The sequence below is a fragment of the Telluria sp. GW821-FHT07G12 genome (genome assembly GCF_059418525.1).
The window spans coordinates 56,358-114,028 of the sequence record NZ_JBWKQA010000010.1 but is presented as its reverse complement, the minus strand read 5'-3'; the positions used below and the strand labels follow the sequence as shown (position 1 = coordinate 114,028).

The following is a 57,671-nucleotide window of genomic DNA, read 5'->3' as shown; positions in this document are numbered from 1 at the left end:
ACGTTGGCTGCCGAAGCTGCGGCGCTGCATGCGCCGCCGGCCGCCCCAGCGGTTGCCGCAATGCACTAACGAGGACGCCGGCTTGCCCGGCGTTTTTATTGTCGTTCAACGCGCTCGATTCGCACGAATGTGTCGCCGATTTGTCGCTATGTGTTTCCAGGCGGCTAACGCGCGCACGCTTTGCCGCGGCCGTTCTACACTGCGAACCCTCAATTTATCTCGTTGATATTGTTGAGCTTTTTGCCCCAAATCCATTAGGAGAGCGACATGAAAATGAATAAGTTACTGAAAGGCCTGCTCGGTGCTTCTGTTGCAGTAGCGATGTTCGGTATCGGCAGCGCCCAGGCGCAAAGCACCAACGCTTCTTCCACCGGCGACGCCAATGCCAGCGCACAGGCGGACCAGTCCACCAGCAAATCGACCCCACACAAGTCGAGCAAAAAGAAAGCCAAGAAACATAGCAGCAGCTCGGGCTCGAGCAGCAGCGGCACCACCGGCTCGTCCAGCAGCTCGGGCATGGACAGCAGCAGCGGCTCCTCGAGCAGCGGCAGCGGCACCGGCTCGTCGGGTTCCAGCGGCACCTCGGGCAGCGGCAGCATGGGCACCAGCGGCTCCTCGAGCGGCACTTCCGGTAGCGGCAGCATGGGCACCGGCACCGGCACCGGCACCGGCTCGTCGGGTAGCAGCGGCACCAGCGGCAGCATGGGCACCGGCACCGGCTCGTCCGGCAGCACCGGCACCAGTGGCGCCACCGGCACCATGGGCTCGGGCTCGACCGGCACCAGCGGCATGAGCGGCAGCACCGGCACCTCGGGCACCAGCTCGTCCGGCACCAGCGCCACCGGCACGACCGGCACCGGTACCACAGGCACTGGCACCACGGGCACGGGCACCAGCGGTGGCCGCGGCTATTGATCGCATTCGATCGGCCGGCAGCAAATAAGACACCAGCCTGCGGGCTGGTGTTTTTTTATTTAATTTCGCTTGAAGAAGGCGGCCAGCTGCGGGTCGGTCAGCGCCGGTTCCTCGACCACCGCCAGATGGCCGGTCGCGGGCAGCGAGATGAACTGCGCCTGCGGTATCGCGCGCTGCACGGCGGCGTGCTGGGCATAGGGCACGGTTTTGTCAGCCTCGCCCCACACCAGCAGCACCGGCAGTCTGCTTTTGCCGAGCTTCTCGAAATCCGGCAGCGAGGATTGCGTGATCACGTGGCGCATGGTCGACAGGATCGCGCGGCCGAAACCGTCGTAGCGCATCTGCGGCTGGAAGCGCTCGGCCCAGCCGGGCGGCTGCTGCGGGTGCGGAAAATCCTCGAGCTGGCTGCCTGCCAGCTTCGGCAGGTACCAGCTGCGCATCAGCCATTCGCCGACGCCCGGCCAGGCCATCACGCTGATGTCCTGCGGCTGGGTCAGGGGCGCCACCAGCGCCAGGCTGCGCACCCGCTCCGGATGCTCGGCGGCGAAGCGCCCGACGATCGCGCCGCCCATCGACAGGCCGACCAGGTCGGCCTTCGGCAGCTGCAGCGTGTCCATCAGTTCAAGCAGCTGGTTGGCGAACAGTTCGCGGTCGTAGTCGAGGTCCGGGCGGTCGCTCCAGCCGCGCCCGTACAGGTCGAAACGGATCACGCGGAAGCCGCTGGCCGCCAGGTCGGCGCTGGTCTGGTCGAACACGTAGTTCGGCACCGAAAAGCCGTGCACCAGCACCACCGGGCGGCCCTGTTCGGGGCCGGCGATGCGCACGTGGACGATGCCGTGCGAGAGCGTGACGAACTGGCCGGGCGCCTGCCGACGCGCGGAGGCGTCCAGCGGGCCGTGTTCCAGGTTGCGCGCCAGCGGAATGGCGGCGAGGGCGATGACGACGGCGCCGCCGAGGGCAAGCAGGATCTTGCGCAGGCGGCGCTTCGGTTTCGGGGTGGAGGTAGCGGTCATGGTTGCGTATTGCACACCAGACCGCGGGCTTGCGTCAATCCTTGACCAGCATCGAACCGGTCTCGCGGTAGCGCGTGTGCCAGGCAAACGCCTTTTCCAGCACGTGCGGGGTCTGGCCGCCACGCTGCTGCGCCTCCGCCACGTATTCGCGCAGCATCGTCTTATACGGCTCGGCCACGCAGTTCTCGATGATCGCCTCGGCGCGTTCGCGCGGGGCAAGGCCGCGCAGGTCGGCCAGTCCCAGCTCGGTGACGATGATGTCGACGTCGTGCTCACTGTGATCGACGTGGGTCACCATCGGCACGATCGAGGACACGCGCCCGGCCTTGGCCGTGGACTTGGTGGCGAACACCGACAGGTAGGCATTGCGCGCGAAGTCGCCCGAGCCGCCGATCCCGTTCATCATGTGGGTGCCCGACACGTGGGTCGAGTTGATGTTGCCGTAGATGTCGGCTTCCAGCGCCGTGTTGATGGCGATGATGCCGAGGCGCCGGATCAGTTCCGGATGGTTCGACACTTCCTGCGGGCGCAGCACCAGCCTGTCCCTGTAGCGCTCGAAATCGCGGAACACCTGCGCGCTTTTCTCGGGCGAGAGCGTGATCGAGGAGCCGGACGCGAATTCGAGCTTGCCGGCGTCGAACAGGTCGAAGGTCGAGTCCTGCAGCACCTCCGAATACATGGTCAGGTGATGGAAGGGACTGTGGACGAAGCCGGCCAGCACCGCGTTGGCGATGGTGCCGATGCCGGCCTGCAGCGGCAGCAGGCTGCTGGTCAGGCGCCCCGCAATGATCTCGTCCTCGAAGAAGCGCACCAGGTGGCCGGCGATCGCCGCGGTGTCTTCGTCCGGCGGCAGCACGGACGAGGTGCTGTCCGGCTGGTCGGTGATCACGATGGCGACGATCTTCTCGGGCGGGATCTCGATCCAGGGCGTGCCGGCGCGCTGCTCGACCGACATGACCGGGACCGGCTCGCGCATCGGACGCTTTTTGGGAATCCAGATGTCGTGCAGGCCTTCGAGACCGGTCGGCTGCGCCAGGTTGATCTCGACTATGACCTTGTCGGCCAGGATCGCGAAGCTGGCGCTGTTGCCGACCGAGGTCGTGGGAACGATCGCACCGCTCTCCGTGATCGCCACCGCCTCGACCACCGCCACGTCGACCGGCTTGATGTGGCGGCTGCGCAGCTGTTCGACAGTCTCGGACAGGTGCTGGTCGATGTACATCACCTCACCGCGGTTGATGGCCGCGCGCAGCACCGGGTCGACCTGGAAGGGCATGCGGCGCGCCAGCGCCCCGGCCTCGGTGAGCAGTTTATCGGTGTCGTTACCGAGCGAGGCGCCGGTGAGCAGCGTGATCTTCAGCGGCTCGCGGCGCGCGCGTTCAGCCAGCGCGCTCGGGACCAGCTTGACGTCGCCGGCGCGCGTGAAGCCGCTCATGCCGACGGTCATGCCGTCCTTGATCCAGCTGGCTGCATCGGCAGCACCGGTGACGCGCGCGCGCAGCCGGGCGCAGCGGATTCGATCCAGGTATTCAGTCTTCATGTGCTTTGTTTCCAGGCGATTTAATTGAGCCGGTAGTCGACCGGCAGCAGGGGCGGGGGTAGGTCGGTGTCGCCGAGCGCGGTGCGCAGGTCGATCTCGATGGTGCGGCACATGGCCTCGAGCGGCAGGTCGTGGTCGGAGGTGCCGAAGGGCTCCTCGATCTCGTCGCCGAGGGCGTCCAGGCCGAAGAAGGTGTAAGCGACCAGCAGCGTCACCAGCGGGGTCAGCTCGCCGATCGCGTCGACCATGCCAAAGGGAAGCAGCACGCAGTACAGGTAGGCGGTGCGGTGCAGCAGCAGGGTGTAGGAAAAGGGGATGGGCGTACCGCGGATGCGTTCGCAGGCGGTGGCGGCGCCGTTCATCGCCGACAGGCTGGCGTCGATGCTGGGGACCAGTACCGAGTCGATGCGGCGCTCGCGCAGGCAGTGCTTGATGTCGGCGCCCATTTCCAGCATCAGCGCGTGGGTCAGGTTGGGCAGGTTCTGCAGGCGCGCCCATTCGCCGGGCTCCAGCCAGGACTGGACGTCGGCCGCGGGATCGCTGTCGCGCAGGCGGTGGCGCAGTGCGTGCGCGAAGGCGATCGCGCGCCGGATCATGCGGCTGCGCGTGGCATCTTCATCGATCAGCGAGAGGCACTGGCGCGCCAGGTTGCGGCTGCGCGTCACCAGTTCGCCCCATTGCTTGCGGCCTTCCCAGTAGCGGTCGTAGGCGGCGTTGTTGCGAAAGCCGAGGAAGATCGCGAGGGGAAGGCCCATCAGCGTGAAGGGGATCGCGCCGATCGCGATCTTGTGGCCCCACGGCGTGCCATGGGCCCAGGTGACGGCGATGGCCAGCAGGGTGGTGCCGAGCAGGCTTTTCCAGATGTTCGGCAAGACCGAGCCGCGCACCACCAAGAACAGGCGCAGCGGTGAAGGGCGGTCGCGGACGATCATGCCGGCCCCGTTCCGCGCCGGGACTGCGGGATGAGGGTGGGTTCGGTCTGGCGCTGCGTCATCGGGTCTGGAACTGCTTGTGGTGCCGTCATTGTGCAACGGGCGCAAAAACAGCTGCGTCCGGTTGGAGTGGGCTTGCACCATTCTGATCCTGCTCAGAGGAAATGACTAATTACGATTCCTGATGGCCACCATGCGTGGCGTGAATGGTGCGGCGCAGCGTAGCGGACTCGACCGTTCGTAGTAAACGGCGTCCCGGGATCCATAAATGTTGCCGCAGGTCATTATTGATCCGCCCTAGAGGCCGCAAAATTTGCCTGACGTAAACATCCCATTCCGGCCCTCCGCCTCCGACCATGACCAGATTCCTGCGGCTCAACAAAACCTGTCTCGTCGGCTTTATCGCCTTCGTCGTCCTGCTGTCGACGCGCGTGGTCGATCCCGATTACTTCTGGCACCTCAAAACCGGCGAATACATCGTCACCCACGGCGCGCTGCCGGCGGGCGACATCTTTTCGTTCACGCGGGCGGGGCAGCCCTGGGTCCTGCACGAGTGGCTGTTCGAGGCACTGCTGTACTGGATATCGTCGGCATTCGGCGAGACCGGGGTGGCGGCCATGCGGGCGACGCTGTGCGTGTTTGCCATGGGGTTGGCCTACGTGGCGGGGCGGCGGCTGGGCGCCTCGGCGGCCACCGTGTGGATCCCGATGACGCTCGGCGTGGTCGCCTTCTACATGGGGATCGCCCCGCGTCCCCAGTTGCTGACCTACGCCTGTTTCGCGCTCTACCTGTTCGTCCTGCTCGACTTCAAGTACGCGGCTTCCGCCTCGACCCGTGCGCTGTTCCTGCTGCCCCCGACGATGGTCGTCTGGGTCAATGCGCATGCCGCGTATGTGGGCGGCATCGCCTTGGTGCTGCTGTTCGCTGCCTGCGAATGGCTGGCGTGGGCCAACCGGCCGGCGCGGGACCCGGCGCAGAAACGGCGGCTGCTGCGCCTGACGCAGGTGGCCGGCCTGGTCGTGCTGGCCAGCCTGGCCAATCCGGGCCTGTTCGAACGCTGGCTGTACCCGTTCCAGGTGCTCGGGATGGCGGCGAACCAGTTCATCGCGGAGTGGCAGAGCCCGGACTTCCACGGCCTTGGCGGGAAGGCCTACCTGGCGCTGGTGCTGCTGCTCCTGGTCGCCCATGCGCATGCGACCCGCAAGCCGGACCTGACCGAACTGGTGGTGCCGCTGTTCTTCGCGGCGCAGGGCTGCATCGCCGCACGCCATGTGCCGCTGGCGGTGCTGGTGCTGGTGCCGTTCACCGCGCTGGCGCTGTCGCGCGGGATGCTCGCGGCCCTGGAAAACTGGGTGCGCAGCTCGAAGCCGGCGCGCTGGTATGCGCAGCGGCGCGGCGCCGGCAAGGAGCTGGGCCAGGGCGAATTCGTGATCAACTGGCTGGTCGCCTGCGCCATCGCCGTCTGCATACCGGCTTATCTCGAGGGCCGTCCGGCGGATTACAGCGCGCGCGGCGGGCTGGCGCTGCCCAAGGGCGCGGCCGACTATGTCGCAGCGCATGGCATCGGCCACAACCTGTTCAACGAATATGCCGACGGCGGCTACCTGATCTACCGCCTGGCGCCGCGCATGCGGGTCGCCGTCGACGGCCGCGCCGACGTCTACGGCGACCAGTTCATCAAGGACTACCTGCACGTCTACCTGGGCGGCGCGGACTGGCAGGCGAAGTTCGAGCGGCTCGGCGTCGACCTGGCGCTGCTGCCACTCGATGCGCCGATCCGCCAGCTGCTGCTGGCGAGCGGGCGCTTTCGCGAGGTCTATCGCGACGAGCATTTTTCGGTACTGCAGCGCGGCGCGTCCTCGTGAAGGAGACAGGCATGGCATCCCCCGGCGAACTGGTGGCCCTGCAGGAAACCCTGTACCGGTCCGGCAATCCGACCCGGCGCTGGCTGCACTGCAGCCGGCGCGACTGGATCGTCGACACGCTGCGCCGGCATGCGCGTCCCGGCGGCCGTGCGCTCGAGGTCGGGCCGGGCTGCGGGGTCTACCTGCCGGTGCTCGCCGGCCTGTTCGGCCAGGTGGTGGCGGCGGACATCGAAGACGCCTACCTGAGCCACGCCGCCCGCCTGCAGCAGACGATCGCCAACCTGGAGCTGGTGCGCGACGACGTGTGCGCCTCGACGCTGCCGGCGCAGGGCTTCGACCTGATCCTGTGCACCGAGGTGATCGAGCATATCGAAGACTCTGCCGCGGCGCTGCGCGGCATGCGGCGCCTGCTCAAGCCCGGCGGCGTGCTGGTGCTGTCGACGCCGCAGCGTTACAGCCCGCTCGAACTGGCGGCCAAGATCGCCTTCCTGCCCGGCGTGATCCAGCTGGTGCGCCGCATCTACCGCGAACCGGTGCTCGAGACCGGACATATCAACCTGATGACGGCGCGCACCGTGCAGCGCCAGTTGCAAAGCGCCGGGTTCGAGATCGCCGAACAGCACAGGACCGGCATGTACCTGCCGCTGGTCGCCGAGTTCGGCGGCGAACAGGGCCTGCGCTTCCTGCAGTGGCTCGCGCGCACGCTGGCCGGCGGCGCCGGCAGCAACCTGCTATGGACCCAGTACTACGTGGCCCGCGGCACGGCGCACTGACGCCGCCGCTGCCGGTCCGCTTCGCGCTGGTCGGGCTGGCCGGCGCCGCCATGTATTACGCGCTCTTGTGGAGCATGGTGGAACTGGGCGGCGTGCCGGCACTGGGCGCAAGTTCGCTGGCCTTCTGGGTGGTGGTGACCGAGAACTACCTGCTGCATCGCCGCTGGACCTTTTCCAGCCAGGCGCCGCATCGCCAGGCCTTTCCGCGCTTTGCGCTGATGGCCGGCTGCGGCGCCGCGGTCAACGCCGCGGTGATGGGCGCGTGCCTGAAGCTGGGCTGGCATTACCTGCTGGCCCAGGCGCTGGCGCTGGCAGCGGTGGTGAGCTGCAACCTTGCCGGTACATGGATGATATTTAGGGGGAGGACCTGAAGATGCTGCTCCATGAACAAGAGATCGCGCGTGCCTATAACACCTTGGCGGTCGTGGTGCCGGTATTTAACGAGCAGGAGGTCCTGCCCGAGTTCCACCAGCGCCTGGGCAGGGTGCTCGACGCGCTGAACCTGCGCACCCAGGTCATCTATGTCAACGACGGCAGCACCGACGGCACGCTGGACGCGATCGGGCAGCTCGCCGAACACGACGCGCGCGTGACCCTGGTCGACCTGTCGCGGAATTTCGGCAAGGAGATCGCCATGACGGCGGGCCTGGACCATGCCGACGCCGATGCCGTCGTCGTCATCGACGCCGACCTGCAGGATCCGCCCGAGCTGATTCCCCAACTGGTCGAGGAATGGCGCGATGGCCATGACGTCGTGTACGCCAAGCGCACCTCGCGCGAGGGCGAGAGCGCGGCAAAGAAATTGACGGCTTTCCTGTTCTACCGCCTGATCCAGAAGATGAGCCGGGTGCGCATTCCGGAAGACACCGGCGACTTCCGCCTGCTGAGCCGGCGCGCCGTCCACGCGGTGTGCCAGATGCGCGAGCAGCACCGCTTCATGAAGGGCCTGTTCGCCTGGGTCGGCTTTTCCCAGAAGGCGGTGTTGTACCGGCGCGCGCCGCGCCATGCCGGCACCACCAAGTGGAACTACTGGAAGCTGTGGAATTTTGCGCTGGAGGGCATCACTTCGTTCAGCTGCGTGCCGCTGAAAGTGGCCACCTACGTCGGCCTGGCCAGCGCCTTCGGCGCCTTCGGCTATGGCGTATACACGGTGCTGCGCACGCTCGTATTGGGCAATCCCGTGCCCGGCTACCCCTCGTTGCTGACGGCGGTGATGTTCCTCGGCGGCCTGCAGCTGCTGAGCATCGGCGTGATCGGCGAATACCTGGCGCGCATGTTCGACGAGAGCAAGCGGCGTCCTTTGTACTTCCTGAAGGACGGCTTGCCGCGCAACGCCGTCCGCAAGCCGGCGCTGGCCTGGGACGACTACACGGTCCGCGATCGCCGTCTCGGCGAGACGATTTAATGGCGCCCGCGGTCGCCGGCCTGCCATCCGCGCAGGCCGGCGATCGCTTCTTCCTTGTTCTTGGCCTCGATCTCGATCCACGGCGCCTGCGCATAGGCTGAGGGCATCACCGCGATCAGGTCCGAATGCTGGCGGTCGTTGAAGCCTTCGCGGCCGTTCGAGATGTGGACCAGCTGGTGCGCCGGATCCGGCCAGGTCTCCCTTGCCTTTGCCAGCATCTCGGCCACGCTGGGATCGTCGTAGCTGGGCAGCTTTTCGCTGACGATGTGGTGGTGGGCGTCGAACACCATCGGCACCCGGGCGCGCGTGCAGACGTCGTGGATCTGTTCGGCGTTGTACGAGTACTCGTCGTTTTCCAGGCAGAGGCGCGAGCGGATCGGCTCGGGCAATTCCCCGATGCGCTCGACCAGGGCGTCGCTGCGATTCGCCTTGCCGCCGTGGATCTCGAGCACGGCCCAGGGCGAGCGTGGCTGCTGCAGCAGGTCCATGATGTCGGCATGCATCTGCAGGATCTTGACGCTGTTGGCCACCACCTCGGGCGAGTCGGAGCTGAGCACGACGAACTGGTCGGGATGCATCACCAGGCGCAGCCCGAGTTCGATGGCGCGCTGGCCAATGCCGGCCAGGGACGGCGCCAGGCTCTGCATCACTGCGCGGCCGACGTCTTCGTCGAAGAAGGGGAAGATCGAGGACGGGATACGGTGCAGGCGGATGCCTTCGCGCTTGCAGTACTGCAGGGCGCCGCTCAGGGTCTGGATGTTGTCGCGGTAGATATCGTCGAGCAGCTTGCGCTGGCCTTCGTCCGAATGCTCCAGCAAGCGCTTGCGCGTGACGGTGCGGTAGCGGACATCCTTCGATACGGTAATGCAGACCAACCCAAGCTCAGGAACCATGGCGCACCAGAATTGTTGATGGGCAGGCCATGTTCCAACGAATCGCAGCGGTCGTCAAACCAGTGCCGTGCCGCAATCCAAAATTCGGGGTCAGAGCACATTATTCGAGAAATTCGGGGTCAGAGCACATTTCTCGACAAAAGCCCTCAGGCACATCTGCAAATCAAAACCTGCTGTGGTAAAGCGATGCTGGTCACGCGGCCGGCCAACATGTAGCCGAAGCCATTTCCACAAAAAGTGCTCTGACCCCGAATTAAGCCGGAAAAGTGCTCTGACCCCGAATTTTCAGACGAGGGGCAGGGTGACGGTGAAGGTGCTGCCCTGGCCCTGGCCGGGACTACTGGCGGCGACCTGGCCGCCGTGCAGCTCGACCAGTTTGCGCACCAGCGCCAGGCCGAGGCCGAGGCCGCCCTGGGCGCGGTCGAGGGTGCGCGAGCCCTGCGTGAACAGGTCGAACACCACCGGCAGCAGGTCGGGGCCGATGCCGGTGCCGTTGTCGCGCACTGCCAGCCGCGCCTGGCCATCGTGCGCGTCCAGCGTCACCCGGATGTGCCCGCCCTCGGGCGTGTACTTGGCGGCGTTGTTGAGCAGGTTGGTCGCCACCTGCACCAGGCGCGTGTGGTCGCCGTCGACCATCAGCGGTGCATCCGGCAGCGCCACCTCGAGCCGGTGGCGGCGCGTCTCGACCAGGGGCCGCGACTGCTCGACCGCTTCGCTCACCACGCGCCGCATGTCGGTCGGCTGGCGGTTGATCGTCACCAGGCCGCGCGTCACCCGCGACACGTCCAGCAGGTCGTCGACCAGGTGGCGCATGTGGGCCACCTGGCGCGCCACGATGTCGCTGATCTGCTTCACGCGCGGCTCATGGGAATAGGCGATGCGCAGCATGTCGGCGGCGCTGCTGATCGGCGCCAGCGGGTTGCGCAGCTCGTGCGCCAGCATCGCCAGGAATTCGTCCTTGCGGCGGTCCGCCAGTTGCAGCGCTTCCTCGGCGTGCTTGCGTTCCGTGATGTCGATCGCGACGACGTGCATCACGGTGCTGCGCCCGTCCGGGCCGAGGCCGAGGCGGCCGCGGATGTCGATCCAGATGCTGCGGCCATCGTCGGCGCGGCGGATGCGCCCCGTGGCGCGGTACTCGCCGCCTTCGCGGATCGCCTTCGCCACGACCTCGTCCAGTTGCGCGCGGTCGTCCGGATCGATCAGGTCCCGCAACTCCCTCACGTTGGTCCAGTGCTTGCCGAAGACGCTCTGCAAATTGGCCGAGAAGCTGACCGCGCCGCTGACGGGATCGCGCTCCCACACCGCCATGCGCGCCGCCACCAGGCCTTGCTGCAGGCGCTCCTCGCTGTAGCGCACGGCGCGCTCGGCTTCCTCGAGCTGGCTGACGTCGGTGCAGGTGCCGAACCACTGGACGATGCGGCCTGCCGCGTCGCGCAGCGGCGCGATCGAGCAGAAGAAGCTGTGATAGCGGCCGTCGAGGCCGCGCAGCGGGAAGGTCATCTGGTCGGGCTGGCCACTGACGATCGCCTGCTGCCAGCGCCGCATCACCTCCGGCAGGACCTTGGGGTCGTGCAGCTGCTGCCACCCCTCGGCCGAGACGGTGCCCGGCTCGGCGCCGGCAAACTCGTACCAGCGGTCGTTGAACCAGAAGATGTGGCCGTCGGGATCGGCCATCCACACAAGCTGCGGGATGTTGTTCGACAGCTGGTGGAACTTGCGGCGCTCGGCCTCCAGATGCGCGTGCTGCTCGTACAGGCGGTCGAGCATGCGGTTGATGGCGCCGGCCAGGCTGACCACTTCGCGGCTGCCGGCCAGCGGCGCGCGCTGGCTCTTGACCCCGGCGTCGCCCAGCCTGGTGGAAAAGGCTTCCAGCAGGCGCAGGTCGCGCGTCAGGCCCAGCGCCAGCCGCTGGGCCAGCAGGAACACCAACAGCGCCAGCGCGGCCGTGATCGCGCCGATCAGCAGGTATTGCGGCGCCGGCGAGTCGAGCGGCGCCGCCAGCCGGCGCTCGTCCTCGCGCAGCGCCAGGTCCAGGTGGGCCAGGGCGGGCGGCAGCGGCACCCGGGCGCTGATCTCGTGCGCCCGCGGCGTGCGTGTGGCGTCGGGTTCGAGCACGGCCCACGGCCCCGGCTTGAGGTCGGCCAGGCGGATCTTGTACATCAGCGCTCCTTCCGGGGTGCGGGTGCGCGAGTAGCGCAGCAGGTAGACCCCGAACAGTTCGCCGTTGTGCAGGGCGGCGCGTTCGATGCCGCTGGCCAGGCGCTCGCGCAGCCAGGCAAGTTCCTGCTCGCCGAAACCGGTGCTGCCGTTGTCGGCGATTTTCTTGCCTTCGAAATCGGTGAACAGCACCTGCACCGGGATCCCGTTCATCTGGCGCAGGCCGTGCAGATAGGGCGTCAGGTAAGTCTCCTTGCCGGCGCTGTCGACCAGGGCATTGGCCAGGATAGGACTGGCCGCGACGTCCGCCAGGCGGGTCGTCAGGGCTTCCAGGTTATGGCCGGCGGTGCGCGCGTGGAAGGCGACTTCGCGCTGCTGCAGCAGGTCGTTGGCGTGCTCGCGCTGGCGGTCGATCAGCCAGAACGAGACGATCGTGATCAGCAGCATGGCGGCCGCGGTCAGGATCGCGGCGGCGATCGCGAACTGCCGCGACAGCCGTGCGGGAGGAGATGCCGGCGCCATCCTCACTCCCGGGCCGGGACCAGCACGCCGTCGGCCCGGTAGCGCGCCATCAGCAGTTCGTCCGGGCCCAGCGCCTCATGGCGGGCCGGGGTGAAGGGCGGCGCGTAGTTCTTGATCAGGCCGCGCCAGGCCGGCAGCTTCTCGAGCGCGTCGCGCACCGCTTTGCGGTCGGTGCTGCCGGCGCGCTCGATCGCCTGCGCCAGGATGTGGGTCAGGTCGTAGGCATGGGCGGTGCCGACCGGGCCCTTGATGTCCTCGATGCGCCTCACCTGCGAGACCTTGGCGGCGCTGGCCAGGAAGCGGCGCACGCGCGCCGGGTCGGCCTGCCAGAAGCTGAAGGTCTGGATCACGGAAAAGTCGACCTGCCGCAGCGCCGGGCCGGCCTGTTTGACGAACTCGCCGCCGGTCACGCCCCAGTGGCTCAGGATCGGCACCCGCTGCGCCTTCGGCAGCGCGGCCACCTCGCGCACCAGCACCGCCGCTTCGTCGTCGTTCGCGACCAGCACGATGGCCTGGGCGCCGGCCTCGCGCAGCTGCTGGTACTTCCCGATGAGAGAGGTGTCGCGCCAGTTGTACCAGGAGGTGCCGACGATGCGCATGCCGCGGTTGGCGGACAGCGCGCGTTCGGCCGCCTCGGCATTGCTGCGGCCCCAGGAAGTGTTGGTCAGCAGCAGCCCGATCCGGTCCAGGCGGCGCCGGTGCGCCGATTGCAGCAGCCGCGGCATGGCCAGCGAATCGCGCAGCGACAGGCGGTAGACGTAGTTCGGCTGCATGTCGTTGTCGACGATCGCGTCGGCCGAGGACCAGGGCGCCATGAACAGGGTCTTGGTCGATTTCAGCGTCGGCAGCTCCTCGATGATGACGGGGCTGAAGCGGCCGCCGAACACCGCCACCAGGCCGGGCATGCGCGCGAATTCCTGGATGTTGCGGATGCCGCGCGCCGGAATCGAACGGTGGTCCTTGATCACCAGTTCGAGCGGACGCCCGCCGAGCACGCCGCCGTCCGCGTTGATCTCGGCGATTGCGGCGCGGATGCCCAGCTCGACGGCCTGTGCCGAGGTGCTGTTGTCCAGTCCGAATTCGCCGTCTATCCCCAGCAGCACGGGCTGCGGCCCGGCAGCCTGCGCCAGCCCGCCGCAAAGGAGCAGACAGGCAAGGCTGCGGCGCAGCCATTCGGCGTAAGGGAAGCGGGCAAGTCTGATCACTGGGCAGGAGAGCTGTTTGACAATAGATTGGTGACATTCTAACTTTTTCGCCCTACGAGCTCCGTTTCTGCTCATGGAGAGAAAATGTTGTTGTGCAACAACCATATGTGTCACGCACAATGTTTCCACGTATCATTAGTGCCGTGACACGGATTCTCCGTCGGGCCAAATCCTCGCCCCTTAGTCCCTGTGCTGACCCGGCCCCGCATCGACGCCGCCGGGTAAGGCGCAGCTCCTGTTTTCTCCGAGGTGAAAATGCATATCCGAAATCTGAAAATCGGGACCCGCCTGGGCCTCGCATTCTCCAGCGTCCTGATCCTGACCGTGCTCCTGACCGGCATCGGCGCGCTCCGTTTGCAGCAAGTAGTCGGCGCCAGCGCCGACATGGACACCGCTATCCAGAAGGCCCGCCTGGCCGACCGCTGGCAAGCCAACAGCCGCGTCAATCGCGCCCTGATCGACGCGCGCCTGCGTGCCATCGATGCTGCCGACCTGCGGACGATCACTGAAAAAATGAAGGCCAACAGCGCCGAGATCGCGCGCATTCAGCAGGAACTCGCGAAGCTGGTCGTTCTCCCAGACGGCAAGGCGCTGCTGGCCGAAATCGGCGAGCGCCGCAAGGCCTATGTGGCAGCCCGCGACGAGGTTTTCGCGCTGCAGGATAGCGGCAAGGCCGACCACGCCCAGATCGTGCAGTCGGCGGAAGCGAAAATGACGCCGGCCGTGCTGGCGTATGACGAGGCAGTTGTCCGCTTGTCCCAGCGCCAGACGCGCATGTTCGACGAATCCGGAGATTACGTCGAAGCGCTTGCGGCCAGCGGCCGCCTGCTGCTGACTGGCGTCGGCCTGCTGGCCGTCGTGCTTGGCGGTGCGCTGGCATGGTGGCTGAGCCGCAGCATCACGGTACCGCTGCGCAATGCGCTCGCCCTGGCGAATGCGGTTGCCAAGGGCGACCTGTCGACCCGTGTCGATATCGGGTCCACCGACGAAACCGGCGAGCTGATGGCAGCCCTGAACACCATGACCGGCAACCTGAACGCACTGGTGACCCAGGTGCGCACCGGCGCCGACAGCATCTCCACCGCAGCCGGCGAGGTTGCGGCCGGCAACCTGGACCTGTCGAGCCGTACCGAGCAACAGGCCGGCTCGCTGGAAGAAAGCGCCTCCGCGCTGGAAGAACTGACCGGCACCGTGGCCCAGAACGCCGAGAATGCGCTGAAGGGCAGCGAACTGGCCTCCACCGCATCCGGCGTGGCGGCGCGTGGCGGCGCGGTCGTCGAGCAGGTAGTGACGACGATGGGCGAGATCAACGACGCGTCGAAGAAAATCGTCGAGATCATCAGCGTCATCGACGGCATTGCCTTCCAGACCAATATTCTGGCGCTGAACGCCGCGGTCGAGGCGGCGCGCGCGGGCGAGCAGGGCCGCGGCTTCGCGGTCGTGGCGGGCGAAGTCCGTACCCTGGCGCATCGCTCGGCTGCTGCCGCCAAGGAAATCAAGGTACTGATCGATGCCTCGGTGGAGAAAGTCGGCAACGGCACCCGCCTGGTGGGCGAGGCCGGTGCGACCATGCAGGACGTGGTCGCCAGCGTGAAACGGGTCAGCGACATCATGACTGAGATTTCTGCAGCCTCGCGCGAACAGAGCATCGGCATCGAGCAGGTGAACGGCGCGGTCGCCGAAATGGACCAGGTCACCCAGCAGAACGCAGCGCTGGTCGAGGAAGCGGCGGCCGCCACCGAATCGATGCAGGAGCAGGCGCACCAGCTGGCGCAGGCAGTAAGCGTGTTCAAGCTCGATCGTGGCGAACGTGCTCACACTGCCGCGCCAAGCGCAAGCCGTGCCATGTTGGCAGCGCCGCGCCCGGTTTTCGCACCAGCGTAGTGCGGCTTTGTCGCCTGCGTGCAACCAGCCTAAATTTTGTATCCGCGGGGCAATGAAAGTGCTTTTGGATAGGGAAGAAAGTGAACTAGAGTGATGTATCGGCTCAATGTTTTGTACGAGCGCTCGTCACCTAGAGATCTTCCATGTTCAAGAACATCACCATCAAAGCCCGCCTTATTTTCCTTACCGCCTTGCTGAGCGCGGTGGCCATCGTGGTCGGCGTTGCCGGCCTGTCGAACCTGAGCGCCACCAACGCCTCCCTGCGGACCGTCTACAACGACCGCCTGATCGCACTGGCCGACCTGAGCCGCGTGCTGACGCTGATGCAGCAGAACCAGAGCACCTTGCTGCGCGCGACGCTGGAAGGCGGTGACAGCACTGCCGCGATCGATGAGGTCGAGGGCCGCATCAAGCAGATTTCCGAGCAGTGGGCCAAGTACATGGCCACCTACCTGACGGACGACGAAAAGGCGCTGGCCAAGACCTTCATCGACAGCCGCACGCAGTTCGTCGAGCAGGGCCTGAAACCGACCATCGCGGCGCTGCGCGCCAAGGATGCCGATGCCGCCAAGGCCGCGGCCGCGGGGCCGCTCCTGAAGCTCTACCTGCCGGCCCAGCGGAACATGCAAACGCTGATCAAGCTGCAGATCGACGTCGCCAAAAAGGAATACGAAAGCGCGGACCAGCGCTATGGTCATGCGCGCAATGTGGCGATTGCGCTGAACGTGATCGGCGGCCTGCTGGGCGCGGCGGTCGCCTGGTTCCTGATCCAGGGCATCGGCCGCGCGATCGGCCAGGCCCTGCACCTGGCGCGAAGCGTGGCCGACGGCGACCTGACCCAGACCGTGCACATCGACTCCAACGACGAAGTCGGCCAACTGCTGGCGGCGCTGCAGAAGATGAATGCCTCGCTGTCCGGCATCGTGTCCGAGGTGCGCGTCGGCAGCGACGCGATCGGCACCGCCAGCCAGGAGATCGCGTCCGGTAACATGGATCTGTCCTCGCGCACCGAGCAGCAGGCCAGCTCGCTGGAGGAGACCGCGGCGTCGATGGAAGAGCTGACCTCGACGGTCCGCCACAACGCCGACAACGCGCGCCAGGCCAACCTGCTGGCGCAAACCGCCTCCAGCGTGGCCGAACGCGGCGGCGCGGTGGTCGAGCAGGTGGTCGGCACCATGCAGGACATCCACGCCGCATCCGGCAAGATCTCGGAGATCATCGGCGTCATCGACGGTATCGCCTTCCAGACCAATATCCTGGCGCTGAACGCGGCCGTGGAAGCGGCGCGCGCCGGCGAGCAGGGCCGCGGCTTCGCGGTCGTCGCCGGCGAAGTGCGCAACCTGGCGCACCGCTCGGCAGCGGCGGCCAAGGAAATCAAGTCGCTGATCGAGAATTCGGTGAACAGCGTGTCGGCCGGCAGCCGCCTGGTCGCGCAGGCCGGGGACACCATGCGCGAAGTCGTCACCAGCGTGCAGCGCGTGACCGACATCATGGCCGAGATCACCGCTGCCAGCACCGAGCAGACCGCGGGCATCGAGCAGGTGAACGTGGCTGTGGTGCAGATGGACCAGGTGACCCAGCAGAACGCGGCGCTGGTCGAGGAAGCGGCGGCCGCCGCCGAGGCGATGCAGGACCAGGCGGCGCGGCTGGCGCAGGCGGTGAGCGTGTTCCGCACTGGGCAAACGGGTTCGCGCCTGCCGGTGCTGATCGGCTGACGCGGAATAGTCCGTCATTCCCGCGAAAGCGGGAATCCATACTGAGCGACGGGAATCCGTACCTTGTCGATACCGAAGTATTATTAACATACTGACTTCGGACCTTCAGCATGGATTCCCGCGTGCGCGGGAATGACGGGTTAATGCAAAAACTCCTCATCACCCTCGGCCTCATCTTCCTCGCGGCCGGCCTCGCCTGGCCCTGGCTGCGGCGCCTCCCGCTCGGCCGCCTGCCGGGCGACATCCACGTCGTCCGCGAAGGCTTCTCCTTCAGCTTCCCCGTTGTTACCTGCCTCATCGTCTCGGTCGTCCTGACCCTGCTCCTCTGGTTCTTCCGCCGCTGAATCCCGCTAGCACGCGAACGTGTCAAAAATATGACGCCCTGTTCGCGATAGCAAGATTTGACAAACATGGCCAAGAAATCAACGACACAATGCGCCCCATACGAAGAAGAGGTTGTTCCACCATTTACGGGAGATGACATGAACGAGGCTAAGGCAAGCAGGGTGATCGCACGCACCGCGATCGCAAGCGCGGTATCGGTACTGGTGATGGGCATGGCAGCGCAGGCCCAGGCACAGGAGCAGCAGGGACAGGAAGCGCGTCCGGGCGAAGCGCAGACGGTGATCGTGACCGGCGTGCGCGCCGCGCTCGAGCAGTCGCTGCGCCAGAAGCGCAATGCCGATTCGGTGGTCGAAGTCGTGACCGCCGAGGACATCGGCAAGATGCCCGACAAGAACGTGGCCGATGCGATCCAGCGTCTGCCGGGCGTGAACACGCAGTCGTCGGCGGGCGGCGAGGGCGGCTTCGGCGAGAACGACCGCGTCAGCCTGCGCGGCACCAGCCCCAGCCTGCAGCAGACCCTGTTCAACGGCCACGCGATCAGCACCGGCGACTGGTTTGTGCTGAACCAGATCGGCGGCAACGTCGGCCGTTCGAGCTCCTTCTCGCTGCTGCCCTCGGAACTGGTCGGCTCCATCGTCGTGCAGAAGAGCGCCACCGCCGATCTGGTCGAAGGCGGCGTCTCCGGCGCCATCAACGTGATCACGCGCCGTCCGCTCGACTTCAAGCAGGCGCTCACGCTGGAGGCCTCGCTGCAGGCCAACTACAACGACCTGTCGAAAAAGACCGAGCCGCAGGTGTCGGCCCTGGTCAGCTGGAAGAACCCGGCGAACAACTTCGGCGTGCTGCTGCAGGGCTTCTCGGAAAAGCAATCGGTCCGCCGCGACGGCCAGGAAGTGCTGGGCTACACCCCGATCAGCGCCACCAGCGCCGCCGCCAAGGCGAATCCGGCGCTCGCCGGCGTGGCAGTGCCGACCTTCATCGGCGCCGCGCTGTTCGAGCAGAAGAAGAAACGCGAAGGCGGCGCCTTCGACATCGAAGCCAAGCCCTCGCGCGACTTCGGCATCGACCTGAACGGCTTCTATTCGAAACTGCAGGCGCCGCACCAGAACACCAACTGGCTGGCGGCACCCGCGAACTCGATCAACAGCAGCGGCCTGATTCCGCAGAACCCGGTGATCCGCAACGGCACCCTGGTCGGCGCCGGTTTTGCCAGCAACTCGGGCGAGGTCGATAACATCTACCGCCCGAACGCCGGCGGCGAATCCTGGTACCTGGACCTGAACGGCCGCTTCCGCGCCAGCGATGACCTGAGCTTCACGGGCCGCGTCGGCAAGACCAACGGCGTCGGCTACGACCGCGACGACGTCTACTACCAGAACAACGTCGACGGCGGCATGGTCTACGCCCTCAACGGCCTGACCCCGGCCACCGTCAGCTACCCCGGCGGGAATACCGCGAAGCCCGGCAGCACGGCATGGGCCGGCGGCGGCGAGGCGCAATCGGTGGACCAGGAAAAGTATGGCCAGATCGACGGCGAACTCCGTGTGCATGACAATGCATGGGTGAACGCCGTGCGCTTTGGCGCCCGCTTCACGGACCACAAGCGCACCGCCGAGCACCCGCTCGAAACCCGTCCGGGCCCGAACGGCTTCAGCAATCCTGGCCCGGTGTGGAACGGCAGCATGTACCCGGGCGACTTCGGCAATGACCTGGGCGGCAGCGTCTTCAACGGCTACTTCAAGTACGACGGCGCGGCCCTCGGCGCCTGGGGCGCGGTGCCGGGCAACCGCCTGCTCGACTACACGCTGCGCCATAACTGGCTGGACGAATTCAAAGTCGGCGAGAAGACCGCGGCCCTGTACGGCATGGCCGAATTCGGCGGCGACGGCTGGAGCGGCAACGCCGGCCTGCGTGCGGTGCAGACGCGCCAGACCACGATCGTCAACCTGCCGGGCGGCACCGCGCCGATCACCGGTTCGGCCTTCGGCCCCTACACGCCGACCGCCTACGAGCGCACCTACCGCGACTACCTGCCGAGCGTGAACCTCAAGTTCGACGTGCGCCCCGACCTGGTGGTGCGCGGCGCGATCGCCAAGACCGTGGCGCGTCCGGACTACAGCGCGCTGGGCGGCTCTGTGTCGCTGAACGACGACGCCCTGTCCGGCAGCGGCGGCAACGTCAACCTGGACCCGGTGCGCTCGACCAACTTCGACCTCTCGGCCGAATGGTATTTCGCACCGAAGGCGGCGCTGTCGGCCGGCCTGTTCTACATGGACTTCGGCTCCATCGTGGCCCAGGGCACCAGCACCGGCAGCTACTACAACAACAAGCGCGGCGTGTTCACCGACTACCAGATCACGTCGCCGTACAACACCGGCGCCAAGAACAAGGGCGTGGAATTGAGCTGGCAGCAGCCGCTGATGAACAACTTCGGCTTCCTGGCCAACTACACCTACGCGGACGGCGAGCTGGATGACGGCGGCGAGATGCTGAACTCCTCGAAGAACACCTACAACCTGACCGGTTTCTACGAGAACGAACGCTTCAGCGCGCGCCTGGCTTACAGCTACCGCTCGGCCTATAAAGCGGGCGTGGACCGCGGCGCCAGCCAGCACGTGGACAGCATGCCTTCGCTGGCCGCATCGCTGAACGTCAAGCTGACCGAGCACCTGACGCTGACCTTCGATGCGCTCAACCTGACCAACGAGACCATCAAGATGTACGCGGAGAACAAGGACCGCCCGCGCGCCTTCTACTCGAACGGCCGCACCTTCTACCTCGGCCTGCGCGGCAAGCTGTAATCCCATGAGGGCTGTGGGTATCACTTGGGAATGCCTGTCCAACCTGGTCGGGGAAGAAGCTTTCTCCGCCAGGCTGGCGCTGCGCAACCTGTCGGATAAGCCGATCGCGGCGGGCTGGGAGCTGTACTTCAACACCTGCCGCCGCGTGCTGGCGGACACGGTCGATGCCGGCTACCGCATCGACCACCTGAACGGCGACCTGTTCCGCCTGCGCACCACCGGCGGCGCGGACTGGCTGCCCGGCCAGGCGCACGAGATCGGCTACGTGGCGCAGTTCTGGGCCATCAGCGTGACCGATGCGCCGCTCGGCTTCTATCTGGTCGAAGCGGACGGCAAGGTGACGGACCTCGGCGACCCCGAGATCCTGCCCTTCGCGCGTCCGGAGCAGCTGCACCGCAATGCGCGCGACCTGCTGCCGCCCTGCGATGCGGCGCGGCGCTATCGCGAGAACGCCGGCCTGCGCCTGCTGCCGGCCGCGGAAGTCGGGCGCATCACGCCGCGGCCGCTGCATGCCGGCTTCGGTGACGGGCGCTGCCTTGTGGCGGCCGGCAGCGAAGTCGATGCCGGTCCCGCGCTGGCGGGCGAAGCGGCCTTTTTGCGCGAACACCTGCAAAGCCTGTACGGGGGCGCAGGGGCCCGCATCGAACTGGCCATCGGCGCCGTCGACGCGCCTGGCCTCGAAGCCTACCTGCTCGATATCGGCATGGGCACGGTCCGCATCCGCGGCGCCAGCGCCCACGGCGTCTTCAACGGCATCCAGACCCTGGCCCAGCTGATGGCGCCGGACGGCTCGCTGCCCTGCGGCCGCGTGCTGGATGCGCCGCGCTTCGGCTACCGCGGCATGATGCTGGACGTGGCGCGCCACTTCTCCTCAAAGGAGACGGTGCTGCGCCTGCTCGACTGCATGGCCTGCTACAAGCTGAACAAGCTGCACCTGCACCTCACCGACGACGAAGGGTGGCGCCTGCAGATCGACGCATTGCCCGAGCTGACCGCGATCGGTTCGAAGCGCGGTGTGGCGAAGGATGGACAGAGTTTGCCTCCGTCCTTCGGTTCCGGCGCGGATGTCGACAGCTCGGCCGGCACCGGGTATTACGACGCCGCCGATTTCATCGCCATCCTGCGCTACGCCCATGCGCGCCACATCGAGGTGGTCCCGGAATTCAACATGCCGGGCCATGCGCGCGCCGCCGTGCTGGCGATGCGCGCGCGTCACGACCGCCTGCACGCGCAGGGCGACGTCGAAGGTGCGCAGCGCTACCTGCTGAGCGACCCGGATGACGCGTCGGTGTATGAATCGGTGCAGATGTGGCGCGACAACGTGATGTGCATCGCGCTGCCCTCGGTCGACCGCTTCTTCGACACCGTGGTGGCCCACGTGGCGGCGCTGTACCGCGAGGCCGGCGTGCCGCTGCGCGCCGTGCACACGGGCGGCGACGAGGTGCCGCTGGGCGCCTGGCTCGGCTCGCCGATCTGCCGGCGCCTGATGCGGGAGCGCGGCTGGAGCGAAGTCAGCCAGCTGCACGCGGACTTCGTCGAACGCTGCCGCGCGATCCTGGCCCGGCACGGCCTGGCCTTCGCCGGCTGGGAAGAAACGGCGCTGAAGCATGGCGCCGCCACCGCGGAGGGCTGCGCGCCGGCCCAGCACGAGAACACGCAGAAGGTGGAGGGCGCGCCGCTGCCCTTGCCGAAACCCGCCTTCGACGGCCCCGGCTTCCAGGTCTATGCCTGGAACAATGCCTGGGGTTCGGGCAAGGAAGACGTGGCCTACCGCCTGGCCAACGCCGGCTACGACGTGGTGCTGGCGAATGCCGCCAACCTGTATTTCGACCTGGCGTATGCGAAGGACCCGCAGGAACCCGGCTATTACTGGGCCGGCTTCGTCGAGACCCGCCACGCCTTCGTCTTCTGCCCGCTGGACATGATCGCCAGCGCCGCCAGCGATCCGATGGGCCGCGACATTCCCGCCGAGCGCCTGGCGGCGATGGCGCGCTTGTCCAGTGAAGGGCGGTCGCGCATCCTCGGCCTGCAAGGGCAGCTGTGGGGCGAGAACGCCCGTTCGCGCGCCCGCATCGAATATCTCGCCGCGCCGCGCATGGTGGCGCTGGCGGAGCGGGCCTGGGCGCCGGATCCCGGCTGGTGCACGATCAACGACCCGCTGGTGCGCGCAGCCGCCATCGAGGCCGACTGGAACGAGTTCGCCAACCGCCTCGGCCAGCGCGAGCTGCCGCGCCTGGACCGCGCGCCGCTGGCCTACGGCTACCGCCTGCCGCCGCCGGGCGTGCTGCGCGAAGGCCGGACCATCCATGCGAATGTCGCCCTGCCGGGCCTGCCCCTGCATTACACTCTGGACGGCAGCGTACCGACGCTGGCCAGCCCGTGGTACTCGGGACCAGTGCATGCGTGGCCGCAGCACAGTGTATTCAAGGTCGCGAGCTTCGATACCCGCGGCCGCGCCAGCCGTATCGTCACCATCGACCTGGAACAGGGCAGCTGAGCATGGACAAGGCAGAACCGCATCACCTGGCGCCGAACAACATGCGCCACCCGCTGGCCTGGGTGCCCAGCCTCTACCTGGCCCAGGGCCTGCCGTTCTACAGCGTGGCGCTGGTGGCGGGTCTGATGTTCAAGAGCATGGGCGTGCCCAACGAGCAGATCGCGCGCTGGACCGGCGTGCTGGGCCTGGCCTGGGTGTTCAAGGCCTTGTGGAGCCCCTTCCTCGAGCTTTTCCGCAGCAAGAAGCGCATCGTGGTGGTGCTGCAGCTCGCGGGCGGTATCGCGCTCGGTGCGCTGGCGCTGGGTCTACAGCTGCCGGCCTGGTTCGCGCTGGCGATCGCGCTGCTGGGCGTGGTGTCCTTGGCGTCCGCGACCCACGACATCGCCGCGGATGGGCTGTACATCGCCAGCCTGTCGGCGAAACAGCAGGCGGCGTATGCGGGCTGGCAGGGCGCCTTCTTCAACGGCGCCAAGTTCCTGTCGCTGGGCGGGCTGGTGATCCTGGCCGGTCACCTGGAGCAGAAGGTCGGTCCGCAGCTGGCCTGGTCCACCGTGTTCGGCCTGCTGGGCGCGCTGATGGCGGGACTGGGCCTGTATCACGCCTGGGCGCTGCCGGGACCCTCCGTCGATGCCTCGGCCGCAGCAGGACCGGCGGCCACCGTGCGCGGCACCGTCGACGTCTTGGTCGACGTGATCCGCGCCTTCTTCGCCAAGCCCGGCATCTGGCTCGGCATCCTGTTCATCCTGTTGTTCCGCACCGCCGAGGGCCAGGTCCAGACCATCGGCCCGCTGTTCCTGCGCGACGCCCGCGCGATCGGCGGCATGGGCCTGTCGACCCAGGAAGTGGGCGCGATCTACGGCACCGCCGGCACCGCCGCCTTCCTGGTCGGCAGCATCCTGGGCGGCTACTTCACGTCCTGGCTCGGCCTCAAGCGCGCCATGATCTTCCTGATCCTGGCGATGAACGTGCCCAACCTGGTGTTCTATTACCTCAGCATGGCCCAGCCGGAGTCGCTGGGCGTCGTGACCGCCTCGCTGGCGGCCGAGATGTTCGGCTACGGCTTCGGCTTCGTCGGCATGATCCTGTTCATCATGCAGGTGATCGCCAGCGGACCTTATCAGACTGCCCACTATGCGCTGGGCTCCGGCTTCATGCAGCTGGGCTTCGTGCTCTCCAAAGTGGTCAGCGGCGACATCCAGCAGGCGCTGGGCTACCGCCATTTCTTCCTGTGGGTTGTCTTGTCGGCAATTCCGGTGCTGGTGCTGACCCGTTTCGTGCGTCTCGAGCCCGAAAAGTCATAATCACCCCTTGAAAATACTCTCCCTATACTCCAGATGGAGTATAAGGAGAGTATTTCCATGAAACTTGTTGAAGCAAAACCCAAATTCCCCGACACCGAAAAGGTGACGATCAACCTCGGCCTGGTCGACCTCGCGCAGATGGATCTGCTGGTCGAAGAGGGCTTCTATACCAACCGTACGGACTTCGTGCGCATGGCGATCCGCAAGCAGCTGGAGCTGCATGGCGAGGCGATCCGCCAGACCGTCATCCGCAAGCGCTACGTGATGGGCATGCAGCGCTACTCGAAAGCTGAGCTGGAAAAGACGGTCGCCAGCGGCGAACGGCTCGAGATCCACGTGCTGGGCCTCGCTTCCATCGACGACGACGTCACCCCCGAACTGGCGCGCGAGGCGATCGTCTCGATCCACGTGCTGGGCGCCTTTCTCGCCTCGAACGCCGTCAAGGCAGCGCTCGCGGACCGCATCGAATCCTGAAGGAATACCATGAAACCCTACGATAAATTCGTCGAGAATATCCTCGGCGCCGTACGTTCCAGCCAGGGCAAGGACCCTGCCGCCGCCACCGCGATTATCCAGGAGGCCCTGAGCGCCGCGGGCTTGATGGGCGGCGGCGCATCGCCCGCCGCTTCGCCCGCATCGCCGCAGGAAAAGGCCGCGCCTTTCGTCGACCTGAACCCGCCGCCGGCGTGGGCGGCAAAGTTCCGCCAGCAGGAGGCCAGGCCGGACAAGGCCGGCACGGCGATGCCGGACTGGATGGCGCGCTTCGCCTCGAACCTGCCGGGCCAGGCGGCCGGCAGCAGGGCCGTCGACCCGGCCACGCACGGCCCCGGCCAGTTCCTGGCGGGCAGCTTCAGCAACGAGGCCGGCACGCGCAACTACCGCCTGTATGTGCCCGCCAAGCCGGCAGCCGGGCCGCGTCCGCTGGTCGTGATGCTGCATGGCTGCAAGCAGAATCCCGAAGACTTCGCCGCCGGCACCACGATGAACCTGCTGGCCGAAGAAGCGGGCTGCCTGGTGCTGTACCCGGAACAGGCGGCGGGCGCGAATCACTCGCAGTGCTGGAACTGGTTCGAGGGCGCGCACCAGAATCGCGACCAGGGCGAGCCCTCGCTGATCGCCGGCATGACGCGGCAGGTGTTGCGCGAGCACGATGGCGACGCGGGCCGCGTGTATGTGGCGGGCCTGTCGGCCGGCGGCGCGATGGCGGCCGTGATGGCGGCCGGCTACCCGGAACTGTACGCCGCCCTTGGCGTGCACTCCGGCCTGCCGGTCGGCGCCGCGCACGACCTGATGTCCGCATTGAACGCCATGAAAGGGGCCAGGAAGCGCAAGGGCGCAGCGGACACCGCGTCGGCGCGCGTGATCGTCTTCCACGGCGACAGCGACGCCACCGTGCACGCGTCGAACGGACAGGCCGTGTACCGCCAATTCACGCAAGGCGCCGTGAAGGAAAGCGAGGAGCGCGGCCAGGGACACACCCGGACCGTGGCGCTGGATGCCGGCGGACGCGTGGTGGCCGAGCACTGGACGCTGCACGGCGCCGGCCACGCCTGGTCGGGCGGCAGCACGGCCGGCTCGTACGCGACATCGTCCGGCCCGAATGCCTCGGCCGAGATGTTGCGATTTTTCCTCTCCCACTGAGCGGCCCATTTGCTATGCTTGCGGCTTCACACAACGGAGTCTCAAGATGGTTTCCCTGCAAGAGCAGCTGCTCAAGGCCGGCCTGGTCGACAAAAAGAAGGTCAAGCTGGCCAACCAGGAAAAAAGCAAGCAGCACAAGATCGAGCTGCGCACCGGCGAACAGAAGCAGAACGAGTCGCGCGAAGCCGCGCTCGAAGCCCAGCGCAAGCAGGCCGAGCGCGCGCGCGAGCTGAACGCCCAGCGCGACGCCGCCGCCGCGCAGAAGGCGGTCGCCGCCCAGATCGCGCAGATGGTCACGACCAACCGCCAGCCCAAGGGCAATGGCGACATTCCCTACAACTTCACGCTCGGGACCAAGATCGAGCGCATCCACGTTTCGGAAAAGGTGAGGGACCACCTGGTGGCGGGGCGCCTGGCCATCGTCAGCCATGGCGGCGGCTTCGAACTGGTGCCGCGCGTGATCGCCGAGAAGATCGCCGAGCGCGCGCCCGAGATCGTGGTGCGCGTGGCCAAGGCTGCGCCGCAGGTGGTCGAGGAAGACGATCCTTACGCGGACTTCAAGATTCCCGACGATTTTACGTGGTGAGCGGAGCGCTCAGCGCTTCTTGATGGGGAGCGCTAGCCAGCCGCGCCAGCGGCCTTCGGCGTCGCGCTCGACCATCTGGATGTGCGGCCGGGTGCTGTCCAGCCGCCACAGCGACTGTTTATCCAGCCAGTCCTCGTACATGGAGCGGAAGCGCGGCCATTCGTTGTGGAAGTCCAGGCAGGCATAACTCCCTGCCGGCAGCACGCGCATGCCCATGCTGGGGTCGGCGCCGGCATCGTCGGCGTGGCCGAAGTCGTAGCAGTATTCGCTTTCTCCCGTGAAGCCGGGATCCTCGTCGAACACCCCGTACCAGGGCCGCACCGCCGCTGCGCCGGCCGCCGCATCGAGCCGCTCGCGCTCGCAGATCACATCGTTGCAAGCGATCGACAGCGCCGCCCCGGACTGGCCGAAGAAGCGCTGGTAACGCAAGGTCACCGCCGGCAGCATGCGCACGGCGATGCGCGCGGCGACGGTGCCCGGCTGCGGCGGGCAATAGGGCGCCAGCAGCACCTCGAGATTGTCCGGCTCGGCCACGAAGAAGCTGACGTCGCTCTCGCGCCCGACCTGCTGGTCCATGTAGGCGCGCCAGCCGCCTTCGCGCCAGGCCTTGGCCGACATGGCGAACTGCTGCTTGAAGGCCTTGGCGAAGGCCGCGTTGGACGGAAAGCCGCAGTCCTGGGCGATGCGCACGATGGCCACGTCGGGCTCGTGGCGCAGCAGGTGGGCGGCGCGGCGCAGGCGCCGCTTGCGCTGGTATTCGACGGCCGAAAAGCCGGTCAGCTCGCGGAAGATGCGGTCGAAATGGAAGGACGAATAGCTGGCCGACGCCGCCAGGCTTTTCAGCGCGAGCGGATCGCCGACCGAGTCCAGCATCAGGTCCATCACTTCATACAGGCGCGACACGCGCGAGGGCGGCTTCATGCGGAGCTTGTCTACGAAATAATTACAAATATGAAATAAGTATATTCCGTAAATAAACCTTCTTTGGCAAGCATTTGCCGCGTATGCATGGCCAAAGTGTTGTCAACGTGTCTGCTTCGTCTGTTCCAGCTTGCTTATGTCGAAACCCTGGCGCGCCAGCCGGTCGAGCAGGCCGGCCATGGCCAGGCGCGGCACGGTGGGCGTGCGCGACAGGATCCACAGGTATTCGCGCTTCGGTTCGCTGACCGCCGCCAGCTGGTAGTCCGGGTCGAGGTCGATCACCCAGTAGTCGCCCCACACCATCGGCAGGAAGGACAGCCAAGCCGGCGCGAAGCGCACTTCGAGCCTGGGCGAATCGGCAGGGCCGATCTGGCGCGCGGTGCCCACCGCCTCTTCGATGCGGCCGTCGGCGCGGCGGCAGCGGTTGATCACCTGGACGCTGCCGTCGGGCTGCAGGCTGTAATGCGCGGTGGTGTCGCGGTCGCACTGCTTCTGGAAGCGGTTCGGGTATTTGGCGATCTCGTACCAGGCGCCGAGGTAGCGCGGCAGCTCGAGAGAAGGAATGGTGTCGAGGTCCGCGCCCTGCTGGCGGTCGCGCGCGGCGGCCAGCACGGTCATGGTGGCGCCGAGCAGGCCGAGGGCGATCAGGGCGAGGCGGGAAACGGGAAGGGGCATGGCGCGCGTCGGTAATCGATAACGGCGCCAGCTTAACAGCTGCGGGCCTTACTTGCCGCGCCGTTCGACCGCAGCGGCGCCGGTCGCCAGCGCCAGGATCAGCACCACCAGCGCCATCAGGCCGATCAGGCTGGTCAGGTGCAGCACCGTAGCGGCGGGGCCGGTGGGCGGCGCCGCGAGCGCGCCGGAGCGGTCCAGCACGAACAGCATCACCAGGGTCGCGCCGACCAGGGCGCTCCACAGCAGCGCCGGGCGCAGGCCGCCGAGCAGCATCGCCACGGCCGGGCACAGCACGAACCAGGGCGTGGTCGGGGCAGCCAGGCCGCCCAGGTGGACCGCCATCCAGACCTTCAGCAGGAACAGGGCGCCGACGAACAGGTCGCGCGCGGCGGCGATCGGCAGGCCGGCGGCCAGCGAGAACGGCGTCACCATCATGACCACGCCGGCGGTCAGCACGACCATGCCGACGGCGTCGAAGCCGAGCAGGTGGTACATCATGGTCAGCAGCGGCACGCTGAGCGCGGTGACGGCGGCCAGCACGGTCAGGTTGCGCGCCGCCTGCCACTGTTTGGTGTCGGCGCGCAGCGCGGCCGGGAGGATGCTGTCGAACAGCTTGATCATGTTATGGGGTGGGTGGGTGATCATGCTGTTCTCCGTTGGCGTTCAAGGAAGCCTGCGAGTTCGTTGACGCTCTGGTAGTCGAATAGCAGTTCGGGCACGATGGGCATGCCTAGGCGTTGCTCGAGTTCGACCGCGATCGAGGCGGTGGCCAGCGAATCCATGCCCAGCGCCGCGAAGGGGGTGTCGGGATCGATGCGCTCGACGTTCTGGCGGCCTTCGGTGCGCAGCCAGGACAGCACGCAGTCATGAACCGCGGCGTGGATGGCGCTGTCGCCGTCCGTTGCGGCGGCGGGAAGGATGGCTGCGGCCGGCGCCTGCTCCGCCACGGCCTGCGGCATTGCCGCGGGTTTCGCACCGGCGCGCAGCAGCAGCGGGTCCGGCTGCTGGTCTTCGCCGGCCAGCTGCTGGTCGACGTCGCCGATGTCCTGGGCGTAGCCGGCCACCAGGGCCAGCAGGTCATTTGAAGAACTGTAGGGGCGCTGGCCGGCCAGTTCCGCCAGCAGCGCCTGCAACTGGTGGTTGAAGCGGCGCCGCGCCCACACCACGGCATTGCTGGCCGCCTGCGCATCGCCGCTCTGCGACTGCTGGCGGCGCTCGGCGGCGCCCAGCAGGAAGGCGCTGGCCGCCAGTTCGCCCAGCTTGTAGTCGGTCCACTGGCGCGCCGCGATCTTCGAGCCGAACAGGCGCTGCGCGCCTTCCGCCAGCGCCGCCACGCGGGCCATGGCGGCATCCAGCTCGGCGCTCAGGGCCGGGCGCGCCAGGGTGTCGGCCAGGAAGGCGCGTCCCGCGCCGCCCGGCTTGGCCAGCGCCGCGCCCAGGTGAGCGTACAGGGTTTCGGTCGGGCCTTCGAGGATGCGCAGCACGCGCGCGTCGCGCAGGATCTGCGGCGCGCCGTTGGATTCGATGTAGCCGCGCCCGCCCAGTATCTGCACCAGCAGGTCGGCCGCTTCTCCGAGGGCTTCGGTGGCGGCGGCTTTGCAGGCGATATAGGCCTCGGCGCCGGGTACGCGGCCGGCGTCGACCTCCGCGGCGATCGCGTACACCAGCGCTTCGCTGGCCTGGATCGCAGCAGTCAGTTCCTGCAGCCGCACCACGCTGACGGCATTCTCGGCCAGCAGGCCGGTGGCGACCGTGCGGCGCGAGGCGTAGCGCGCGATCAGCTGGGCGCAGCGCTTCATGGCGCCGACGCAGATCGCACCGATGCCCAGGCGCGAGAACAGCATCGCGTCGTGCGCGGCTTCCATGCCTTCGCCGGGCGCCAGCAGCACCGCGTCGTCGGGCACGAAGGCATTGTCGAGGAAGAGGGTGTTCTGGACCATGCCGCGCATACCCATGGTCAGCGATTCCGGGCCCTGCACCAGGCCGTCGTTGTCGGCGTCCACCAGCAGCGAGATCATGCCCAGCGGAGCGCCCTCGGCCGAGGTGGCCTTGGCGAACACGGTGGTGAGGCCGGCCCAGGAGGCCAGGCCGATCCACTGTTTCTCGGCGTTGACGCGCCAGCCGCCCGGTACCTTGACGGCGCTGGCGCGCAGGGCCATCGGGTTCGAGCCGGCGGCCGGCTCGGTCAGCGCGAAGGCCGCCAGCTGGCGCCCGGTGGCGAGCTGCGGCAGCAGGCGTTCGCGCTGGGCTTCGCTGCCGAAGCGCAGCAGCGGGCGCAGGCCGAGGCCATTGTGCACGCCGACCATGGTGGCGACCGTCATGTCGACCGCCGCCAGCTGCTCCAGAACGCGCATCAGGTCGACGGTGGCCAGGTCCTTGCCGCCGGCGCTGCGCGGCGCCTGCAGGCCGAAGAAGCCGGCGTTGCCGAGGTCCAGCACGACATAGGGCGGAATGGTGCGGCGTTCGTCGATCGTGCGCGAATTCAGGCGCCGCTGCGCATAGCGGCGCAGCCAGGCGATCATCTGGTCGGCGGTGCTGCGCGACAGGGCGCGCGCGGCGTCGGCGCTGGCCGGAGCCGGCGCGGTGGGCGCAGCGACAGGCGTTTCCGCCTGCGGCGCTGCAAGCGGCTGCGCAGCCGGTGCTGCGGCCGGCGCCGGCACGGCGTTACGCGGCGTACGGCGGTCGAAGATCGAACCCGGCATGACGTAGACCAGCTCGAGCTGGCCGGTCAGCGCCAGTTCCTTGCAGCGCGAACGCTGTACCTTGCCGCTGGTGGTGCGCGGGAAGGTGCCCGGCTTGACGAACACGATCGAAGACACCGACACGTCGAACTGCTGGGCGACCGCCTTGACGATGCTCTGCGCCATCGCCTCGATGCGCGCCAGGTAGTCGTCCTTGGCCTTCTGCTGCTCGCCGCTCGTGGCCAGTTCCTTTTCCAGCTGCTGCGCCGCGCGCACCAGGCTGCGGTTCGCTTCGGCGACGATCGCTAGCCGCTCCTGGCCGCCGATCTCCACCGAGAAGGCCGCGCACATGTTCGGCTCGATGAAGTCGATCGTGTGTTCGATCACCTCCTCGATGTCCTGCGGGTAGACGTTGCGGCCGTTGATGATGATGAGGTCTTTCAGGCGCCCGGTGATGAACAGCTCGCCGTCGCGCATGAAGGCCAGGTCGCCGGTGCGCAGGAAGGGACCTTCGCCGGTCTTGGCGAGGCGCGCGCCGAAGGTGGCCTCGCTTTCCGCCGGGCGGTTCCAGTAGCCGTGCGCCACGCTGGGGCCGCTGACCCAGACTTCGCCGACGCGGTGGCTCGACACCGGCAGGCAGGTCTCGGGGTCGACCACCAGCACCTTGCTCCCTAGGCCGACGCGGCCGGAGCTGACGATCTCGCGCGCATCGGCATCGCCCGGTTCGGCGTCGCGGATCTGGTTCCCTTCCAGCAGGGACTTGCTGACGGTGCGCACCAGCGGGCCGCGGCCGCGCGGGCCGCCGGTGACGAACAGCGTGGTCTCGGCCATGCCGTAGCAGGGGAACAGCGCGGTCTCGCGCATGCCGCAGGCGGCGAAGGCCTCGGTGAAGGCGCGCAGCGTGGAGGCGCGCACCGGCTCCGAGCCGTTGTAGGCGACTTCGAGGCTGGACAGGTCCAGCTGCGCCTTGTGCTCGTCCTTGATCTTGTTGGCGCAGTAGTCCCAGCCGAAGTTCGGCGCGCCGGCGCAGGTGCCGCGGTAGCGCGTGATCGCGTCCAGCCAGATCGTCGGGTTCTTCAGGAAGGCGGCCGGCGCCATCAGCACGCAATGGAAGCCCACGTGCATCGGCGAGACCACGCTGCCGATCAGGCCCATGTCGTGGAACAGCGGCAGCCAGCTCACCATCACGGTGCCGGGCGTGAAGCCGAAGCCTTCGCGGATCGACTCGACGTTGGCGGCGATGTTGCCGTGGGTGATGCGCACGCCCTTGGGCAGCGAGGTCGAGCCCGAGGTGTACTGCAGGAAGGCCACCATGTCGGCCGTGATGGCCGGCAGGGCGGACGCAGCGCCGGATGCTTCCAGGACGTCGGTGCACATGCACTCGCGGTTCGATGCATCGACCAGCGACAGGCTGGCCTTCACGGCCGGTTCGACGTCGCTGCTGGTCAGGATCAGGGCCGGGTCGGCGTCGTCCAGCAGGGCTTTCAGGCGGCGCGAGGCGCGGCTCTTGTGCGGGATGGTGGCGGGCACCGCGATGATGCCGGACAGCAGGCAGGCAAAGTAGACGGTGATGAATTCGAGGCCGGCGGGGTAGAGCAGCAGCGCGCGGGCGCCCGGCGCCGCATGTTGGGCCAGCGCGGCGGCCAGCGCGGTGGCGCGGCGTTCGAGCTGGCCGTAGGTCAGCTCGTCGATCTTGCCGTCGTCACGCAGGAAGGTATAGGCAAGGCGGTCGGGCGTCTGCCGCGCATGCTGGCGCAGGCGCTCGTGCAGCAAGGCGCATTGATTGTCCACCGTGTCGATATCGTCCCGCATTTGTCCCAAGCTAGCTCCTATTCCTGCCGGCGGCGCGCTTCTCCGGCAGCGATTGCGTCGCGCGCCCGGGCGACCGTTTGGCCGATGATCGGCGCGGCGCGTTTGATTTGCTGCATATTATGGTTGGACATCAGCTGCAGGCGCAAGCGCGAAGCGCCGACCGGCACCCCGGGGAACTCGACCTGGTTCACGAACACGGACTGTTCAAACAAGAGCTTGCCGGTCAGGCGCGAGACTTTTTCGCTGCCGATCAGCACCGGCACGATGGCCGAGGGGATGCCCATGCAGTGCAGCCCTTCGGCCGCAAGGTGGGCGCGCAGCCCGTCCACATTGCGCATCAGGTCCGCGCGCAGGGCGTCGCCTTCGTCGGAGCGGATGATCTGGATGCACTCGAGGATGACGGCGGACTGCACTGGCGACAGCGCGTTCGAGAACATGTGCGGCCCGGCATACAGCTGCAGGTGGCGCTTGACCGAGCGCGATGCGGTGGCGACGAAGCCGCCGTTCGAGGCGAAGGATTTCGAGAACGCGCCCATCACCAGGTCGATCCGGCCCAGCATGCCCTGCTGGGCGATGCAGCCGCCGCCGCCCGGGCCCATGGCGCCGAGGTCGTGCGCCACGTCCACCAGCAGGGTGGCGCCGAATTCGTGGCAGAGCGCCTGCAGCGCGGCCAGGTCGGGGGTGTCCGAGTCCATGCTGAACAGGCCCTCGGTGACGACCAGGATGCCGTGCGCGGTGTCGCGCGCGCGGATCGCGCCCAGCAGTTCGCGCACGTGGCCGACGTCGAGGTGGCGGTTGATGCTGACGTTCGGCGTGGCCGCGCTGGCGCCCTGGCGCAGCGAAGCGTGGGCGAACTGGTCGATGACGATGTGGTCCTGGGCCTGCACCAGTGCGGTGATGGCGCCGAAGGCCGCGCCCCAGCCGGTCGGGAACAGGGCCACGTGCTCGGTCGCGACCAGGCCGGCGATGGCTTCCTCGAGGGCCAGCGAAGTGCGGGTATTGCCGAGCAGGACAGCCGAGCCGGCGCTGTGCGGGCCGGCTTCGCGCAGCGCGCGCGCGGCGGCATCGGCCACCTGCGGGTGCGAGGCCAGCGACAGATAATCCTGGGAGGCGAAATTGATGCCGCGGGCGCCGGTGCCGCTCTCGTCGCGGATGCTGGCGATCGGGTGCGGGGCGCCCTCGAGCGAACGGGCGTACTGCCACAGGCCGTCGGCGCTGCGGGCATTGTGCCAGGCCTCGACGCCCTCGGTGCGGCGCAGCAGGTCGGCGCCGCGCGGCTGCGCGAACTGGGCCGCGGTACCGCCGAGCGAACCGTTTTCCAGCATGGCGTCGACCTGGCGCGCGAGCTCGCGCTCGGCCGCCAGTTGCGGATCTTCTTCGGTATCGGGTGCGCCCGGCGCCTGCATCGGTGGATTCGACATGCTCGTTCTTTCGTTAATCTGCCTGCACTAGGCAACCTGCAGGGCGGAACCCTGGTCGGCCGCAGCTTGCTGGCGCAGCAGTTCGGCCACCTTGTCGGCCGCCAGCGGACGGTGGAAGTAGTAGCCCTGCGCGAAGTCGCAGCCCATCGCCGACAGGTCGGCCAGCTGCTCTTCGGTCTCGACCGCTTCCGCGATCACCGACAGCTGCAGGCGGTGGGCCATGTGGATGATCGATTCGGCCAGCGCATAGCCGCGCGCGCTGGCCTCTCCCTGGCCGAGGCGGGTGACGAAGCTGCGGTCCATCTTGAGGATATCAGCCGGGAGCTCAGTCAGGTAGCCCAGGCTCGAATAGCCGGTGCCGAAATCGTCGATCGATACCTGGACCCCGGCCTGGCGCAGCGTCTGCAGTCCCTGGCGGTTCATCTCCATATTATCGATCAGGATGCCCTCGGTGATCTCCAGATCCAGGCAGGACGGTGCGATGCCCGTTTCGGCGATGATCTCGAGCACGCGGCCGACCAGCTCCGGATGCTTGAGCTGGCGCGCCGACAGGTTGACCGCGGTCTTCAGCAGCGGCAGGCCGGCGTCGAGCCAGGCGCGGTTCTGGGCGCAGGCGGAGCGCAGCACCCATTCGCCGATCGGCACGATCAGGCCGGTCTCTTCGGCCAGGGTAATGAAACGGCCCGGCTCGATGCGGCCGTACTGCGGATGGTTCCAGCGGATCAGCGCCTCGACGCCGACGATGCGGCGGGTGGCGATGTCGACCTGCGGCTGGTATTCCAGCAGCAGCTGGTTCTGGGCCAGCGCCTCGCGCAGGTGGTTCTTGAGGATCAGGCGCTCGCTCGGCGGCAGCGGCGCATCCGAGGAGAAGACCTGCACGCTGTTCTCGCCCCACATCTTGGCGCGGCTCATCGCCGTGTCGGCGCGCTTGAGCAGGGTGTCGATGTCGCAGCCGGGCGCCGGGAAGGTGGCGATGCCGACGCTCAGGCTGACGAAGGATTCGCGCTCGCCGGCGCGCAGCGGCAGGGCGAAGCGGTCGAGGATCTTTTCCGCCACCTGCTGGGCGTCGCCGAGCTGCGCCAGGTCTTCCAGGATCACGATGAATTCGTCGCCGCCCCAGCGCACCACGGTGTCGGAATCGCGCAGGCAGTCGCGCACGTTGGCCGCGATCTGGGCCAGGATCGCATCGCCGGCTTCGTAGCCCAGGGCTTCGTTGATGTCCTTGAACTTGTTCACGTTCAGCAGCATCAGGCCGACCAGGCGCTCGTTGCGGATCGAGCGCGACATCGCGTGGTTCAGGCGGTCGCGCAGCACGCGCCGGCCCAGCAGGCCGGTGAGCGGGTCGCACTGGCTGGTGTCGGTCAGTTCCAGCGGCAGCGGCGAGGCGCCGGTGTCGGTATCGGTATCGGACTCGCCCTGGTCGCGCAGCAGCTCGACGGTCTGGCCGTGGTTGACGACGCGGTTGCGGCCGCTCGACTTGGCGGTGTACAGGGCCTCGTCGGCGCGGGTGACGGTCTGGCCGATGGTCTCGCCGATGCGGAACTGGGCCACGCCAATCGAGACCGAGACCTTCAGCTCGCCGGAGATGTCGCGGAACACCAGGCGCTCGATGCCCATGCGGACGCGCTCGGCGAACAGCATCGCGTCTTCCAGCGTGGTCTCGGGCAGCATCAGCAGGAATTCCTCGCCGCCGTAGCGGCCGAAGGCGTCGCTTTCGCGGATCTGCTTCTGCACCGTGACGGCGAAGCTGCGCAGCACCGCGTCGCCGGCGGCGTGGCCATAGGTATCGTTGATGCGCTTGAAGAAGTCGATGTCGAGCAGGCAGACGCAGAAAGGCTGGGTGCCTTTCATCACGCGCTCGCGTTCCTGTTCGATCAGGCCGATCAGGTGGCGGCGGTTATGGCTGCCGGTCAGTTCGTCGCGGATCGCCAGTTCGTTGATGACGTTCAGGGCCTGCTCGAGCTTGATGAAGCCCTGGGTCTTGGTCAATTCGAACAGCAGCACGAACACGACGATGACCAGGTAGAGGCCGAGATCGCACAGCAGGTAGAGCAGGTCCATGTCCTTGACCGGATGGGGCGGCAGTGCATAGCCCATCAGCGGCAGGATATAAATGGCGGCCACCGCGCCGCAGCTCATGGTCAGCCAGAACACGGCGGTGCCGACGCCGCCCAGGAACATCGCGACCACCGGCGCCGTGATCAGCCAGCCGGCGGTAGGCGCATTCACCCCGCCCAGATTGAAGGTCAGCCAGGTGAAATTGAAGAACACCGCGCACAGGAAGACCTCGCGCGCGATCGCGATGCTGCGGGTCGCGCGCAGCAGGAAGGGCGAGATGAACATGAACGTGCAGCAGGCCAGGATTTCCTGGGCTGCGACGGGGAAACCGAGCAGGTAATACGCCATCGAATAGAAAGGCCCCGAGAGCGCGGCCAGGAGCACGGCGTTGACGACGTTCTGCGCCCGCGTGAGCTGCGCAGCGTTCTGCTGGGCTTCGGCGGGAATGAACCAGTGGATCGCCGTGATGTAACGGTCAATCAACCTGGAACCTATATTTTTCATGGAGTCTCTCGGCTTATTGCCGGTTATTTATTGTTATACGCAGCAATGCATCGTCTTGAAAATGTTTCCGTAAGGAATTTGTGGATGTTAGCATGTTCGTGAACAGCTGCTACATCAAATTGATGACTATGCGTATGGACAATGACTCAGCTGTTGTACATACGTCAGCAGAGTAGGGGCTGCCGCCAGTTTCGCACCAGAATGGTGCGAAACCTTGGCGGTAGATTATTGAATTTGAGTCTAGATACTCAGGCGGCGCGCAGGCGCGGCAGCGCGGCGGCTTCCTGCGGCACGGGACGGTGTGGCGCACGGGATTGCGGGCCGGCGATCTGGAAGGTGGCCATCATCGCTTCCAGCGAGGCAGCCTGCTCGCGCAGCACGGCGGTGGCGGCCGCCGCTTCTTCGACCAGGGCGGCGTTCTGCTGTGTGGTCTGGTCCATCTGCGACACGGTCTGGCTGACCTGGGCGATACCGGCCGATTGCTCGCGGCTGGATTCGACGATGCCGCTCATGATCCCGGTCACGCGTTCGATGCCGCCGACGATGCCGCTCATGGTGGCGCCGGCCTGCTGCGCCAGCTTGGCGCCGCCTTCCACGCGCCGGGTCGAGTCGTCGATCAGGCCCTTGATTTCCTTGGCCGCGCCGGCCGAGCGCTGGGCCAGCGCGCGCACCTCGCTTGCCACCACCGCGAAACCGCGTCCCTGTTCGCCGGCGCGCGCCGCTTCCACCGCCGCGTTCAGGGCCAGGATATTGGTCTGGAAGGCGATGCCGTCGATGACGCCGATGATGTCGGTGACGCGCTTGGACGATTCGTCGATCTGGCCCATGGTGTCGACCAGCTGGCCGACCATGGCGCCGCCCTGGCGTGCGATGTCGCTGGCCTGGGCCGCCAGTTCGCTGGCCTGGCCGGCGTTGTCGGTATTGTGGCCGACGGTCTGGGTCAGCTCTTCCATCGAGGAGGCGGTCTCCTCCAGCGCCGCGGCCTGGCGCTCGGTGCGGCTCGACAGGTCCTGGGCTTCGCTCGAAATGATCTGGGCCGATTCTGCGATGGCGATCGTGCTTTCGCGTACCTGGGCGACCATGCCCGCCAGGCTGTCGCGCATGCGCTGCATGGCGGCCATCAGGCTGCTGTCGTCGCCCGGCGCCACCTCCACCTGCACGCGCAGGTTGCCGGCCGCGATCTGGGCCGCGACTTCGACGGCGCGCGCCGGCTCGCCGCCGAGGCGGCGGAACAGGGAGCGCGAGAACAGCAGGCCGGCCGCAATGCTGGCCACCAGGGTCGCCAGGCTCAGGGCGATCAGCACCGACTCGCTGCGCGCGGCGCTGGCCAGCACGGTGCGGGCCTGCTCGTCGATGGTTTTCTGCTGCAGCGCCAGCAGTTCCTGGGTCTTGGCGATGTAGAGGTCGGTAGTCGGCTTGAAGTCGCGGTCGAACACGGCGCGCGCTTCCTCATGCTTGCCCTCGGCCTTGAGCTGGGTGGCGCGGTCGCGGCTGCTGGTGTACAGCTTGCGCACGCGGCCGATTTCCTCGTACACGGCTTTTTCTTCCGGCGTGGCGAGGAGTTCGCCGACTTTCTTCTGCAATTCGGAGGAGCTGGCGGTGGATGCCTTGGCTTCGTCGGCAAAGAAGCTTGCCAGTTCCGGGTCCGACGAGCGCACCACGGCCGCGGTGCGCTTGGCGCCCACCGACATGTTCAGCTGCCATTTCGAGATCAGGCGCTCCTTCATGAGCGGCTGCTCGGTGAGTGCACGGGTGTCCTGGGACAGCGCCTGCAGGCGCCAGAGCGCCAGGCCGGTGGACAGGAAGGAAATCGCGATCACGACCGCAAAGGCTAGTCTGAGTTGATGGCGCACGCTGGCGTTAACTGCTCGAATCACATTGGCTCCGCTACTGTAATTGCAAAGTGACAATAGGTATTGCCACATAGAAATATCGCAAGAATACCAGCGCCGTGTGAAAGTGGATATGCTTTTTGGATAGAAAATCGAACAGGCGTGCGGTAAACGCCACATGAAAAAACGCCAACCTTTCGGGCTGGCGTTGTACTGGACAGCTAGTGAGGACTTACTGCAGTTTGCTGGCGCGCTGGGCTTGCAGCTGCTCGCGGATCTGCTCGCGCAGTTGCTGCGCGTTCGAGTGCGTATAGTCCTTGTTGACCTCGAGTTTGATCAGCGGCTTGATGTGCGAATCGAGGTAGTTGCGCAGGGCGCCGAGGAATTGCGGCGAGGCCGAAATGACCAGCTGCTGGAAGCGGCCTTCCTGGTGCGCGTCCATCAGGTATTTCGAGATCTCCTTGGCGAACTGCTCGGCCTCGTGTTCCTGCGGGGTCTGGGCCGGCTGGTAGGACTTGTTCGGCGCGCCGGCCTTGGCATTGTGGGCGAAGCCCGCCGCCTCGTTGCCGCCGATGCCATGACGGCTGCTGCCGGCGGCGGTGCGCCCGACTTCATCGGTATTGATGTCCACGTCGCGCAGGCGCGCGGCGCTGCTGATCATGTCCTCGATTTCTTCCAGCGGCTCCGATGGATCGGCTTCCGAAAAAATCCTCGCGCGGCCGGCGTTGGCCGACACAATCCAGGTCGTCTGCATATTACCCCCTGTCAGTCTATGAAACGTGAAGGATGGATCGGCGTTGCGTGCCGATCATGGCTTGAATTCAGTATAGCCAAGCTTGGAAATGGCTGGCGTCACGTATCCAGCCGGTAAGGAACGCTGCGGAGGAGGGCGCTGTGTTTCAATATCTGTCCAGGACAAAGGAGGGAATCATGACCCAGACCTTCAAGGCAGGCGACAAGGTGGAATGGCATGCGGCGCAGGGCGCGGTGCGCGGCACGGTCAAGAAAAAGCTGACGGCGCCGATCGAGATCAAGGGCCATCACGTGGCGGCATCCGCAGAGAACCCGGAATACCTGGTCGTGAGCGACGAGACCGGGGCCGAAGCTGCGCACAAGCCTTCGGCGCTCAAGAAGATTTAGGGGATGTTTGGCTTGTTGATAGAACTTGCCGCGCCCAGCAAGCGTAAGGTGACAACGTTCGATTGCTTGCAATCAGTTACTTTTCGAAGTCAACTGGCAGATTGCTCTATCGTTATTTGATAAGGCACGTATTTTCGTGTAATCCTTACCGGAACGACTATGAAAAAGCTTTTGTTCAGCGCCACGCTCACCCTCTTGATGGCAAGCGCAGCGTTTGCCCAGACAACGGTGCCGAATCCGGTTGCCCCAACTGCAACTGCTCCAGCGAAGGCACCTACCGCCGCCGCGGTATCGAACCCATCAAAGGCTGACTCTGCAAAGTCAAACAAAGCAAACAAGGCGCAGATGGAGCAGGCCCCTGGTGGTGGTGACGGCAAAGTGTGGGTGAACGAATCCAGCAAGGTCTATCACTGCGAAGGCGACAAGTACTACGGGAAGACCAAGAAGGGGTCGTACATGGTAGAAGCTGACGCAAAAGCGAAAGGCTTCCATGGCGTGAAGGGCAAGACCTGTTCCAAGTAGTTTGTGCCAGCTTATCCGGCCGGCCCCGGTCGGACCCGAAGCGGGCATTCGCCCGCAATCCCCGCCAGAGAGTGACACCAAAATTGAACGTCCGCTCTTAGTTGGTCGCAGACGCTCAAAGCACCGCTCCGCATCAGCGCTGCCAGGACAACAGGAATGGCTTTAGTGGGTCATTCTTGCCCAAGAACGGCGCAGCCCTCGTCCACACCCCCCTCTGTTTATGAAACACGGGTAAGCCCGCGCCTGTGCCCTTACATTCCGATCGCATGTCGAAACAGGTCATGTTTACGAAAACGCGGCTAAACTGCGCGCCGTTTTTCAAATCTTGTTGAGCCTGCAAAACCAAGTTTGTATAACTCCAATAGGGCGCAGTGCGATGCCCCACGGCGCAGGACGCTGGCACGGCCGTTTAGTAAATGGCCTCAGTAGCGTCAGACAAAAGAAGCCCATCCACAGGGCACCATAAGGAGACATGAGATGATGTTCAGGAATACCCCGATTGCCGCGGCAGTCGCCCTGGCCCTGTTGAGCATTGCCAGCGCGCACGCGCAAACCGCTCCCGCCGACAGCTCGGCCGATACGACGGTCGACGGCAAGCAACCGGAGAAGGTCGTCGTCACCGGCTACCGCTATTCGATCGAGAAGAGCCTCGACCAGAAGCGCAACGCCAACGCCATCGTCGACGTGGTCACCGCCGAAGACATCGGCAAATTCCCCGACAAGAACGTGGCCGACGCGCTGCAGCGCGTGCCGGGCGTGATCATCGACCGCAGCGGCGGCGAAGGCAAGAACGTCAGCGTCCGCGGCCTGTCCTCGGAACTGACCCTGACCCAGTTGAACGGCAATTACGTCGCCACCGCCGAGTCCAACGGCGATCCTTCGCGTTCCTTCAACTACATGCTGATGCCCTCGAACATGCTGGGCAGCGCAGAACTGTTCAAGACGCCGGAAGCGCGCATCGACGAAGGCGGCATCGGCGGCACCGTGATCCTGCACACCCGCCGTCCGCTGGACGTGAAGTCGGGCAGCGGCTTCGTCAACGCCGAAGGCACCTGGGCCGACACGACCAAGAAGGGCGACGGCCAGTTCTCCGGCCAGTACGCCTGGCACGACGAGAGCAACCGCTTCGGCGTGCTTGTCGGCTTCACCCAGCAGAAGCGCACCACGCGCACCATGAGCGCGACCACCGAAAACTGGAGCTGGTACGGCGACGACTACGACGCCCACCCGGCCACGGACGTCAACGGCAAGCCGTCGGACATGACCAGCTACTGGTGGGGCCAGTCGGGCTTCTACGACCAGTCGGGCAAGTACTACACCAACTTCATGATGCCGACCTCGGTCAACTTCAACGTGAAGGAAGAGCAGCGCGAGCGCAAGGGCGGCCAGCTGACCCTGCAGTTCAAGCCGATGCGCAACCTGAACCTGACCGCGAATTACTTCCGCTTCGACCTGTCGCAGAACTCGCAGACCAACACGCTCAAGGTCCCGGAATGGAACCTGGCGCGCTATTCGGGCGACGGCAACTGGCCGGGCGGCCGCATGCTCGACGGCCTGACCTTCGACCCGAGCGGCACCATCGTCACCGGCGCGAACTACAGCGCCCACCCGGGCAAGACCTACTACTGCAGCGAAGACCAGGCCAAGGCCGCGGGCCAGAAGCCGGGCGGCTGGGGCCCTGACGACTGCACCATCCCGACCCCGCAGATCACCGGCAGCTACAACCGCGAAAAAGCGAAGTCGCAGACCTTCGACATCGGCGCCGAATGGAAGGGCGAGTCGCTGGACGCCAACTTCCTGGCCGGCCGCACCTGGGCCGGCGGCGGACCGTCGCTGCAGTTCTCGATGCCGATCAAGCCGCGCGTGCAGAACGCCAACGGCAGCTGGACCTTGGGTAACTACGCCAGCAGCTGGAACCTGAACGGCACGCCGACCATGAACTTCTCGCCCGAGCTGATGGCCAACCTGGCCAAGGGCATCGGCGAGATCGACCTCGGCTCGACCTCGTCCTCGTGGACCCGCAACAGCACCAAGCAGAATTACGCCCAGGCCGACTTCACCTGGCACAACGACGGCAGCAAGTGGCTGGATTCGCTGCAGTTCGGCGCCAAGTACCGCGACGGCGGCACCCACCGCAACACCGGCAACAACTACTGGGTGTGCCCGGGCAAGGACCCGAGCAACTACGACAACCGCTACCAGGCCGGCTGCGACCCGACCGCCAACAAGTTCCAGCCGCAGTTCTTGTACGGCCAGTCGCTGGACAACATCGCCGGCGGCATCAAGGCCAGCGCCTTCCCGGCGATCGACTACGCGACCTACGTCAATTACCTGAACAAGACCTACGGCCAGATGCAGACCCGTAACGAAGACAACTTCGTGTTCAACGTCGGCGAGAAGATCTCCTCGGGCTACCTGCAGGCCAACATCAAGACCGACCGCCTGCGCGGCAACGTCGGCGTGCGCTACGTGAGGACCAAGCAGCATGCCGATTCGACCGACCAGGTCGAGAACTACAAGGACTACTTCTTCAACGGTCCCAATGGCACCCCGGCGCCTTGCCTCGCGGGCGGCGCCCCGGCAGCCGGCGCACCGGCCGGTTCGGGCTGCGTCAGCGGCTTCACGACTCTGCCGGACAGCATCGCACGCACCCAGACCTTTGTCGTCAGCTCGCTCGACCGCACCTACAACGACGTGCTGCCCAGCCTGAACCTGGCCTACGACCTGACCGACACCCTGCTGCTGCGCGCCGCCGCCTCGAAGGTGATCTCGCGTCCGAGCTATAGCGATATCGCCGCGCCGGGCGGCCTGCAGAACTTCAGCCAGGAATACGTCAACGACCGCCGCCTGATCGGTGGCGGCGGCAATCCGGGCTGGTTCGGTTCGGGCAGCAACAAGAACCTGGAGCCGTACAAGGCCACCCAGTTCGACCTGGGTCTGGAGTGGTACTTCCAGCGCGGTTCGGTGCTCGGCCTCGACGTGTTCCGCAAGAACGTCAGCAACTTCTCGGTGCCGGTGGTGATGGACGTGGTCCTGAACGTCGGCGGCCAGAACGTGACGGTGCAGAACTACTCGACCAGCGCCGGCGGCCGCAACGGCGTGTCGCAGGGCGCCGAGCTGTATGCCCAGCACACGCTGTCGAACGGCATCGGCTTCCAGTTCAACTACACCTACAACAAGACCAACCAGGCCGCCATCACGCTGGAAGACGGCACCGACGTGGGTTCGTCGCCGCTGGTCGGCAGCGCCCGCAACCAGGTCAACATGACGGTGTTCTACGAAACCGACAAACTGCTGCTGCGCGCGTCGTACAACCGCCGCGGCGAAGTGGTGGACGGCCTGCAGAACGGCTTGAACGTGTATGAAGACCCGTACAGCCAGATCGACCTGAACGCGGCCTACAACTTCACCAAGCAGCTCAGCCTGACCGCCTCGGTGCTGAACCTGACCAGGCAGGAGACCCGCGCCCACCTCGGCAACGACACCAAGAACCGCTTCTACTCGAACGGTTATGCCGGCCGCATCGCCTATGTTGGCCTGAACTACAAGTTCTGAGTTGCCCCTTGCTCCCCGGCCGCTTGCGCCGGGGAGATCTTTTTTGGAGGCTGCAATGAACGTGGACAATCGCATCAAGAGCATCGTCGTGGTCGGTGGCGGCAGCGCGGGCTGGATGGCTGCCGCAGCCTTTGCCACCTACCTGGGCAAGGGCGCATCGATTCGCCTGGTCGAGTCCGAGGAGATCGGCATCGTCGGCGTGGGCGAGGCCAGCGTTCCGCACATCCGGCTGTTCAACGGCCAATGGCTGGGCATCGATGAGGCGGAATTCGTCAAGCGCACCCAGGCCACGGTCAAGCTGGGCATCGAATTCAAGGACTGGAGCCGCATCGGCGACAGTTATATCCACGGCTTCGGCGCCATCGGCCGCTCGCTCGGGCCGCTGCCTTTCCACCAGTTCTGGCTCAAGCTGTTTTTAGCGGGCCGCGCCGGCCCGATCGGCGACTATTCGCCGCAAACGGTGATGGCGCCGCAGGGTAAATTCGCGCCGGGCGACCGCAATGCGGCGCCGAATTCGCCGCTGGCCGACATCGCCTACGCCTACCACTTCGACGCGACTTTGTACGCCCGCTTCCTGCGCGAGCTGGCCGAGAAGCGCGGCGTGCAGCGCATCGAAGGCAAGATCGTCGGGGTAAACCAGCGCGCCGACGATGGCTTCATCGAATCGGTGACCCTGGAAAGCGGCGAGCAGGTCGGCGGCGAACTGTTCATCGACTGCTCGGGATTCCGCGGGCTGCTGATCGAGCAGACTTTACATGCCGGCTACGAAGACTGGTCGCACTGGCTGCCCTGCGACCGCGCGCTGGCCGTGCCCAGCGAAAGCGTCCATCCGATCACGCCCTACACGCGCTCGACGGCGCGCAAGGCGGGCTGGCAGTGGCGCATTCCGCTGCAGCACCGCACCGGCAACGGCCACGTGTATTCGAGCCGTCACATGAGCGAGGACGAAGCCACGGCCACGCTGCTGGCGGGCCTGGATGGCAAGGCCCTGGCCGATCCGCGTCCGCTGCGCTTCACTGCCGGCATCCGCAAGAAATTCTGGGACAAGAACGTGGTGGCGGTGGGGCTGGCCAGCGGCTTCCTGGAGCCGCTGGAATCGACCAGCATCTACTCGGCCCAATCGGGCATCACCCGCCTGCTCAGCCTCTTCCCCACGCGGGATTTCAATCCGCTGCTGGCGGAACGCTACAACCGCGAATCCGCCTTCGAATTCGAGCGCATTCGCGACTTCATCATCCTGCACTACCATGCGACCGAACGCGGCGACACGCCCTTCTGGGATCATTGCCGCACCATGGCCGTCCCCGACACCCTGCGCGAGACCATGGACCTGTTCCGCGTCGACGGGCGCTACTTCCGCAACGGCGAGGATTTCTTCGCGCTGCCCAGCTGGGTCCAAGTGATGCTGGGCCAGCGCATCGTCCCGCAGGGCTACCACCCGATCGTCGACGAGATGCCGGAGGACCGGCTGGTCGACCACGTCGAGAGCATGCGTGCAATGCTGGCGCAGGCGGTGGCGGCGATGCCGACCCACGGGGAGTGGATAGAGCGTTACTGGAAGGCGCCCCTCGTATGAGTGCGCGTCCGCTGGCGAGGCTGTTCCTGGGGCTTGTCTTGGCCGCTGCCGCCGTTTCGGCCATGGCCGCTGCGCCGGAGGGCTTCGTGATCGACAAGGGCTGGAGCGTCCGTCTCCTTCCCGGCAATGCGCAGGCTGCGGCGCATCCGCAAGCGGCTTCCTGGCGTGCGGCGACGGTACCGGGCACCGTGCACACCGACCTGCTGGCGAACAAACTGATTCCCGATCCCTACGTGGGCGCACCCGAAGCCGGCCTGCAATGGATCGGTTTGGGCGACTGGGAGTACCGCACGCGCTTCGACGCGCCGCGCGCGGCGCTGACCAAGGCGCGCAGCGACCTGGTGTTCGAGGGCCTCGACACCTTTGCCGAGGTCTGGCTGAACGGCGTCAAAGTGCTGGACGCCGACAATGCCTTCCGCAGCTGGCGCGTGCCGGTGCAGGGCAGGCTGCGCGCGAAGTGCAACGAGCTGCGCATCGTGCTGCGTTCGCCGATCGCGAAGCTGCTGCCGACGGTACAGGCGATGCCGGTCAAGCTGGCCGGTAACTACCCGTCTCCCTACGGCGACGAGCCGCAGGATGCGATGACCGGCAACTTCGCGCGCAAGCCCGGCTACCACTACGGCTGGGACTGGGGCCCTCGCTACGTCACCGCCGGCATCTGGAAGCCGGTGGTGCTGCAGAGCTGGGACGCGGTTCGGATCGACAACCTGCAACTGCGCCAGGACCATGTGGACGAAGCCCGCGCCGACATCGCCGCGGTGGCTTCGCTCGACGCGGTGCGCGCCGGCGCGGTCGAGCTGCGCGTCTGGCAGAGCGCGCCGGATGGCAGGCGCTCGCTGGCGGCGCAGAAGCGCGTCGACCTGCATGCCGGAGACAACCGCATCGAGCTGCCCGTGCACGTCGACAGGCCGCAGCGCTGGTTCCCGAATGGCTATGGAGCGCAGCCGCTGTACCGTTACGAGCTGGAAGTCGGCGACGGTTCATCGACGCTGGCCAAGACCAGCGCACGCACCGGCCTGCGCAGCATCGAGCTGCGCCGCGAGCCGGACGCCAAGGGCCGCAGCTTCTATTTCGCCGTCAACGGCATCCCGGTATTCGCCAAGGGCGCCAACAGCATCCCCTTCGACATGTTCCAGCCGCGGGTGAACAAGGCCCAGCTGCGCCGCGTGCTGCAATCGGCGCGGGACGCCAACATGAACTTCCTGCGCAGCTGGGGCGGCGGCTATTACGAGAGCGAGGACTTCTTCGATCTGGCCGACGAGCTGGGCCTGCTGGTCTGGCAGGACTTCATGTTCGGCGGCGGCATGCAGCCGGCCTACATTGAATCCTTCCGCGCCAACGTGATCGCGGAGGCGCGCGACAACGTGCGGCGCCTGCGCAACCATCCGAGCATCGCCCTCTGGTGCGGCAACAACGAGGAAGAGATCGCGTGGAAGTATTGGGGGCAGGGCAAGGATATGAAGGCGGCCGACCCGGCTTTCGCCGACAAGGTGTGGAAGGGTTACAAGCAGCTGTTCGGCGCCGACCTGCGCAAGGTGGTGGCGGAAGAAGGCGGCGGCATCGCCTATTGGGCCAGTTCGCCGGGCGACGACCTGGCGGAAGTCGCCAACACCCCGGCCAGCGGCGACATGCATTACTGGGAAGTCTGGGGCAACCCGGCGCACCCACCCGTGAAGTATTTGGAGATCACGCCGCGCTTCATGTCCGAGTACGGCCTGCAGGCCTGGCCGGTGCAGCGCACCATCGACGCCTTTGCCAAACCCGAGGAGCAGGGCATCGCCAGCCCGGTGATCGAGGCGCACCAGAAATTCCTGGCCGGGAAGGGCAACGAAAGGCTGATGAAGTACGTCGATTACGAATTCGGCGACACGAAGGACTTCGGCAGCTTCGTCTACCTGAGCCAGGCCGCCCAGGCCGAGGGCATCGAACTGGCGGCACTGCACCACCGCGCCAGCCGTCCGTTCACGATGGGTTCCCTGTACTGGCAGCTCAACGACGTGTGGCCGGGCGCTTCCTGGTCCAGCGTGGACTGGTTCGGGCGCTGGAAGGCGCTGCATTATCACGCGCGCCGCTTCTATGCGCCGGTGGCGGTGGCCGCGCTGCGCGACGCGGCGGGAAAGACCGCGGTCAGCCTGCTCAACGACCGTACCCGGCTTCTACGCGGCGAGCTGCGCCTGCGCGTGATGGGCCTGGACGGCAAGGTGCTGCGCGACGAGCGCAAGCCGGTCGAGCTGGCGCCGCTGTCGGCGGCCAGGGTGGCGGATTACCTGGATGCCGAGCTGCTGGGCGGCGCCGACCCGGCATCCACGGTGGCGGTGTTCGAGCTGCAGGCGGAAGGTGAGCCGGCCTCGCGCGGTGTCGTATATTTCAGGGCGGCGAAGGAAATGGCGTGGCCGGACGCCGGCCTGCATGTGGACTTGCGCAGCGATGGCGGCGGCTATGTGCTCGATCTGCGTGCGGAAAAGCTGGCGCGCGCCGTCTGGATCGATTTCGGCGACGCCGACGCCGAACCGGCCGACAATGCCCTGACCCTGCTGCCTGGCGAGAGCCTGTCGGTGCGCGTGGCCTCGAAAGCCGGCCTCGCGAGCTTGCGCAAGTCGCTGCGGGTGCGGTCGCTGGGGGACGTATTTGCGTTTACTAAAACGCGCTAAAAAGTGGAACGATCCAGCGCCTCCGATTGACGCCCCGGAGGCTGCTGGGATACAACGACGATGAACAGACGCGCGGCAAAGAACCGCGTGCGTTTAATAAACAGGATCTTGGAGACCCCTTCATGTATGTGATGCCGCCGCGCCGTCCGAGGATGCAGCCGTGAGCCAGGTCACCCTGCGCGACATCGCGGAGAACACCGGACTGTCGATCGGCACGGTCTCGCGCGCGCTGAAGAACCAGGCCGGCATGACGGAACTCACCCGCAACAAGGTGCGCGACGCCGCGCTCGGGCTGGGCTACGACTTCGGCCAGCTGAAGAAGGGCCGCATCCGCCGCATTGCCTTCCTGCTGCACAGCCAGCACAACACGCTCGCCTCCAGCCCCTTCTTCTCGCCGGTGCTGCAGGGCGCGGAAGCGGCATGCCGGCGCGAAGGCGTGGCCCTGTCCTTCATCACCGTCGATCCGGCCGAGCCGGTGCTGGCGCAGATCCGCGTGCACCAGCCGGACGCCTTCGTCTGCGCCGGCTTTTTCGAGCCCGAAGTGCTGGACGCCCTGCAGCATGCCGGCAAGCCGATCGTGCTGGTGGATATGCACCGGCGCGGCTTCACCTCGGTCAATCCGGACAACCTGCGCGGCGGCTACCTGGCCACCCAGCACCTGCTGCGCTGCGGCCGCAAGCGCATTGCCATGCTGTCCGGTTCCCTTGCCCACTACAGCATCCAGCAGCGCAACCGCGGCTTCCGCCAGGCGCTGTTCGACGCGAAGGTGCATGCCGATCCGGACCTGGAAGTCATCGTGCCGTCCATGGGCGAGGGCGACGAGGGCGTGGCGGAAGCCATGCGCAGCCTGCTCGCGCTGCCGAAGCGGGCCGACGCCGTCTTCTGCTACAACGACAGCACTGCGCTGGCCGCCATGAAGTTCTGTCTGAACGAGGGCCTCAAGGTCCCGTATGACATCGCGATCGTCGGTTTCGACGACATCGCCGCCGCCGCTGCCGCCATCCCGCCGCTCAGCACCATCCACGTGGACAAGGAAGCGCTGGGCCGCGCCGGCATCGAATTATTGCTCAACAAGCCAGACGAAAATCCATCACAGATAACCGTGCCAGTCGAGATGGTCGTACGCGAAAGCAGCTGCGACGACTAGAGCACACTGACCCTGACCACCATGACCACTCTCCCGAATTTCCGCAGCCCGGCCGTGCTGCTCGACCACGCGCAGCACACCATGCGCTTCTACCATCCGCGCGCCATCGACCCCGCCGGCGGCATGTACCAGTATTTCAAGGACGACGGCACGGTCTACGATACGCGCCACCGGCACCTGGTCAGCAGCACCCGCTTCGTGTTCACCTATGCGATGGCCTACCGTCATTTCCAGGACCAGGCCTATCTGGACGGCCTGAAGCACGCCGTGCGCTTCCTGCGCGAGGCGCACCGCCGGCAGGACGGCAGCTATGCCTGGATGCTGGACGGCCGCGAGGTCGAAGACGGCACCCAGCATGCCTATGGCCAGGCCTTCGTGCTGCTGGCCTATGCGCATGCCGCGATGGCGGGGCTGGATGAGGCGCGCCCCTGGATCGCCGAAACCTTCGACTTGATGGAGAAAAGCTTCTGGCAGGCCGCGGATGGCCTGTACGCCGACGAAGCCAGCCAGGACTGGAGCACGCTGTCCACCTACCGCGGCCAGAACGCCAACATGCACGCCTGCGAGGCGCTGCAGGCCGCTTACCAGGCCACCGGCGAGCGCCGCTACCTGGAGCGCGCCTACACCGTGGCTTCCAACATCACCCAGCGCCAGGCCGGGCGCTGCGGTGGCCTGATCTGGGAGCACTACGATGCCCAGTGGCAGCCGGACTGGAAATTCAACATCGACGATCCGGAAAACCTGTTCCGCCCCTGGGGCTACCAGCCCGGCCACTTCACGGAGTGGGCCAAGCTGCTGGTGCAGCTGGAGGCGCGCGGCAAGGGTGTCTTGAACGAAGACCTGGGCTGGCTGCTGCCGACCGCCGAAAAGCTGTTCGGCGTCGCGGTGGACAAGGGCTGGGACCCCGAGCACGGCGGCCTGTGCTACTCGCTGGCTCCGGACCTGAGCATCTGCGACTGGCACAAGTACTTCTGGGTGCAGGCCGAAAGCGCGGCCGCCGCCGCCATGCTGGCCCAGCGCACCGGGAACGCGAAGTACTGGGACTGGTACGAGCGCCTGTGGGCCTACAGCTGGACCCATTTCGTCGATCACGAATACGGCGCCTGGTTCCGCATCCTCGACCGCGAGAACCGCAAGCTGAGCGACGAGAAGAGCCCGGCCGGCAAGGTGGATTACCACACCATGGGCGCCTGCTACGACATCCTCACCGTGCTGGCGGAGGCCGACCGTGCATGAGGCTCCGTTGATGCTGTGCGCCGGCGAGGCGCTGACCGACATGATCGACCAGGGCGGCGAACGGTGGGTGAGCCGCGTCGGCGGTTCGACCTGGAATGTGGCGCGCGCGCTGGCGGTGCTGGGCGAGCCCACTGCCTTTGCCGGCGCCATCAGCCAGGACCGCTTCGGCGACGCCCTGTGGATGGCCAGCGAAGAAGTCGGCCTGGACCTGCGCCTGACGCAGCGCGTGCCGCGTTCGCCGCTGCTGGCCATCGTGGAAAAATGCGAGCCGCCGCGCTACTTCTTCATCGGCGACGACAGCGCCGACCTGCACTTCGACCCGGCAGCGCTGCCCGCCGCCTGGTCGGATTCGCTGCGCTGGGCGCACTTCGGCGGCATCAGCCTGGCGCGCGAGCCGCTGGCATCGAAGCTGGTGGCGCTGGCCGAACAGTTGAAGGCGAAGGGCGTGGCGATCAGCTACGACCCGAATTACCGCAATGTGATGGACGAGCGCTACACGCCGACCCTGCAACGGATGGCGGCGCTGGCCGACCTGGTCAAGGTGTCGGACGACGATCTGCGCGGCCTGTTCCCGGGCCTGGCGCTGGACGACGCGCTGCGGCAGCTGCGCGCTTTCAACCCCGATGCGTATTGCCTGCTGACGCGTGGCGGTGAGGGCGCAAGCCTGTTCCACCGCGACCAGCGCGTCGATGCGCGCGCGCCGAAGGTGGCGGTGGTGGACACGGTCGGCGCCGGCGACGCCAGCGCGGCCGGCCTGCTGCACAGCCTTGCGCGCCATCCCGGCCGTTCGCTGCAGTCCCACCTGCACGCGGCGCTGGCCGCCGGCTCCGCCGCCTGCCTGCAGGCCGGCGCCACCCCGCCGCCGCCCGCGGCCATGCACCCATTGTTCGAACAGCTCGAAGGAGAAGCCACGTGATGCGCCGTAACCGCATGTCCCTGTTCCAGCCGGCCCTGTGCCTGGCGCTGGCCGCCGCCTTCGCGCTGCCGCTCGCCGCGCAGAGCGCCACCGCAGCCATCGCCCGCGGCAGCATGCCGGTCAACACCTTCATCGGCACCCAGGACGAAGGCAATACCTATCCCGGCGCCTCGGCCCCGTTCGGCATGATCCAGATCAGCCCGACCACCGACCATTACGCCGGCTACCGCTACAGCGACAAGCGCATCCGCGGCTTCGGCCATTCCTATGTGTCCGGCGCCGGCTGCTGGGAGCAGGGCGGGCAGCTGTCGGTGTTGCCGGTGACGGGCAGCATCGGCCCCGGCGGCGATTTCGACACGAGCAAGCCGGGCAGCTTCGACTACAAGAAGTACGGCGCCGAGTACAGCCACGAGGGCGAAGTCGGCCAGGCCGGCTACTACAAGGTCCAGCTGACCAGCTACGGCGGCATCACGTTCGAGGCCACCGCGCTGACCCGCGCCGCCGCCGAGCGCTACACCTTCGCCCCCGGCACCGCCACCGGCCACGTGCTGCTCAACCTGGGCCAGGCCAACGAGCGCCATTCCGTGGTCGGCAGCGAAGTGAAGGTGGTCGACGAGCGCAGCGTCGAGGGCAAGATCGTCACCAACAGTTTCTGCGGCGGCGCCAAGTACACCACCTGGTTCCGCATCGTCTTCGACCAGCCGGTGACCGCGCACGGCATCTGGGATGACCGCGGCGGCTGGCCGGGCGCCAAGGGGCCGAGCCAGGCGGGCGAAGCCAGGCCGCATGGCGTCTGGCTCAGCTTCGACCTGAAGAGCGGGCGCGCCGTCACCGCCGTGAGCGCGATTTCCCACGTCGACCTCGAAGGCGCACGCACCAACCTGCGGCTCGAGGGCATGGCCGGCGGCCGCCCGCTGGCCTTCGACGCCATGAAGGAAAAGGCGCAGGCGGCCTGGCAGCGCGAACTGGGCAGCGTGCGCATCGAGGGCGGCAGCAATGACGACCGCACTGTGTTCTACACCGCGCTGTATCACGCGCTGCTGCAGCCGATGACAGGCAGCGATGCCGACGGCCGCTACCGCGGCTACGACAACAACCTGCACAACGCGCGCGACTGGACCTATTACGAGTACTTCTCGCTGTGGGACACCTACCGCGCACAGAACCAGCTGCTGGCCCTGCTGCGACCGCAGCGCGCGCGCGACATCGCCAACTCGGTGCTGAAGATCCGCGAGCAGGGCGGCTGGCTGCCGCGCTGGGGCTATGCCAACTTCGAGACCAATGTCATGACCGGCGACCCGGTCACGCCCTTCCTGGTCGATTTGTGGCGCTTCGGCGCGCTGAAGGGCCGCGAGCGCGAAGCCTACGATGCGCTGCGCCAGAATGCGTTCGGCGTCCCGCCCTTCAACGTGCGCCCGCAGGGCCGCTCGGGCAACCCCAGCTACCTGCAGCAGGGCTTCGTGCAGTACGACCGCACCTTCATGGCCAAGGGCATGGACACCGACCCGCACCACGGCGCCTCGGCGACCCTGGAGTATGCGCTGGCCGACAGCGCGCTGGCGAAGATGGCCTGGGCGCTCGGCCTGGAAGACGACGCGCTGACCTTGTCGCAGCGCGCCCTCAACTGGAAGAAGGTGTGGGATCCGTCCGTCGTCGATGCCCCGACCGGCCTGAAGGGCTTCCCGCGTCCGCGCCTGCAGGACGGCAGCTGGTTCGCCGACGTCGGCAGCGGCTTCGATCCGCGCGGCGACCACGGCTTCCACGAAGGCACGGCCTGGCAATACCAGTGGCTGGTGCCGCAGGACGTCCCCGGCCTGGCCGCGGCGATGGGCGGCCAGACCCAGGCCCTGCACCGCCTCGACCTGTTCTTCGACTACGACGCCATCCAGGCCGACCCGGCGGCCGTGCGCAAGTCCTGGGTGGTGGGACCCTACAGCTACTACAGCCAGTTCCGCTACAACCCGAATAACGAGCCGGACCTGCACGCGCCCTGGATGTACACCCTGATGGGCCAGCCCTGGAAGACCACTACCGTGCTGCGCGCCGCCGAAACCCTGTTCGGCAACGGCCCGAGCGGCGTCACCGGCAACGACGACCTCGGCACCATGTCGGCCTGGTATTTGTTCAGCGCGCTGGGCATCTATCCGGACACGCCGGGCAGCGGCCGCTTCCTGCTGCATGCGCCGCGCTTCGCCCGCGCCGAGATCGACCTGCCGCAGGGCCGCGTGCTGTGCATCGACGCACCCGACGCCAAGGCCGGCGAGCGCCGCTTCGTACAGTCCGTGAACTGGGCCGGCAAGCCGCTGTCGCGCGTGTGGCTGGACTGGGAGCAGCTGCAGGCCGGCGGCACCCTCGGCTACCGCCTGGGCACGCAGCCGGAGACGGCGGGCTGGGGCACGCATGCGGCCGACCTGCCGGCTGCGCCAAAATAACAAGGAGACATAGCATGGAACACACCTCAACAACGGCGCTAAGGCCGCAATCGGGCGCCGCTACCGGCAACACCGGGCCGCTGGTCATCATCACCATCCTGTTCTTCATGTGGGGCCTGCTCACCGCGCTCAACGACGTGCTGATCCCGCACCTGAAGGCGCTGTACACGCTCAACTACGTGCAGGCGATGCTGGTGCAGTTCTGCTTCTTCGGCGCCTACGCCATCGTCTCGCTGCCGGCCGGCGCCCTGATCAAGAAGATCGGCTACCAGAGCGGCGCCGTGACCGGGCTGGTGATCGCGGCGGCCGGCTGCGCGCTGTTCTACCCGGCGTCGATGAGCGGCTATGGGCTGTTCCTGCTCGGCTTCTTCGTGCTGGCGGCCGGCATCACCATCCTGCAGGTGGCGGCCAACCCCTATGTGACGGTGCTGGGCGACCCGCGCACGGCATCGAGCCGGCTGTCGCTGACCCAGGCTTTCAACTCGCTGGGAACGACCATCGCGCCCATCCTCGGCGGCATTCTGATCCTGGCCGAGGGCGCGCACCAGGTCAGCGAGGCCGCCAGCGTCCAGAAGCCCTACCTGGCCCTGGCCGGCGCGCTCTTGCTGCTGGCAGTGCTGTTCGCCTTTGCCCGCCTGCCGAAAATCGAACACACCGACGACGGTGTGGTGCAGCTCGATAGCACTACCCGCACGTCGGTGCTGGCCCATCCCCACCTGCTGATGGGCGCGATCGGCATCTTCCTGTACGTGGGCGGCGAGGTCAGCATCGGCAGCTTCCTGATCAACTTCATCGGCGAGCCGCACATCGCCGCCCTGAGCCCGGCGGACGCGGCTCACTACGTCAGCTACTACTGGGGTGGCGCCATGGTCGGCCGCTTCGTCGGCTTCGCCGTCATGCGCTACGTCAGCCCGGGCAAGACCCTGGCCTTCAATGCCGCCGTCTCCATCGCGCTGATCATGGTCGCCATCTTCGGCCACGGCCAGGCAGCGATGTGGGCGATCCTGGCGGTCGGCCTGTGCAATTCGATCATGTTCCCGACCATCTTCAGCATGGCCTTGTACCGCCTCGGCAAATTCACCGGCCAGGCCTCGGGCATCCTGTGCATGGCCATCGTCGGCGGCGCCGTGGTGCCCTTCGTGCAGGGCATGGTGGCCGACGCCATGGGCCTGCAATGGTCCTTCCTGGTGCCGGCGGCCTGCTACGCCTTCATCCTGTACTTCGGCCTGCGCTTCGCGGGCCTCTACCTGGCCGGCGACAAGCAGTGAGTACCGGCCGGCTCCTGCGGATGTTTGCAGGCGCCGGCCTGGCGGCCTGCATGGCCTTGGCCGCCGTCCCCGCCACCGCGGCGCTGCGCACTGTCGGCGCCGTCGTTCAAAGCCTGCCAGGCGAGGATGGCGTCGACCTGCGCCTGTCCAGCGGCGCCCGCGTGCAGGTCGGCTTCGTCACGCCGGACGTGGTGCGCGTGCGGATGAACCCGCGCGGACGCTTCGAAAAGGACGTCTCCTACGCCATCGCGGGCACCCCTCCCAAAGCCAGGGCGACGCTGGCGCAGCAGGGCGCGGCCATCGAACTGCGTTCCGAAAGCGGCACGCGCGTCGTGATCCGCAAGACGCCCGAGCTGGCGATCTCGATCCATGACGGCGCCGGCCGGCTGATCGTCGAGAATGACCCGGCCCGTCCGATGGCCTTCAATCCTGATGACGGCGCCGTCGAAACCTCGATGCGCCGCGACGACTACGAGCTGTATTACGGCTTCGGCGAAAAGACCCTCCCGCTGTCGCGCCACCAGCAAAGCATGGCGATGTGGAACGCGGACGTCGCGCCCTATCCGGAGGGCCACGATCCGTCCTACCAGGCGATTCCCTTCTTCATCGCCCTGAACGAGGGCAGGAGCTACGGCCTGTTCTTCAACAATACCTGGCGCAGCTGGTTCGACATGGGCAAGCTCGAACCCCACCGCAGCAGCTTCGGTGCGAGTGGCGGAGAGCTGGACTATTACGTGTTCACCGGCGGCGCCGAGCGCAGCCCGGCCGGCGTCCTGCGCGACTACACGCTGCTGACCGGCCGCGGCGCCTTGCCGCCCCTGTGGGCGCTGGGCTACCAGCAATCGCGCTGGTCCTACATGACGCAGCAGAAGGTGCTGGACGTCGCGCGCGAGTTCCGCCGGCGCCGGATTCCGGCCGATGTGCTCTATCTCGACATCGACCACATGGACGGCTTCCGCGTCTTCACCTGGAACCCGAAAACCTTCCCCGATCCGAAGGCCATGCTGGACCGCTTGCACGGCGAGGGCTTCCGCGCCGTCACCATCGTCGACCCGGGCATCAAGGTCGACCGGAACTACGCGATCTACCGCAGCGGCCAGGAGCAGGGCGTCTATGTGCGCAAGCCCGATGGCAGCGAACTGCAGGCCAAGGTCTGGCCCGGCATCTGCGCCTTCCCCGATTTCACCTCGCCGGCGGCGCGCGCCTGGTTCGGCGGCCTGTATAAACCGGCGCTGGATCTCGGCGTCGACGGCTTCTGGAACGACATGAACGAGCCGGGCGTGTTCCCGGCCGACGGTTTCGACAAGCCCGAGATCTCGCTCGGGCCGCAACGCACCTTCCCGATCGATGCGCGCCACGCCGGCGACGGCCGGCCGGGCAGTCACGCGCAGTACCACAACGTCTACGGCATGCAGATGGCGCGCGCCAGCTTCGAAGGGCTTCGCAGCCTGCGGCCGGATAAACGCCCGCTGGTGCTGACGCGCGCGGGCTTCGCCGGCGTGCAGCGCTACGCCGCGGTCTGGACCGGCGACAATTCGCCGAGCTGGTCGCATCTGGCCTTGACCATTCCGATGCTGACCAATCTGTCGGTGTCGGGCGTGCCTTTCGTCGGCGCCGACGTCGGCGGCTTCATGGGCAGCCCAAGTGCTGAACTGCACACGCGCTGGCTGCAGGCGGCGGCACTGACGCCTTACTTCCGCACGCATTCGAACGACGTCTCCGCACCGCGCGAGCCCTGGGCCTTCGGCGCCGAGCTCGAAGCCATCAACCGCGCCACCATCGAGCTGCGTTACCGCCTCCTGCCCTATCTGTACACGCTGTTCGAAGAGAGCGAGCGCACCGGCCTGCCGCCGATGCGTCCCCTGTGGTTCGCCTACCCCGGCGATACCCGCGCCGCCCTGGTCGACGATCAGTTTTTGCTGGGCGGCGACGTGCTGGTGGCGCCGGTGCTGCGCGAAGGGCAGCGCAGCCGCGAGGTCTACTTCCCGAAAGGCGATGCCTGGGTCGACTGGTGGGACGGCAGCCGTCACGAGGGTGGCACGTCGGCGATGATTGCGGCGCCGCTGGACCGGCTGCCGCTGTTCATCCGCGCCGGGGCAGGCGTGCCCGTTTCGGAGGTGGTGCTGCATACCGGCGAGATGAAGGATGTGCCGCTGACCTTGGCCCTTGCGCCAGGCGGCAAAGGCGTCAGCCACGTGTTCCAGGATAACGGCGACGGCTATGGCTACCGCGAGGGCCAGTCGCGCCGGATCGAAGTGATGCAGGACGAGCAGGGCGTGCGGCTGGACATCCCGCCCAACCGCGGCTACCAGCGCGTGGGGGCCGTCGAGTTCATCGGCGTGAAGGCGCCGCCGGCCTCCGTGCGCATCGACGGCAAGCCGGCGCAGGCGCTGCATGTCGATGCAGCGACGCACCGGCTGCGCATCTTGTTGCCAAATGAAAACGTCCAACGGGTCCTGCTCGATTCACCAGAGTGAAAGCTAAATGAAGGGAAGGCGTAGGTAGAGTGGCGGCATATTCACCACGGCGATCATTGATATCACCGTTGGAAATGCAAGAAAGGAACCGCCATGAATCAACCGAACCGCCGCCCGCTTGAAGCCGCACAAGCGCACATCCACGCCCCAACCCAAGCCGCCGCGCAGGCCAGGCCGCATCCGTTCTGGAAGCTGATGGACATCCGCCTGGGCATCGTGCCGCTCCCGGTCTACGTCCTGTTGCTGGCGCTGATCGCCGGCTTCGTCGCCACCGGCAAGGTGCCCAACGATATCTGCGTCTCGATCGCCATCCTGACCGTCGGCGGCTTCTCCTGCGCGGAGCTGGGCAAGCGCCTGCCTTTCTTCCGCAACATCGGCGCCGCTGCGATCTTTGCCACCTTCATCCCGTCCTACCTGGCCTTCAGCCACCTGCTGCCGGCGCCCGTGCTGAAGAACGTGGTGGACTTCACCAAATCCACCAACTTCCTCTACCTGTTCATCTCGTCGATCATCGTCGGCAGCATCCTGAGCATGGACCGCTCGGTGCTCATCAAGGGCTTCATCAAGATCTTCGTCCCGCTGGCGATCGGCTCGGTGGTGGCGGGCGCGGTCGGCACCGCCGTCGGCGTCGCGCTGGGGCAGGGTGCCTTCCACACCTTCTTCTACCTGGTCGCACCGATCATGGCCGGCGGCGTGGGCGAAGGCGCGATCCCGCTGTCGATCGGCTATGCCGGCATCCTGCACCAGGAGCAGGGCGAGATCTTCGCGCATGTGCTGCCGGCGGTGATGCTGGGCAGCCTGACGGCGATCCTGTTGGCCGGCATGCTGAACGCGATCGGCAAGAAGCGTCCGCACCT

The 57,671-nt window shown here is 66.9% G+C and carries 41 protein-coding genes (2 of these 41 cut by a window edge); 27 read left to right on the top strand and 14 right to left on the bottom strand.

All coding sequences use genetic code 11. The features are described from left to right. Window positions 1-69: the 3' portion of a serine hydrolase domain-containing protein gene (locus tag AC07PE_RS25995; RefSeq protein ID WP_498770027.1), read on the top strand. Its footprint begins 1,197 nt before the window's first position; only the last 69 of its 1,266 coding nucleotides appear in the window; its start codon lies off the left edge, out of view; it ends in the stop codon at window positions 67-69. Between the two features lie 198 nt (window positions 70-267). Beyond that, the gene (locus tag AC07PE_RS25990; RefSeq protein ID WP_498770025.1) at window positions 268-915 is read left to right on the top strand and encodes a hypothetical protein; all 648 of its coding nucleotides are present in this window, start codon (window positions 268-270) and stop codon (window positions 913-915) included. A gap of 59 nt (window positions 916-974) precedes the next feature. Here AC07PE_RS25990 and AC07PE_RS25985 read toward each other — a convergent pair whose 3' ends face one another. From AC07PE_RS25985 to AC07PE_RS25975, 3 genes are read right to left on the bottom strand one after another with little or no spacing between them, the layout of a single operon-like run. Beyond that, window positions 975-1,928, bottom strand: coding sequence for an alpha/beta fold hydrolase (locus AC07PE_RS25985; protein ID WP_498770023.1), 954 nt, complete (start codon window positions 1,926-1,928; stop codon window positions 975-977). A gap of 34 nt (window positions 1,929-1,962) precedes the next feature. Next, a complete protein-coding gene (gene scpC, locus AC07PE_RS25980) occupies window positions 1,963-3,468 on the bottom strand; it encodes a succinyl-CoA:acetate CoA-transferase ScpC (RefSeq protein WP_498770021.1) in 1,506 nt (501 codons plus the stop codon). Window positions 3,469-3,488: 20 nt separating this feature from the next. Further along, window positions 3,489-4,400, bottom strand: a complete 912-nt coding sequence (locus tag AC07PE_RS25975) for a bestrophin family protein (protein ID WP_498770019.1) — start codon at window positions 4,398-4,400, stop codon at window positions 3,489-3,491. A 356-nt stretch (window positions 4,401-4,756) separates the two neighbouring features. On the opposite strand from AC07PE_RS25975, the gene AC07PE_RS25970 reads away from it, so the two are divergent. Genes AC07PE_RS25970 through AC07PE_RS25955 form a run of 4 tightly spaced genes read left to right on the top strand, consistent with a single transcriptional unit; the run spans window position 4,757 to window position 8,443 of the window. Further along, window positions 4,757-6,265 (top strand): hypothetical protein, encoded by a 1,509-nt coding sequence (locus tag AC07PE_RS25970; protein WP_498770017.1) that lies wholly within the window; start codon window positions 4,757-4,759, stop codon window positions 6,263-6,265. Window positions 6,266-6,276: 11 nt separating this feature from the next. After that, window positions 6,277-7,038: a class I SAM-dependent methyltransferase gene (locus AC07PE_RS25965; RefSeq protein WP_498770015.1), complete on the top strand. Its 762-nt coding sequence runs from the start codon at window positions 6,277-6,279 to the stop codon at window positions 7,036-7,038. Continuing rightward, a complete protein-coding gene (locus AC07PE_RS25960; protein WP_498770013.1) occupies window positions 6,999-7,409 on the top strand; it encodes a GtrA family protein in 411 nt (136 codons plus the stop codon). The genes AC07PE_RS25965 and AC07PE_RS25960 overlap by 40 nt, the downstream gene beginning before the upstream one ends. A gap of 2 nt (window positions 7,410-7,411) precedes the next feature. Then, the gene (locus AC07PE_RS25955) at window positions 7,412-8,443 is read left to right on the top strand and encodes a glycosyltransferase family 2 protein (protein WP_498770011.1); all 1,032 of its coding nucleotides are present in this window, start codon (window positions 7,412-7,414) and stop codon (window positions 8,441-8,443) included. On the opposite strand, the gene uvsE is transcribed toward AC07PE_RS25955, so the two are convergent. The 3 genes from uvsE to AC07PE_RS25940 form a co-directional block, all read right to left on the bottom strand. Then, complete coding sequence (gene uvsE, locus AC07PE_RS25950; RefSeq protein WP_498770089.1) at window positions 8,440-9,384, bottom strand: UV DNA damage repair endonuclease UvsE; 945 nt, start codon at window positions 9,382-9,384, stop codon at window positions 8,440-8,442. The two genes, AC07PE_RS25955 and uvsE, sit on opposite strands and share 4 nt — an antisense overlap. Window positions 9,385-9,621: 237 nt before the next feature. After that, window positions 9,622-12,015, bottom strand: a complete 2,394-nt coding sequence (locus tag AC07PE_RS25945) for a sensor histidine kinase (RefSeq protein ID WP_498770009.1) — start codon at window positions 12,013-12,015, stop codon at window positions 9,622-9,624. 2 nt (window positions 12,016-12,017) lie between these two features. Next, window positions 12,018-13,220, bottom strand: coding sequence for an ABC transporter substrate-binding protein (locus AC07PE_RS25940; RefSeq protein ID WP_498770007.1), 1,203 nt, complete (start codon window positions 13,218-13,220; stop codon window positions 12,018-12,020). 255 nt (window positions 13,221-13,475) lie between these two features. Between AC07PE_RS25940 and AC07PE_RS25935 the strand changes: the two genes are divergently transcribed. The 9 genes from AC07PE_RS25935 to AC07PE_RS25895 all read left to right on the top strand — a co-directional run bounded on the left by AC07PE_RS25935 (window position 13,476) and on the right by AC07PE_RS25895 (window position 25,990). Then, entirely contained in the window at window positions 13,476-15,104 is a 1,629-nt protein-coding gene (locus AC07PE_RS25935) for a methyl-accepting chemotaxis protein (RefSeq protein ID WP_498770004.1), read from the top strand. Window positions 15,105-15,247: 143 nt separating this feature from the next. Further along, the gene (locus AC07PE_RS25930) at window positions 15,248-16,819 is read left to right on the top strand and encodes a methyl-accepting chemotaxis protein (RefSeq protein WP_498770002.1); all 1,572 of its coding nucleotides are present in this window, start codon (window positions 15,248-15,250) and stop codon (window positions 16,817-16,819) included. A gap of 143 nt (window positions 16,820-16,962) precedes the next feature. Next, window positions 16,963-17,163 (top strand): DUF2905 domain-containing protein, encoded by a 201-nt coding sequence (locus AC07PE_RS25925; RefSeq protein ID WP_498770000.1) that lies wholly within the window; start codon window positions 16,963-16,965, stop codon window positions 17,161-17,163. 138 nt (window positions 17,164-17,301) lie between these two features. Continuing rightward, window positions 17,302-19,965 carry a TonB-dependent receptor gene (locus AC07PE_RS25920; RefSeq protein WP_498769998.1) on the top strand — a complete coding sequence of 888 codons (2,664 nt, stop codon included), beginning with the start codon at window positions 17,302-17,304 and terminating at the stop codon, window positions 19,963-19,965. Window positions 19,966-19,969: 4 nt separating this feature from the next. Continuing rightward, entirely contained in the window at window positions 19,970-22,462 is a 2,493-nt protein-coding gene (locus AC07PE_RS25915) for a family 20 glycosylhydrolase (protein WP_498769996.1), read from the top strand. Between the two features lie 2 nt (window positions 22,463-22,464). Then, complete coding sequence (locus tag AC07PE_RS25910; protein ID WP_498769994.1) at window positions 22,465-23,763, top strand: MFS transporter; 1,299 nt, start codon at window positions 22,465-22,467, stop codon at window positions 23,761-23,763. 57 nt (window positions 23,764-23,820) lie between these two features. Beyond that, window positions 23,821-24,237 (top strand): CopG family transcriptional regulator, encoded by a 417-nt coding sequence (locus AC07PE_RS25905; protein WP_498769992.1) that lies wholly within the window; start codon window positions 23,821-23,823, stop codon window positions 24,235-24,237. 9 nt (window positions 24,238-24,246) lie between these two features. After that, entirely contained in the window at window positions 24,247-25,404 is a 1,158-nt protein-coding gene (locus AC07PE_RS25900) for an extracellular catalytic domain type 1 short-chain-length polyhydroxyalkanoate depolymerase (RefSeq protein WP_498769990.1), read from the top strand. Between the two features lie 46 nt (window positions 25,405-25,450). Further along, window positions 25,451-25,990 carry a DUF2058 domain-containing protein gene (locus tag AC07PE_RS25895; protein WP_498769988.1) on the top strand — a complete coding sequence of 180 codons (540 nt, stop codon included), beginning with the start codon at window positions 25,451-25,453 and terminating at the stop codon, window positions 25,988-25,990. A gap of 9 nt (window positions 25,991-25,999) precedes the next feature. Here the strand turns inward: AC07PE_RS25895 and AC07PE_RS25890 are convergent, their stop codons facing one another. The 8 genes from AC07PE_RS25890 to AC07PE_RS25855 form a co-directional block, all read right to left on the bottom strand. Next, window positions 26,000-26,911: a helix-turn-helix domain-containing protein gene (locus AC07PE_RS25890; RefSeq protein WP_498769986.1), complete on the bottom strand. Its 912-nt coding sequence runs from the start codon at window positions 26,909-26,911 to the stop codon at window positions 26,000-26,002. Window positions 26,912-27,013: 102 nt separating this feature from the next. After that, window positions 27,014-27,586, bottom strand: coding sequence for a lipocalin family protein (locus AC07PE_RS25885; protein ID WP_498769984.1), 573 nt, complete (start codon window positions 27,584-27,586; stop codon window positions 27,014-27,016). 48 nt (window positions 27,587-27,634) lie between these two features. Further along, a complete protein-coding gene (locus AC07PE_RS25880; RefSeq protein WP_498769982.1) occupies window positions 27,635-28,231 on the bottom strand; it encodes a hypothetical protein in 597 nt (198 codons plus the stop codon). Next, complete coding sequence (locus tag AC07PE_RS25875) at window positions 28,228-32,079, bottom strand: AMP-binding protein (protein ID WP_498770087.1); 3,852 nt, start codon at window positions 32,077-32,079, stop codon at window positions 28,228-28,230. Before AC07PE_RS25875 ends, AC07PE_RS25880 begins: the two co-directional genes overlap by 4 nt. A gap of 17 nt (window positions 32,080-32,096) precedes the next feature. Then, window positions 32,097-33,500, bottom strand: coding sequence for an aminotransferase class I/II-fold pyridoxal phosphate-dependent enzyme (locus tag AC07PE_RS25870; RefSeq protein ID WP_498769980.1), 1,404 nt, complete (start codon window positions 33,498-33,500; stop codon window positions 32,097-32,099). A gap of 27 nt (window positions 33,501-33,527) precedes the next feature. Beyond that, window positions 33,528-36,041, bottom strand: coding sequence for a diguanylate cyclase (locus tag AC07PE_RS25865; RefSeq protein ID WP_498769978.1), 2,514 nt, complete (start codon window positions 36,039-36,041; stop codon window positions 33,528-33,530). A 269-nt stretch (window positions 36,042-36,310) separates the two neighbouring features. Continuing rightward, a complete protein-coding gene (locus tag AC07PE_RS25860) occupies window positions 36,311-37,915 on the bottom strand; it encodes a methyl-accepting chemotaxis protein (RefSeq protein ID WP_498769976.1) in 1,605 nt (534 codons plus the stop codon). A 211-nt stretch (window positions 37,916-38,126) separates the two neighbouring features. Beyond that, complete coding sequence (locus AC07PE_RS25855) at window positions 38,127-38,648, bottom strand: host attachment protein (protein WP_498769974.1); 522 nt, start codon at window positions 38,646-38,648, stop codon at window positions 38,127-38,129. Window positions 38,649-38,824: 176 nt separating this feature from the next. Between AC07PE_RS25855 and AC07PE_RS25850 the strand changes: the two genes are divergently transcribed. From AC07PE_RS25850 to AC07PE_RS25795, 12 genes are all read left to right on the top strand, one after another. Beyond that, window positions 38,825-39,034, top strand: coding sequence for a hypervirulence associated TUDOR domain-containing protein (locus AC07PE_RS25850; RefSeq protein WP_498769973.1), 210 nt, complete (start codon window positions 38,825-38,827; stop codon window positions 39,032-39,034). A 159-nt stretch (window positions 39,035-39,193) separates the two neighbouring features. Next, window positions 39,194-39,556, top strand: a complete 363-nt coding sequence (locus AC07PE_RS25845; RefSeq protein ID WP_498769971.1) for a hypothetical protein — start codon at window positions 39,194-39,196, stop codon at window positions 39,554-39,556. A gap of 477 nt (window positions 39,557-40,033) precedes the next feature. Next, a complete protein-coding gene (locus AC07PE_RS25840; RefSeq protein ID WP_498769969.1) occupies window positions 40,034-43,111 on the top strand; it encodes a TonB-dependent receptor in 3,078 nt (1,025 codons plus the stop codon). 55 nt (window positions 43,112-43,166) lie between these two features. Continuing rightward, window positions 43,167-44,687 carry a tryptophan halogenase family protein gene (locus AC07PE_RS25835; protein WP_498769967.1) on the top strand — a complete coding sequence of 507 codons (1,521 nt, stop codon included), beginning with the start codon at window positions 43,167-43,169 and terminating at the stop codon, window positions 44,685-44,687. Continuing rightward, window positions 44,684-47,338 carry a beta-mannosidase gene (locus AC07PE_RS25830; RefSeq protein WP_498769965.1) on the top strand — a complete coding sequence of 885 codons (2,655 nt, stop codon included), beginning with the start codon at window positions 44,684-44,686 and terminating at the stop codon, window positions 47,336-47,338. Before AC07PE_RS25835 ends, AC07PE_RS25830 begins: the two co-directional genes overlap by 4 nt. 160 nt (window positions 47,339-47,498) lie before the next feature. Beyond that, window positions 47,499-48,485, top strand: coding sequence for a LacI family DNA-binding transcriptional regulator (locus AC07PE_RS25825; protein WP_498769963.1), 987 nt, complete (start codon window positions 47,499-47,501; stop codon window positions 48,483-48,485). Window positions 48,486-48,506: 21 nt separating this feature from the next. Beyond that, the gene (locus AC07PE_RS25820; RefSeq protein ID WP_498769961.1) at window positions 48,507-49,721 is read left to right on the top strand and encodes an AGE family epimerase/isomerase; all 1,215 of its coding nucleotides are present in this window, start codon (window positions 48,507-48,509) and stop codon (window positions 49,719-49,721) included. Window positions 49,722-49,731: 10 nt separating this feature from the next. After that, complete coding sequence (locus AC07PE_RS25815) at window positions 49,732-50,637, top strand: carbohydrate kinase family protein (RefSeq protein WP_498770085.1); 906 nt, start codon at window positions 49,732-49,734, stop codon at window positions 50,635-50,637. Continuing rightward, window positions 50,637-53,069 carry a GH92 family glycosyl hydrolase gene (locus AC07PE_RS25810; RefSeq protein WP_498770083.1) on the top strand — a complete coding sequence of 811 codons (2,433 nt, stop codon included), beginning with the start codon at window positions 50,637-50,639 and terminating at the stop codon, window positions 53,067-53,069. Before AC07PE_RS25815 ends, AC07PE_RS25810 begins: the two co-directional genes overlap by 1 nt. A 14-nt stretch (window positions 53,070-53,083) precedes the next feature. After that, window positions 53,084-54,337 (top strand): sugar MFS transporter, encoded by a 1,254-nt coding sequence (locus AC07PE_RS25805; RefSeq protein WP_498769959.1) that lies wholly within the window; start codon window positions 53,084-53,086, stop codon window positions 54,335-54,337. 20 nt (window positions 54,338-54,357) lie between these two features. Next, complete coding sequence (locus tag AC07PE_RS25800; protein WP_498769957.1) at window positions 54,358-56,814, top strand: glycoside hydrolase family 31 protein; 2,457 nt, start codon at window positions 54,358-54,360, stop codon at window positions 56,812-56,814. Window positions 56,815-57,009: 195 nt separating this feature from the next. Continuing rightward, window positions 57,010-57,671, top strand: partial view of a 2-hydroxycarboxylate transporter family protein gene (locus AC07PE_RS25795; protein ID WP_498770081.1) — the 5' portion only. 604 nt of this gene lie beyond the right edge of the window; only the first 662 of its 1,266 coding nucleotides appear in the window; its start codon is at window positions 57,010-57,012; its stop codon lies off the right edge, out of view.

What these genes read in the sequence shown, in the direction of transcription:
- AC07PE_RS25910 (WP_498769994.1), top strand. Translation starts at nt 22,465, where the DNA reads ATGGACAAGGCAGAACCGCATCACCTGGCGCCGAACAACATGCGCCAC.
- AC07PE_RS25885 (WP_498769984.1), bottom strand. Translation starts at nt 27,586, where the DNA reads ATGCCCCTTCCCGTTTCCCGCCTCGCCCTGATCGCCCTCGGCCTGCTC.
- AC07PE_RS25855 (WP_498769974.1), bottom strand. Translation starts at nt 38,648, where the DNA reads ATGCAGACGACCTGGATTGTGTCGGCCAACGCCGGCCGCGCGAGGATT.
- AC07PE_RS25970 (WP_498770017.1), top strand. Translation starts at nt 4,757, where the DNA reads ATGACCAGATTCCTGCGGCTCAACAAAACCTGTCTCGTCGGCTTTATC.
- AC07PE_RS25975 (WP_498770019.1), bottom strand. Translation starts at nt 4,400, where the DNA reads ATGATCGTCCGCGACCGCCCTTCACCGCTGCGCCTGTTCTTGGTGGTG.
- AC07PE_RS25835 (WP_498769967.1), top strand. Translation starts at nt 43,167, where the DNA reads ATGAACGTGGACAATCGCATCAAGAGCATCGTCGTGGTCGGTGGCGGC.
- AC07PE_RS25920 (WP_498769998.1), top strand. Translation starts at nt 17,302, where the DNA reads ATGAACGAGGCTAAGGCAAGCAGGGTGATCGCACGCACCGCGATCGCA.
- AC07PE_RS25845 (WP_498769971.1), top strand. Translation starts at nt 39,194, where the DNA reads ATGAAAAAGCTTTTGTTCAGCGCCACGCTCACCCTCTTGATGGCAAGC.
- AC07PE_RS25830 (WP_498769965.1), top strand. Translation starts at nt 44,684, where the DNA reads ATGAGTGCGCGTCCGCTGGCGAGGCTGTTCCTGGGGCTTGTCTTGGCC.
- AC07PE_RS25905 (WP_498769992.1), top strand. Translation starts at nt 23,821, where the DNA reads ATGAAACTTGTTGAAGCAAAACCCAAATTCCCCGACACCGAAAAGGTG.
- AC07PE_RS25895 (WP_498769988.1), top strand. Translation starts at nt 25,451, where the DNA reads ATGGTTTCCCTGCAAGAGCAGCTGCTCAAGGCCGGCCTGGTCGACAAA.
- AC07PE_RS25820 (WP_498769961.1), top strand. Translation starts at nt 48,507, where the DNA reads ATGACCACTCTCCCGAATTTCCGCAGCCCGGCCGTGCTGCTCGACCAC.
- AC07PE_RS25935 (WP_498770004.1), top strand. Translation starts at nt 13,476, where the DNA reads ATGCATATCCGAAATCTGAAAATCGGGACCCGCCTGGGCCTCGCATTC.
- AC07PE_RS25800 (WP_498769957.1), top strand. Translation starts at nt 54,358, where the DNA reads ATGTTTGCAGGCGCCGGCCTGGCGGCCTGCATGGCCTTGGCCGCCGTC.
- AC07PE_RS25840 (WP_498769969.1), top strand. Translation starts at nt 40,034, where the DNA reads ATGATGTTCAGGAATACCCCGATTGCCGCGGCAGTCGCCCTGGCCCTG.
- AC07PE_RS25960 (WP_498770013.1), top strand. Translation starts at nt 6,999, where the DNA reads ATGGACCCAGTACTACGTGGCCCGCGGCACGGCGCACTGACGCCGCCG.
- scpC (WP_498770021.1), bottom strand. Translation starts at nt 3,468, where the DNA reads ATGAAGACTGAATACCTGGATCGAATCCGCTGCGCCCGGCTGCGCGCG.
- AC07PE_RS25925 (WP_498770000.1), top strand. Translation starts at nt 16,963, where the DNA reads ATGCAAAAACTCCTCATCACCCTCGGCCTCATCTTCCTCGCGGCCGGC.
- AC07PE_RS25875 (WP_498770087.1), bottom strand. Translation starts at nt 32,079, where the DNA reads ATGCGGGACGATATCGACACGGTGGACAATCAATGCGCCTTGCTGCAC.
- AC07PE_RS25955 (WP_498770011.1), top strand. Translation starts at nt 7,412, where the DNA reads ATGCTGCTCCATGAACAAGAGATCGCGCGTGCCTATAACACCTTGGCG.
- AC07PE_RS25815 (WP_498770085.1), top strand. Translation starts at nt 49,732, where the DNA reads ATGCTGTGCGCCGGCGAGGCGCTGACCGACATGATCGACCAGGGCGGC.
- AC07PE_RS25870 (WP_498769980.1), bottom strand. Translation starts at nt 33,500, where the DNA reads ATGTCGAATCCACCGATGCAGGCGCCGGGCGCACCCGATACCGAAGAA.
- AC07PE_RS25890 (WP_498769986.1), bottom strand. Translation starts at nt 26,911, where the DNA reads ATGAAGCCGCCCTCGCGCGTGTCGCGCCTGTATGAAGTGATGGACCTG.
- AC07PE_RS25850 (WP_498769973.1), top strand. Translation starts at nt 38,825, where the DNA reads ATGACCCAGACCTTCAAGGCAGGCGACAAGGTGGAATGGCATGCGGCG.
- AC07PE_RS25985 (WP_498770023.1), bottom strand. Translation starts at nt 1,928, where the DNA reads ATGACCGCTACCTCCACCCCGAAACCGAAGCGCCGCCTGCGCAAGATC.
- AC07PE_RS25880 (WP_498769982.1), bottom strand. Translation starts at nt 28,231, where the DNA reads ATGATCACCCACCCACCCCATAACATGATCAAGCTGTTCGACAGCATC.
- AC07PE_RS25990 (WP_498770025.1), top strand. Translation starts at nt 268, where the DNA reads ATGAAAATGAATAAGTTACTGAAAGGCCTGCTCGGTGCTTCTGTTGCA.
- AC07PE_RS25810 (WP_498770083.1), top strand. Translation starts at nt 50,637, where the DNA reads ATGCGCCGTAACCGCATGTCCCTGTTCCAGCCGGCCCTGTGCCTGGCG.
- AC07PE_RS25965 (WP_498770015.1), top strand. Translation starts at nt 6,277, where the DNA reads ATGGCATCCCCCGGCGAACTGGTGGCCCTGCAGGAAACCCTGTACCGG.
- AC07PE_RS25930 (WP_498770002.1), top strand. Translation starts at nt 15,248, where the DNA reads ATGTTCAAGAACATCACCATCAAAGCCCGCCTTATTTTCCTTACCGCC.
- AC07PE_RS25945 (WP_498770009.1), bottom strand. Translation starts at nt 12,015, where the DNA reads ATGGCGCCGGCATCTCCTCCCGCACGGCTGTCGCGGCAGTTCGCGATC.
- AC07PE_RS25915 (WP_498769996.1), top strand. Translation starts at nt 19,970, where the DNA reads ATGAGGGCTGTGGGTATCACTTGGGAATGCCTGTCCAACCTGGTCGGG.
- AC07PE_RS25805 (WP_498769959.1), top strand. Translation starts at nt 53,084, where the DNA reads ATGGAACACACCTCAACAACGGCGCTAAGGCCGCAATCGGGCGCCGCT.
- AC07PE_RS25900 (WP_498769990.1), top strand. Translation starts at nt 24,247, where the DNA reads ATGAAACCCTACGATAAATTCGTCGAGAATATCCTCGGCGCCGTACGT.